The 41,352-nt window shown below is 62.4% G+C and carries 43 protein-coding genes and 1 rRNA gene; 19 read left to right on the top strand and 25 right to left on the bottom strand.

Annotated elements, in window-relative coordinates; translation table 11 throughout:
- The 8 genes from HMPREF2807_RS14025 to serS all read right to left on the bottom strand — a co-directional run.
- Positions 1-854, bottom strand: an 854-nt coding sequence (locus HMPREF2807_RS14025) for an HNH endonuclease (protein ID WP_232751626.1), incomplete at its 3' end; no start/stop codon positions are given.
- Positions 855-977: 123 nt separating this feature from the next.
- Positions 978-1,823, bottom strand: coding sequence for a Cof-type HAD-IIB family hydrolase (locus tag HMPREF2807_RS05000; protein WP_070510901.1), 846 nt, complete (start codon positions 1,821-1,823; stop codon positions 978-980).
- 189 nt (positions 1,824-2,012) lie between these two features.
- Complete coding sequence (gene glpK, locus HMPREF2807_RS04995) at positions 2,013-3,560, bottom strand: glycerol kinase GlpK (RefSeq protein WP_070510899.1); 1,548 nt, start codon at positions 3,558-3,560, stop codon at positions 2,013-2,015.
- A gap of 36 nt (positions 3,561-3,596) precedes the next feature.
- Complete coding sequence (locus HMPREF2807_RS04990) at positions 3,597-4,334, bottom strand: MIP/aquaporin family protein (RefSeq protein ID WP_070510896.1); 738 nt, start codon at positions 4,332-4,334, stop codon at positions 3,597-3,599.
- A 74-nt stretch (positions 4,335-4,408) separates the two neighbouring features.
- Positions 4,409-6,133, bottom strand: a complete 1,725-nt coding sequence (locus HMPREF2807_RS04985) for a glycerol-3-phosphate dehydrogenase/oxidase (RefSeq protein WP_070510894.1) — start codon at positions 6,131-6,133, stop codon at positions 4,409-4,411.
- Complete coding sequence (locus HMPREF2807_RS13885) at positions 6,114-6,308, bottom strand: hypothetical protein (RefSeq protein WP_141745867.1); 195 nt, start codon at positions 6,306-6,308, stop codon at positions 6,114-6,116. The genes HMPREF2807_RS04985 and HMPREF2807_RS13885 overlap by 20 nt, the downstream gene beginning before the upstream one ends.
- Positions 6,309-6,464: 156 nt before the next feature.
- Positions 6,465-8,159 (bottom strand): lysophospholipid acyltransferase family protein, encoded by a 1,695-nt coding sequence (locus HMPREF2807_RS04980; protein WP_070510892.1) that lies wholly within the window; start codon positions 8,157-8,159, stop codon positions 6,465-6,467.
- A gap of 82 nt (positions 8,160-8,241) precedes the next feature.
- Positions 8,242-9,504, bottom strand: a complete 1,263-nt coding sequence (serS, locus tag HMPREF2807_RS04975; RefSeq protein ID WP_070510890.1) for a serine--tRNA ligase — start codon at positions 9,502-9,504, stop codon at positions 8,242-8,244.
- Positions 9,505-9,570: 66 nt separating this feature from the next.
- On the opposite strand from serS, the gene HMPREF2807_RS04970 reads away from it, so the two are divergent.
- The 3 genes from HMPREF2807_RS04970 (at position 9,571) to HMPREF2807_RS04960 (ending at position 11,862) form a co-directional block, all read left to right on the top strand.
- Positions 9,571-10,302, top strand: coding sequence for a GntR family transcriptional regulator (locus HMPREF2807_RS04970; protein WP_102233426.1), 732 nt, complete (start codon positions 9,571-9,573; stop codon positions 10,300-10,302).
- A gap of 73 nt (positions 10,303-10,375) precedes the next feature.
- The gene (locus HMPREF2807_RS04965) at positions 10,376-11,485 is read left to right on the top strand and encodes a septum formation family protein (RefSeq protein WP_070510886.1); all 1,110 of its coding nucleotides are present in this window, start codon (positions 10,376-10,378) and stop codon (positions 11,483-11,485) included.
- Positions 11,486-11,514: 29 nt separating this feature from the next.
- Positions 11,515-11,862: a metallopeptidase family protein gene (locus tag HMPREF2807_RS04960; RefSeq protein WP_049156893.1), complete on the top strand. Its 348-nt coding sequence runs from the start codon at positions 11,515-11,517 to the stop codon at positions 11,860-11,862.
- A gap of 35 nt (positions 11,863-11,897) precedes the next feature.
- Here the strand turns inward: HMPREF2807_RS04960 and HMPREF2807_RS04955 are convergent, their stop codons facing one another.
- Both HMPREF2807_RS04955 and pheA read right to left on the bottom strand, forming a co-directional pair.
- Positions 11,898-12,545, bottom strand: coding sequence for a histidine phosphatase family protein (locus HMPREF2807_RS04955; protein ID WP_070510884.1), 648 nt, complete (start codon positions 12,543-12,545; stop codon positions 11,898-11,900).
- A gap of 11 nt (positions 12,546-12,556) precedes the next feature.
- Positions 12,557-13,468 (bottom strand): prephenate dehydratase, encoded by a 912-nt coding sequence (pheA, locus tag HMPREF2807_RS04950; protein WP_049156889.1) that lies wholly within the window; start codon positions 13,466-13,468, stop codon positions 12,557-12,559.
- A gap of 41 nt (positions 13,469-13,509) precedes the next feature.
- Between pheA and HMPREF2807_RS04945 the strand changes: the two genes are divergently transcribed.
- The 3 genes from HMPREF2807_RS04945 (at position 13,510) to HMPREF2807_RS04935 (ending at position 16,852) form a co-directional block, all read left to right on the top strand.
- Positions 13,510-14,655 (top strand): amidase, encoded by a 1,146-nt coding sequence (locus HMPREF2807_RS04945; RefSeq protein ID WP_070510881.1) that lies wholly within the window; start codon positions 13,510-13,512, stop codon positions 14,653-14,655.
- Complete coding sequence (locus HMPREF2807_RS04940; RefSeq protein ID WP_070510879.1) at positions 14,652-15,350, top strand: CPBP family intramembrane glutamic endopeptidase; 699 nt, start codon at positions 14,652-14,654, stop codon at positions 15,348-15,350. Before HMPREF2807_RS04945 ends, HMPREF2807_RS04940 begins: the two co-directional genes overlap by 4 nt.
- Positions 15,351-15,442: 92 nt before the next feature.
- Positions 15,443-16,852: an LCP family protein gene (locus HMPREF2807_RS04935; protein WP_083306684.1), complete on the top strand. Its 1,410-nt coding sequence runs from the start codon at positions 15,443-15,445 to the stop codon at positions 16,850-16,852.
- A 105-nt stretch (positions 16,853-16,957) separates the two neighbouring features.
- Here the strand turns inward: HMPREF2807_RS04935 and HMPREF2807_RS04930 are convergent, their stop codons facing one another.
- Genes HMPREF2807_RS04930 through HMPREF2807_RS04920 form a run of 3 tightly spaced genes read right to left on the bottom strand, consistent with a single transcriptional unit; the run spans position 16,958 to position 19,560 of the window.
- On the bottom strand, positions 16,958-17,887 hold the full coding sequence (locus HMPREF2807_RS04930; protein WP_070510877.1) for a DUF5926 family protein: 930 nt from the start codon (positions 17,885-17,887) through the stop codon (positions 16,958-16,960).
- A 21-nt stretch (positions 17,888-17,908) separates the two neighbouring features.
- Entirely contained in the window at positions 17,909-18,613 is a 705-nt protein-coding gene (locus tag HMPREF2807_RS04925; protein WP_070510875.1) for a glycerophosphodiester phosphodiesterase family protein, read from the bottom strand.
- Positions 18,613-19,560 (bottom strand): L-lactate dehydrogenase, encoded by a 948-nt coding sequence (locus HMPREF2807_RS04920; RefSeq protein ID WP_046647625.1) that lies wholly within the window; start codon positions 19,558-19,560, stop codon positions 18,613-18,615. Before HMPREF2807_RS04920 ends, HMPREF2807_RS04925 begins: the two co-directional genes overlap by 1 nt.
- 140 nt (positions 19,561-19,700) lie before the next feature.
- On the opposite strand from HMPREF2807_RS04920, the gene HMPREF2807_RS04915 reads away from it, so the two are divergent.
- Positions 19,701-21,542: an alpha/beta-hydrolase family protein gene (locus HMPREF2807_RS04915; RefSeq protein ID WP_046647626.1), complete on the top strand. Its 1,842-nt coding sequence runs from the start codon at positions 19,701-19,703 to the stop codon at positions 21,540-21,542.
- A 24-nt stretch (positions 21,543-21,566) separates the two neighbouring features.
- On the opposite strand, the gene msrA is transcribed toward HMPREF2807_RS04915, so the two are convergent.
- Positions 21,567-22,217: a peptide-methionine (S)-S-oxide reductase MsrA gene (msrA, locus tag HMPREF2807_RS04910; protein ID WP_046647627.1), complete on the bottom strand. Its 651-nt coding sequence runs from the start codon at positions 22,215-22,217 to the stop codon at positions 21,567-21,569.
- A gap of 163 nt (positions 22,218-22,380) precedes the next feature.
- On the opposite strand from msrA, the gene HMPREF2807_RS04905 reads away from it, so the two are divergent.
- From HMPREF2807_RS04905 to HMPREF2807_RS04890, 4 genes are all read left to right on the top strand, one after another.
- Positions 22,381-22,983, top strand: a complete 603-nt coding sequence (locus HMPREF2807_RS04905; protein ID WP_046647628.1) for a superoxide dismutase — start codon at positions 22,381-22,383, stop codon at positions 22,981-22,983.
- Between the two features lie 427 nt (positions 22,984-23,410).
- Complete coding sequence (locus HMPREF2807_RS04900; RefSeq protein ID WP_070510873.1) at positions 23,411-25,117, top strand: carbon starvation CstA family protein; 1,707 nt, start codon at positions 23,411-23,413, stop codon at positions 25,115-25,117.
- Positions 25,107-25,364 carry a cory-CC-star protein gene (locus HMPREF2807_RS04895; protein ID WP_046647629.1) on the top strand — a complete coding sequence of 86 codons (258 nt, stop codon included), beginning with the start codon at positions 25,107-25,109 and terminating at the stop codon, positions 25,362-25,364. Before HMPREF2807_RS04900 ends, HMPREF2807_RS04895 begins: the two co-directional genes overlap by 11 nt.
- Positions 25,355-26,329, top strand: coding sequence for an ArsA family ATPase (locus HMPREF2807_RS04890; protein ID WP_070510870.1), 975 nt, complete (start codon positions 25,355-25,357; stop codon positions 26,327-26,329). The genes HMPREF2807_RS04895 and HMPREF2807_RS04890 overlap by 10 nt, the downstream gene beginning before the upstream one ends.
- Here HMPREF2807_RS04890 and HMPREF2807_RS04885 read toward each other — a convergent pair.
- Positions 26,326-27,222: a LysR substrate-binding domain-containing protein gene (locus tag HMPREF2807_RS04885; protein ID WP_070510868.1), complete on the bottom strand. Its 897-nt coding sequence runs from the start codon at positions 27,220-27,222 to the stop codon at positions 26,326-26,328. The two genes, HMPREF2807_RS04890 and HMPREF2807_RS04885, sit on opposite strands and share 4 nt — an antisense overlap.
- A 70-nt stretch (positions 27,223-27,292) precedes the next feature.
- On the opposite strand from HMPREF2807_RS04885, the gene HMPREF2807_RS04880 reads away from it, so the two are divergent.
- Together HMPREF2807_RS04880 and HMPREF2807_RS04875 are read left to right on the top strand one after the other, a co-directional pair.
- Entirely contained in the window at positions 27,293-28,462 is a 1,170-nt protein-coding gene (locus tag HMPREF2807_RS04880; RefSeq protein WP_070510866.1) for an MFS transporter, read from the top strand.
- A complete protein-coding gene (locus tag HMPREF2807_RS04875; RefSeq protein ID WP_070510864.1) occupies positions 28,455-29,747 on the top strand; it encodes a copper oxidase in 1,293 nt (430 codons plus the stop codon). Before HMPREF2807_RS04880 ends, HMPREF2807_RS04875 begins: the two co-directional genes overlap by 8 nt.
- A gap of 126 nt (positions 29,748-29,873) precedes the next feature.
- On the opposite strand, the gene HMPREF2807_RS04870 is transcribed toward HMPREF2807_RS04875, so the two are convergent.
- A complete protein-coding gene (locus HMPREF2807_RS04870) occupies positions 29,874-31,310 on the bottom strand; it encodes a TM0106 family RecB-like putative nuclease (RefSeq protein ID WP_198531376.1) in 1,437 nt (478 codons plus the stop codon).
- A gap of 75 nt (positions 31,311-31,385) precedes the next feature.
- Between HMPREF2807_RS04870 and HMPREF2807_RS04865 the strand changes: the two genes are divergently transcribed.
- Together HMPREF2807_RS04865 and HMPREF2807_RS04860 are read left to right on the top strand one after the other, a co-directional pair.
- Positions 31,386-32,018, top strand: coding sequence for a DUF6474 family protein (locus HMPREF2807_RS04865; RefSeq protein WP_070510862.1), 633 nt, complete (start codon positions 31,386-31,388; stop codon positions 32,016-32,018).
- A 315-nt stretch (positions 32,019-32,333) separates the two neighbouring features.
- Positions 32,334-32,651: a histone-like nucleoid-structuring protein Lsr2 gene (locus tag HMPREF2807_RS04860; protein ID WP_070510860.1), complete on the top strand. Its 318-nt coding sequence runs from the start codon at positions 32,334-32,336 to the stop codon at positions 32,649-32,651.
- Here HMPREF2807_RS04860 and HMPREF2807_RS04855 read toward each other — a convergent pair.
- Both HMPREF2807_RS04855 and HMPREF2807_RS04850 read right to left on the bottom strand, forming a co-directional pair.
- On the bottom strand, positions 32,648-33,286 hold the full coding sequence (locus HMPREF2807_RS04855; protein ID WP_046647640.1) for a LuxR C-terminal-related transcriptional regulator: 639 nt from the start codon (positions 33,284-33,286) through the stop codon (positions 32,648-32,650). The two genes, HMPREF2807_RS04860 and HMPREF2807_RS04855, sit on opposite strands and share 4 nt — an antisense overlap.
- 36 nt (positions 33,287-33,322) lie before the next feature.
- Complete coding sequence (locus HMPREF2807_RS04850; RefSeq protein WP_070510858.1) at positions 33,323-34,495, bottom strand: sensor histidine kinase; 1,173 nt, start codon at positions 34,493-34,495, stop codon at positions 33,323-33,325.
- On the opposite strand from HMPREF2807_RS04850, the gene HMPREF2807_RS04845 reads away from it, so the two are divergent.
- A complete protein-coding gene (locus HMPREF2807_RS04845) occupies positions 34,494-35,048 on the top strand; it encodes a DUF2020 domain-containing protein (RefSeq protein WP_070510855.1) in 555 nt (184 codons plus the stop codon). The two genes, HMPREF2807_RS04850 and HMPREF2807_RS04845, sit on opposite strands and share 2 nt — an antisense overlap.
- A 34-nt stretch (positions 35,049-35,082) precedes the next feature.
- Here the strand turns inward: HMPREF2807_RS04845 and HMPREF2807_RS14020 are convergent, their stop codons facing one another.
- Positions 35,083-35,235 carry a hypothetical protein gene (locus HMPREF2807_RS14020; RefSeq protein ID WP_168166775.1) on the bottom strand — a complete coding sequence of 51 codons (153 nt, stop codon included), beginning with the start codon at positions 35,233-35,235 and terminating at the stop codon, positions 35,083-35,085.
- Positions 35,235-35,993: a class E sortase gene (locus HMPREF2807_RS04840; protein WP_070510853.1), complete on the bottom strand. Its 759-nt coding sequence runs from the start codon at positions 35,991-35,993 to the stop codon at positions 35,235-35,237. The genes HMPREF2807_RS14020 and HMPREF2807_RS04840 overlap by 1 nt, the downstream gene beginning before the upstream one ends.
- Positions 35,994-36,059: 66 nt before the next feature.
- Between HMPREF2807_RS04840 and yidC the strand changes: the two genes are divergently transcribed.
- The gene (yidC, locus tag HMPREF2807_RS04835; RefSeq protein ID WP_070510850.1) at positions 36,060-37,046 is read left to right on the top strand and encodes a membrane protein insertase YidC; all 987 of its coding nucleotides are present in this window, start codon (positions 36,060-36,062) and stop codon (positions 37,044-37,046) included.
- On the opposite strand, the gene HMPREF2807_RS04830 is transcribed toward yidC, so the two are convergent.
- The 4 genes from HMPREF2807_RS04830 to HMPREF2807_RS14015 form a co-directional block, all read right to left on the bottom strand.
- Positions 37,003-37,611 (bottom strand): TetR/AcrR family transcriptional regulator, encoded by a 609-nt coding sequence (locus HMPREF2807_RS04830; RefSeq protein WP_046647650.1) that lies wholly within the window; start codon positions 37,609-37,611, stop codon positions 37,003-37,005. The two genes, yidC and HMPREF2807_RS04830, sit on opposite strands and share 44 nt — an antisense overlap.
- A 68-nt stretch (positions 37,612-37,679) precedes the next feature.
- Positions 37,680-37,940: a GlsB/YeaQ/YmgE family stress response membrane protein gene (locus tag HMPREF2807_RS04825; protein WP_010188457.1), complete on the bottom strand. Its 261-nt coding sequence runs from the start codon at positions 37,938-37,940 to the stop codon at positions 37,680-37,682.
- 139 nt (positions 37,941-38,079) lie between these two features.
- Positions 38,080-38,976 carry a universal stress protein gene (locus tag HMPREF2807_RS04820; RefSeq protein ID WP_046647652.1) on the bottom strand — a complete coding sequence of 299 codons (897 nt, stop codon included), beginning with the start codon at positions 38,974-38,976 and terminating at the stop codon, positions 38,080-38,082.
- Positions 38,977-39,022: 46 nt separating this feature from the next.
- Positions 39,023-39,163: a hypothetical protein gene (locus HMPREF2807_RS14015; RefSeq protein ID WP_175973861.1), complete on the bottom strand. Its 141-nt coding sequence runs from the start codon at positions 39,161-39,163 to the stop codon at positions 39,023-39,025.
- Here HMPREF2807_RS14015 and HMPREF2807_RS04815 point away from each other — a divergent pair.
- Positions 39,099-40,151 (top strand): pseudouridine synthase, encoded by a 1,053-nt coding sequence (locus tag HMPREF2807_RS04815; protein WP_083306683.1) that lies wholly within the window; start codon positions 39,099-39,101, stop codon positions 40,149-40,151. The two genes, HMPREF2807_RS14015 and HMPREF2807_RS04815, sit on opposite strands and share 65 nt — an antisense overlap.
- Before the next feature lie 154 nt (positions 40,152-40,305).
- Positions 40,306-40,554, top strand: a complete 249-nt coding sequence (locus HMPREF2807_RS04810; protein WP_070510846.1) for a hypothetical protein — start codon at positions 40,306-40,308, stop codon at positions 40,552-40,554.
- Between the two features lie 539 nt (positions 40,555-41,093).
- On the opposite strand, the gene rrf is transcribed toward HMPREF2807_RS04810, so the two are convergent.
- A 5S ribosomal RNA gene (gene rrf, locus HMPREF2807_RS04805) occupies positions 41,094-41,211 on the bottom strand.
- Positions 41,212-41,352: the final 141 nt, after the last annotated feature.

The raw sequence follows: 41,352 nt of genomic DNA, 5'->3' as shown, positions 1-41,352 counted from the left end.
CACGGCACCAAATGATGCACCTGACAATAATCAGCCGGCTTATTACACCCTTCACGCGCGCACGTCGGATGCTCCGCACTGGCCATTAACCGCTGCTCAAACCCAGCTAAACGCCGCACCCGATGCAACCACACCGGCCCAATCGTCGGATGCACCAACGTCACATACCCAACCTCGGCAAACTTATAGGTGACAAACTCCCGCCCTGTCATCCGCCCACCATTAGTCAGCACAAGCTCAATATCATCGCCCTCACCGCGCACAATCTGGTCCAACTCATCCAAGGTGACCACCACATTGGTCGCCACCGCAGGCTTAGAACCCCCATGCGCTTGGTTGAAAAACCCCTGCCCTGCCGCATCCAATAAATCAGCCGAATTAATCGACTCCAAGGTTCCGCGCATCTCACTAATGCGCAAGGCTGAATCAGTAATCGTCAGCGAATGCGGACCCACCTTCCGATACGTCAAGCGCACCCCCGGTTCAGGCACTCGCCGCGGCCGCAACTGCTTCAACCGTTCCTTCGCCACTTTCGGGATACGGTGTGCCGGAGTCGCCGCAAGCCGAACGCGCAGATTCCACGCATCCAACTCCTTTTTCACCCTGCCGGTATACGACTCAATCAAGCTCAACGTCGCCAGATCATGCCTTTGAGAAACCGCGGCCGCACGCGCCTGGCGCTGCTTGCCGCTAAAACGCGTCGGCCCGAAATACACCGCATGCAGCCCAGTCAACTCCGCAGCATCAGCCACAGAAGCACCACGCGCGCGTAAATCATCCACACTGCCTACCGCAAGCCCCACAAGATCCAACCCCGAACTGCGATAGGAGAAATAAGTCTCCAAATCCCCCATGCCCACGAGACTAAAACACCACCACACACCCCGCAACCGGAGGCAGAAAACTCTCAGAATCTGCTAGAAAAAGGGCAGGTAGCGCTGGGCTTCACGGCTACAGCGCGGCGGGGTACAGCAGCACTAGAACCATCGCTCAAGCACCTTTGCCACACCTGCCTGGTGATGCGCTACCGTCACCGCATCTGCCGCCTCCATGACCTCTGGGTGAGCGTTCTCCATGGCAACCCCGCAACCTGCCCACTCGAGCATCTCGATATCGTTGGGCATATCGCCAAAGGCGATGATGTCTTCGCGGGCGATACCGTGATGCTCGGCCAGCCACTTAATTCCGCGCCGCTTCGTCACGTTGGGGGCCGCCACCTCGAGGATCCCCTCGGACATTGAGTAGGTCACGTGGGCCAGCTCGGAATCGATGTGCGGAGCAATAAGCTCGTAGAGTTCCGGTGCGGAGAACGCGGTGTTGCGGATCAGCAGCTTCACCGCCGGTCGGGACACCAATTCGCCGACGCTCACGAGGCCGAAGCCTTCAAAAAGCGCGTTCTCCGAATAGTGCGATTCCACCACGAAGAGTTCCTCCACCGGATCCAAGACCGAGCCTCCCGTGCGCTCCGCGCCGAAGCCAACACCGCCATGGGGCTCGAGTACCTTCGTGGCCACCTCCACGATTTCCGCGAGGGCTTCAGGCGAGAGCTCGTGGGCGGAGAGCACGCGGTCTTCTGCCGAGTCATAAATCACCGCGCCATTTGATGTCACGCACACCGGGCGCACGGTCAGCTGCTCCAGTACGGGCATGATCCAGCGGAAGGGCCGGCCGGTCGCCAGCGCAAACTCGCTGCCCGCGGCAACTGCTCGGGCCACTGCCTCGCGGTTTCGCCTGGGAACTCGGTGGTTCCGGTCCAACAAGGTACCATCGATGTCACTGATGATGAGGCGCGGAGCGCGGTCCGAAAATACGTCACTGGCCATAGCCCTGAGTCTACGTCAGAGCGATGCACACAAGAGCGCACCCGCAACGCTGGTGGCCACAACAACGTCCACTGCAGCGTTGGCTCCCCACCACCGTGCCGCAGCCCGCCACTCGCACAACGACGAAGGCGGCCGCCACGAGAATGCTCGTGACAGCCGCGCTTGCCTGCAAAGACTGCTACTTAGCCCTTAAGCGATAACGTCGTCATCGTCCACGTCTTCCCAGTTCAGGGAACGCTTGATGGCGCGCTTCCAGTCGCGGTAGAGAGCCTCGACTTCGTCCTTCTCGCGCTGCGGCTTCCAGACCTTGAAGTCGCCCTGCTGGGAGCCCAGTACGCTGAGGTCATCCCAGAAACCGGAATCGAGACCCGCAGCGAAGGCCGCACCGGTAGCGGTGGTCTCCACGTTCTTCGGGCGGTGGACCTCCACGCCAAGCATGTCCGCCTGGAACTGCATGAGCAGCTCGTTCATGGTCATGCCGCCGTCGACGCGCAGCTCGGTGATCTCCACGCCGGAGTCCGCCACCATGGCATCGGCGACGTCGCGAGTCTGGTACGCGGTGGACTCGAGCACGGCGCGGGCCAGGTGCTTGCGGTTGGCGTAGCGGGTCAGACCAACGATGACACCGCGGGCATCCGGGCGCCAGTACGGAGCGAAAAGTCCCGAGAAAGCCGGCACGATGTAGACGCCGCCGTTGTCCTTGACCTCGCGAGCCAGGTTCTCAATGGACGCGGAGTTCGGGATGAGCTGCAGGTTATCGCGCAGCCACTGCACCAGGGAACCACCCATGGAGACGGAACCCTCGAGCGCGTACACCGGGCGCTCGCCCTCGCGCTGGAAGCACACGGTAGTCAACAGACCGTTCTCGGAGAACTTCGGGGTGGTACCGGTGTTGAGCAGGAGGAACAGACCGGTCCCGTAGGTGTTCTTAGCAGAACCCGGGCGGAAGCAGCCCTGGCCAAACATGGCGGCCTGCTGGTCGCCCAGGATGGCGCGAATCGGCACACCGGACAGCGAGCCGCGCTCGCGGACGGTGCGGAAGTCGCCCAGGGACGGGCGGATCTCCGGCAGCATGGAGGTGGGAATCCCCATCTCCTTGCACAGTTCCTCATCCCACTCGAGCTTCTCGATGTCCATGAGGAGGGTACGGGAAGCGTTGGTGACATCGGTGGCGTGCAGGGCTTCCTGGCCGTTGTCGCCGTCGGCGCCACCGGTGAGGTTCCACAGGAGCCAGGTATCGATGGTGCCGAAGAGCAGCTCGCCCTTCTCCGCGCGCTCGCGGGCGCCCTCGACGTTATCGAGGATCCACTTCACCTTCGGGCCGGCTGGGTAGGAGTTGATGATGAGGCCGGTGCGGCGACGCCACTTGTCCGCACCTTCATCACCAGCGAGTTCCTTACAAATCTCGGTGGTGCGGGTGTCCTGCCACACGATGGCGTTGTATACCGGCTTACCCGTGTTCTTGTCCCACACGACGGTGGTCTCACGCTGATTGGTAATGCCAAGTGCTGCGATATCTTCGACATTGATGTCGCCGTTGGCCAAAGCTTCACCCACAGCGCGGCGGGTGTTGCTCCAGATTTCCTCCGGGTCATGCTCGACCCAGCCCTTCTCCGGGAAAATCTGCTCGTGCTCGAGCTGGCCGACGGACACCTGCTCGCCGTCGTGGTTGAAAATGATGCAGCGGGTGGACGTAGTTCCTTGGTCAATCGCTGCAACGTAGCGCTTGGTAGACATTGTGTTCTCCGTTTCTGAGTAGTGAAGGTCTGATTTTTAGAGAGCCATGGACAGCAGGCCGACAGCGACGGCCGCCAAGGTCGGTGCAACCACCGGAACCCAGGCATAACCCCAGTTGGCGCTGCCCTTGTCCTTGATGGGGAGGACGAAGGCGTACATGATGCGGGGTCCGAGGTCACGGACCGGGTTGATCGCGTAGCCGGTAGCGGTGCCGAGGGACAGGCCCACAGACACGACGACGAAGGCAACGGCGAAGTACTTCAGCGGACCCAACTCGCCGCCGGCCGGGCCAAAGGCGATGAACATGAGCAGTACGCAGGTAGCGATGAACTCGGTGGCTGCGTTCCAGCCGTTGTTCGGGTGCGCCGGGGCGGTAAAGAAAATCCCCCCAGTGTTCTTGTTGGCGCCGGTGACGTTGCCGGCTTCATCGAGGTTGTTGGCGTCGAAAAGCTGCTTAAACGTAGCCCAGGCAAGGAATGCACCAAGCATGGCGCCGAGAATTTGCCCCAGCAGGTAGTAGGGAACGAGGCCCCATTCAAGGGAACCGTTCACCGCCAGCATGATGGTGACCGCCGGGTTGAGGTGACCGCCGGAGGGGTCGGCGACACTAGCGCCGATGAAAACCGCGAGGCCCCAGCCCATAGCGATGACGATCCAGTCCGAACCGCGCGCGCCAGAAGTTCGGAGGTTCACAACGGCGCACACGCCGTTGCCGAGCAGGAGCAGCAGTGCAGTGCCGATGAACTCCCACAGGAATGCATCCATTCCGGTCATAAGATGTCCTTTCTTATCTGCCTAGGCCAAGGGCCCAGCGAGGGATATCCACCGCTCGCTAGGCCCCGTGACTTTTAGGCTTCTTCCTTGGTGGCTCGTGCGCTTCCTGCGCGCTCGAGGATGTCGTTTGCTTCACGGTCGGTCAGCGCTGCCTCAGCGGCGAGCTCTGCCTCAGTGTGCTTGGTGAAGTGGGAGACTTCCCGCTCGATATCGGTCTGATCCCAGCCCAGCAGCGGGGCGACGAACTCAGCGATCGGCTGTGCGGCAGCGACGCCGCGGTCGGCGAACTCGATGGCCACGCGCAGGCGGCGGGAGACGATGTCGTCGATGTGCAGGGCACCCTCGTGGGTCACGGCGTAGCGCACCTCTGCCCAGATGTAGCTCTCGGCACCCAGAACCGACTCGAGCAGCGTGGCGTCGTCAGCAGCCGGGGCGAGGACCTCACCGATCAGCGAGCCGTAGCGGCCGAGCAGGTGCTCGATGCGGTCCTCGTCGAGGTTGTAGCGGCGGGCCAGTGCCGGAACCTGGTTAGCCAGTGCGTGGTAGCCGTCCGCACCCAGAATCGGGGTGCGCTCGGTCACGGACTCAGCCACCTTGGTCCCCAGCTCCTTCGCGGCCAGATCCACCGCGTCCTTGCCGATGACGCGGTAGGTCGTGTACTTACCACCGGCGACGGACACCATGCCCGGTGCGACGCGGGCAACGGCGTGGTTGCGCGACAGGTTAGTGGTGGAATCGGACTTGCCGGACAGCAACGGGCGCAGACCGGAGTACACGCCGACGATGTCATCGCGGGTGATCTTGTCGCGCACGCGCTGGTTGACCTCATCCAGGATGTAGTCGATATCCGCCTTGGTCGGCGCCGGATCCGGCAGGGACAGGCCCTTCTCCCAATCGGTGTCGGTGGTGCCGATGATCCAGTACTCACCCCACGGGATGACGAAGAGCACGGACTTTTCGGTGACGAAGCACAGCGCGGCGTCGGCGTCGAGGGCATCCTTCGGGACCACGATGTGAACGCCCTTGGAAGCGTGGACGGTGAACTTGCCTTCAGCGCCCGCCATCTCCTGAATCTTGTCGTTCCACACACCGGTCGCGTTAATGAAGGCCTTGCCCTTCACGGTGGTCTCGCGGCCTGTTTCCAGGTCCCGGACCTTCGCGGCAGTGATGCGGCCGCGGCCGTCCTTCTCAAAGCCAATCACCTCAGTGCCGGTGCGCACGCTAGCGCCATACTCGGCGGCAGTGCGCAGGACGGTCATGGTGTGGCGGGCGTCGTCGACAAGCGTGTCATAGTAGCGCACGCCACCGACGACGGCGTCCTCCTTGAGGCCCGGGGTCACCTTCAGCACGCCCTTGCGGGTGAGGTGCTTCTGCATCGGGACGCTCTTGGCTCCGCCCATCAGGTCATAGAGGGTAAAGCCACCGAACATCATGACGCGCTCCCAGCCGCGGTGGGTCAGCGGGAAGATGAACTTCAGCGGCTTGACCAGGTGCGGCGCTAGGGTCGACATGTTGAGCTCGCGCTCCTTGAGGGACTCCGCAACGAGGCGGAAGTCGAACATTGCCAGGTAGCGCAGGCCACCGTGGAACATCTTGGAGGAACGCGAAGACGTGCCCGCCGCAAAGTCTTGGGATTCCAGCACAGCCGTCTTCAGGCCACGAGTGGCCGCATCCAGTGCAGCACCGGCGCCTACGGAACCTCCGCCGATGATGACGACGTCATAGTCCTCGGTGGAGTAGTCGTTCCACGTCTTTTCAAAATACTCAGGGTTGAAGCTGTTAATACTCGTCGTGGTCATTGTTGACCGAGTCTCCTCTCTCGCTGCACGGCGTCAGAAAGTCCTGTCCAGTTGACGGTGTGCGCAGCATGTTGCGCTCATCCACCACGCGCGTCCTGTGCACCGACACCTCGGCCACCTGCTCGAAAGGCGAATGAAGAAGAAGTTTTCTCCCACGGCCAATGCTATAGATCACGCCAAATTCTCTCTGGAGACGCTACTCACACGTAAGTTCCGCCGCCGTAAGCTGGAGTTTCTAAGCCGTTTCATAGGATGACAAAATAAAATAACACCCCCTTCCGGGGGTGTTAACGGGCGTTGCGAACGCTTCTTAAGTCCAGGGTGTCAAGACTTATTTCTTCTCTTGCTGCAAGCGCGCCATCGCCTCCAGCACCTCGGCCATTCCGTAGCGCTCGGTGGAATACGTCACCGCCTGCGCAGCCTTAATCACCTCAATGGGTGCAGTCTCAAGCGCCACCATGCGCACGGCGACGCCATCCCCGCCCTCCGCAAAGGTTTCATCCCCCGGCTCATTGGCAAAGAACAAGAGATCCTTCGGCTCGGCCCCAATCTTCTTCACCACGGCCGCCAGCCCCTCCGCGGGGGAAGAGGCCGTCGCCACCACTCCCCCGGGGGCATCGTTGAACTGCACCCCTTCGGCACCGTCCGAGCAGGCGATGCGCCAACACGATTGGGGGAGGTCCCCGAAGGCGGCAGCGTCCAGTACCTCGCCCTGTGGCGAGAGCACGACGAACTCCTCAACCTGCGGGTGGAGCTGCGTTAGCGCTTCTTGGAGCCGCGTCGAGATTTCCCCGTTTTCCATGCTCAGCGCGCTCTGATCCGCCACGATCACGCGCGGCGCTTCGGAATACTGCGCCTTCACGCGGTGCGGCAGGCGCGAGACGATGAGCCGAGATTGCGTCGCCGCGGAGAGCAACCCCTGTTCCACGACGGAACCAGCGAAGATTTCCTTGCTGCTCGCAGTCATGGAAGCTTGAGCCTCCATGACATCAGACTTCAGTTGCGCCATCACCCCCGTGACCTTTTCGCGGCCCTCCTCTACGCCGCGCATAGCCTCTTCGACCACCGAGTTGAGGTTTTCCTTGATCCACTCAAGGGTTTCCGGCGCGGTACGCGGGCGGTCCTTCTCGGCGGCCTCGGCTCCGGCTTCTGCGGTACCGGTTTCCTCATTACTACCCGGCTTCATCAACGCCATCCGGTCGCGCATGAGCTCCACGGTGGCCTCGGACACGTGCTCCTTGAGATTGGTCAGATCATCGCGCAGCCGGCGCACACGGTAGCGCTCAGTCTCCACCTCGGAGTCCTGGGCCTCGGCCTCCTCCAGCGTCGGCGCGCCCCCACCCTTACGGGCCGGTACCCAGTATTCGCCAGCCGGCATCGGGCCGAATTCCTCCTCGTACTGAGCCCACAGCCCCTCCAGAGCCTCCTGCATCCGGCGGCGCACCTCCGCGATATCCGCATCGAAATCGCCCGTGGTGTAGTAGGGCTCAAGAGCCGTGATCAGCACTGGGGTCTTGGTGCGGCCTAGGTGCTTCTTCTGGCCCTTCGTCCAAATGCGCTGGGAGCCGAAGATGACCTGCGGGATGATCGGAACACCCGCGCCGTGGGCGATACGCGCCGCACCGTTGCGCATGCTGCGAATCTCGAAGCTGCGGGAAATCGTGCCCTCCGCAAACACACCCACGAGCTCGCCATTCTTGGCCAGCTCGATGCCTTTGACAATCGACGCCCCGCCATCGATGCGATCCACCGGAACATGCCCCATCACCTGAAAAAGCTGACCGGCCACCGGCGTCTGGAAGATGGAGGCTTTAGCCAAGTAGCGCACCAAACGCCGCTTGCGATAAGCCAAGAAGGCCCCGAAGAGGAAATCCATGTAGCCGGTGTGATTGCACACGATGACGGCCCCGCCCTTATCCGGGATATTCTCCTCGCCGGACAGGCGCATCTTCAGCCCCTGGGCCAAAGTCACCCCGCGGCCAATGTGCGTAATCTGCCGGTAGAGGAAATTAGTCACAACGCTCATGATGCTCCAGGGAGGATTTAGGGCCTTAAGAGGGCACAACCGGGGATCGAAGGGGGCGCCTGCGGCGCCTCCTGTCATTCTTCTAGGAGTTTACGGGGTAAAGAACGTCCTTACCCACGAATGGGCGCAATGCCTCCGGAACCACGACGGACCCATCTGCCTGCTGGTGGTTCTCCAGGATGGCCACGAGCCAGCGGGTGGTAGCCAGGGTGCCGTTGAGCGTGGCGGCGTACTGGGTCTTGCCGTTCTCGTCGCGGTAGCGCGTGGAGAGGCGGCGCGCCTGGAAGGTGGTGCAGTTCGAGGTCGAAGTGAGCTCGCGGTACGTGCCCTGGGTAGGCACCCACGCCTCGTTATCGAACTTGCGGGCTGCAGAAGAACCGAGGTCTCCGCCCGCGATGTCGATGGTGCGGTAGGGCAGCTCCATCGCCGCGAGCATGTCCTTTTCCATGTTCAGCAGCTTCTGGTGCATCTCCTCGGCGTCTTCCGGCTTGCAGTAGACAAACATCTCCAGCTTGTCGAACTGGTGCACGCGCAGAATGCCGCGGGTGTCCTTGCCGTGCGAACCCGCCTCGCGGCGGAAGCAGGAGGACCAGCCCGCATACTGCAGCGGGCCCTTGGACAGGTCGATGATCTCTTCCTTGTGGTAGCCAGCCAGAGCCACCTCCGAAGTACCGACCAGGTAGAGATCATCCGCCGGCAGGTAGTAGACCTCATCCGCATGCTGACCCAAGAAACCGGTGCCCTGCATCACGTCCGGGCGCACGAGCACCGGCGGGATCATGAGGCTAAAGCCGGCCTCACGGGCCTTCTGCGCAGCCAGCATAAGCATGCCCAGCTGCAGGAAGGCGCCGTCGCCGGTGAGGTAGTAGAAACGTGCGCCGCCGACCTTGGCGCCCCGCTTGACGTCGATAAGCCCCAGCGTCTCACCCAACTCCAGGTGATCCTTCGGCTCGAAGTCGAACTGCGGTTTCTCACCGACCTCCTCGAGCACGACGAAATCATCCTCGCCACCAGCCGGGGCACCCTCCACCACGTTGGAGAGCTGGTACTGCAGCTCCTCCACCTTGGCTTCGGCCGCGGCCGCTTCCTCGCCGGCCGCCTTGACCTTTTCCTTCAGCTCATTGGAGCCCTCCAGCAGCGCGGGGCGCTCTTCCGGGGAGGCCTGGCCAATCTTCTTGCCAAAGGCCTTCTGCTCCGAGCGCAGCTGGTCAGCCTTCACAATTGCCGCGCGGCGCTGCTCATCGGCGGCGAGCAGCTGGTCCACCAGGGCGGGGTCCTCCCCACGGTTTACCTGAGAGGCGCGGACGACATCGGGATTTTCGCGAAGAAATTTGAGATCAATCACGCCGGATAGTCTAGCGCACGGCCACACCTTTGCGCTGGTCATAACCAGCTGGCTATCATGGATAACATGGCAGCTCACATTATTACCGACGGCCCCGTGCCCAAGCACGCTCAGCTGCGGGATATTCTCTCCGAGCTCTGCCGCACCACCCTCAAACCTGGTGACATCCTCCCGGGCGAGCGCATTCTCGAGGAAACTTACGGCGTCTCCCGCATCACCGTGCGCCGCGCCATTGGTGACTTGGTGGCGGAGGGCCGCCTGCGCCGCGTGCGCGGTAAAGGTACCTTCGTGGCTCCGAATCCACTGGTCTCCCGGCTCCATCTGGCGTCCTTTTCCGATGAGATGGGCTACCAAAAGGTACAAGCTTCCTCGCGGATCCTGCTGGGCGAGCGCAGCACCGCCCCCAGTGAGGTCTGCGAGTTTTTCGGCACGGAAACCACCGTGGCCCATACCCACCTGCGGCGCCTGCGCTTAGGCGATGGCGAGCCCTATTCCATCGACGATGGCTGGTACAACTCCACCTTTGCGCCGTCGCTGCTGGAGAATGACATCTACAATTCCGTCTACGCGATTTTGGATAGCACCTTCGAGGTCCCCATCACCGAGGCCGAGCAGACGGTCACGGCCGTCGCGGCAGACGAGGACATCGCCGAGCTTCTCGACGTCTCACCGGGCACCCCACTGCTGCACATCACCCGCCTCGCCCGCTCGGGGGACCGACCGGTTGAATGGTGCTCCTCGGTCTACCGCACAGACCGCTACCGGCTCACAACGCACGTCTCCCGCGCACGTATCTAGCGGCGCCGTGCTCCCGCACGGCGCCGGGCGGGCTAGAAGCCAGGGACGCTAAGGGAGTAGTATGAAGAGTTCTATGAGCACTTCATCTGCGTGGCGCTCCGCCTCCGCCATCCGCGTCGTCCTCGTTGCAGCCGTGGCCGCGGCCGCCTTCATGGCGTCCTACGGCCTCTTTAGCGGCGAGCCAACCGGTACCGATTCGGCCGCACAAGGCTCCGCTGCCCCCAGCGCCGACGGCAGTCAGGCCGCCGATCCCTCCGAAGGAGAGATCGCATCCTTTACTACCGCCTCCGCTGGTTCGTGCGTGACGTGGGACATCGCCCCAGACGGCACTGCCACCGGCTTCGAGCAGACCAGCTGCGATAAGCCGCACCGCTTCGAGGTCTCCTCCCGCGAGGACCTCAGCGCCTACCCCACCAGCGAGTTCGGCCCCAATGCCAAGCGCCCCGACATCACACGGCAAAACGCCCTGCGCGACGAGCTTTGCGAAGCCCCCACGGTGAGCTACCTCAACGGCAAGTGGGATCCCAACGGCCGCTACGACATCGCCTCCATCCTGCCGCCGGCCGCCTCCTGGGAACAGGGCGACCGCACCTTGCTGTGCGGCCTGCAGACCACCGACGCCAACGGCGTCCCCCAGGAATCCACCGGCAAGGTCAGTGAGGTGGACCAGGCGGTCGTCGCCAAGCCCGGCGAATGCCGCAAGGTGGATGAGAACCAGGTGCTCAGCACCGTGCCGTGTAGCGAGCCGCACCAGATGGAGACCGTATCCGTCATTAACCTGGCCGAGAAATTCCCCGATGGCTACCCCAACGACGAGGACATGGATAAGTTCCTCTCCGAAACGTGTACTCAGGACGCCATGGACTACCTGGGCGGCGAGGAAAACCTCTACCAATCCACACTGCAGCCTTTCTGGGGCGCGATGAACCGCGAGTCCTGGGAGGCCGGCTCCCGTTCGGTGAACTGCTCCCTCATCCATGTCAACGAAGGTCTGTTTTCCACCATTACCGGCTCCGCTGCGGAGGGACGAGATTCCCTGAACATCAACGGCGCCCCGCCCACCGAGCAGCCGAAGCGCAACCCGCTGCGTGATCAGAACGCCCAGCCGGGCGGCGAGAACTCCCAGCCGGCTGGCGACAGTGCCGTTCCCGCCGCCACTACTGCACCGGCGCCGGCCCAATAAACCCCGACTATTCCACAGGGAGTAAGCACATGTACGAGGTCAGCGAGGAACGCTTCGAAGAGCTAGTCGGTGAGGCCCTGGATAAGATCCCCGATCGATTCGTCGACCAGATGCGCAACCTGGTCATCTTGGTGGAGGAAGAAAACCCAGAAAACCCTAACCTGCTGGGCCTCTACGAAGGCGTGATGCTCACGCACCGCACCGCCTCGCACACCGGCTACTTGCCGGATACCATCTCCATTTACCGACAACCTTTGCAGGCCATCAGCAACTCCGAGGAGGAGCTCGCCCACGAGGTCATGGTGACCGTCTTCCACGAGGTCGGGCACTATTTCGGTTTCGAGGAGGACCGCCTCCACGAGCTCGGCTGGGGGTAGGCGCCCCGCCGGGTGCCTACCGTGGCCGCGCGAAACTAGACCTCGGTATCCGCCCAGCGCTCCAGCGTCCACTGGCCAAAAGGCTGACCCTGCGGCTCCATGAGGGTAAAACGGCAGTTCGGCATGTAGCCGGTATAGGCAAAGTCGGGGTCCACGCCGCAGGCATGCGTGGTCACCACGCGGATGGCAGCACCGTGGCTGACGACGACTATATCCTCATCATCCTCCAGCTCCGCAGCAAGATCCTCCAACACCGGTTGGTAGCGCTCGAGCACATCCACGTAGCTCTCACCGCCAGGCATCCGGGCAGCTTCATCGCCGTCGAGCCAGCCGCGCAGCGCCACCATGTATTCGCGGTGGGTATCCTCGCTGCCACTCATTTCATGCTCACCGGCAAAGACCTCGTGCAGGCCTACACGCACCTCCACCGAGACGTTGCGCTCATCGGCGGCCTCGCCGTATGTGCGGGCGGCCAGCATCGCGGTCTGCTGGGCGCGCAGGGCAATAGAGCACACAAAGCGCACGCGGCGCCCCGCGCACAGCTCAGCCAACTCGCGGCCAACATCTTCCGCCTGGCCGCGGCCGCGCTCGGTGAGCTCGGCGCCCGGCGGGCGGGTGTCCATGATGCGGTCAATATTGGAAAAGGTCTGGCCGTGGCGCAGCAGGATGATTCTTCCGGTCATGCTTCACCACACTATTGGCCGGTGCGCGCCTGCGCTACCCATTCATCGGCCTCTTTCAACCGCGCCAAATCCCGTGGGGCCTCCCCTAGCGCCACCACGGAAGGCCAGGAACCCACGAAAACGACATCCTCCGCGCGCAACCACAGCGCCCGCAGCGCCTCCGCGACCGGCTGGTCCTCGATGTGTCCGATGAGGTCGGCATGGAAACGGTAGTTACCGAAGACGGTGCGCAGCGGACGCGATTCGATGCGGGAGAGGTCCACCCCGCGGTGCGCGAATTCCTGCAGGGCCCCAACCAGGGAGCCGGGCTCATTGGGAAGGGTGAAGATGACGGACGTCCTGTCCTTGCCGGTCCGCGCGGTGGGCTTTCCGGCCGGCCCCACGAGGACGAATCGCGTCGTGGCCCCCGCGACATCCGCCACGTTCTCCGCAAGAGACTCCAGCCCGAAGACCTCCGCTGCCCGTGCCGGGGCAGCCGCGGCATCCACCTCCCCTCGCGCCACGGCCTGCGCCGCCGCGCCATTCGACGCCGCCGGAACATAGTCCACGCCCGGCAGGTTCTGCTCCAACCAACCGCGCACCTGCTGGTAGGCCACAGGATGCGTGGAGAAGGTGCGAAGAGTCTCCGCGGAAGTGCCGGGGCGCACCAGAATGGAGAAGGACACCGGCAGGTCTACTTCGCGGTAGATCTGGACCCGGGAGCCGTCGGCAAGCGCGTCAAAGGTGGCAGTCACCGGACCGTCCACGGAGTTTTCGATAGCCACGCAGGCATAGTCCGCCGCACCAGAGCGCACCGCCGCCAGCGCCTCGGCCGGCGAGTTCACCGGCAGCCCCTCGGGGGAAGCAAAGTCTGCGGCGAAGTGCTGCATCGCCGCTTCCGTGAAGGTTCCGGCGGGCCCGAGGAATGCGATGGTGGTGCTCATGACAGCAACTTTATCTCACGTAACTACTAAACTGAGCCGCCATGGACAGCACCGAGTTCACTCTGGACAAGCTGCGCGAGGATCTATCTGGTCTGGGCCCCGCGGAGCACGGCTTCACGTACCTCGATCTCGAGCGCCGGCCGCACACGCACGGGCGCTTGAGCGGCTGGATTCTCTCGGTCAAGGATCTCAATGACGTCGCCGGCATGCCCACCACGCTCGGTCATGCCGAGCGCGCTTACGTGGCGGAGGAGACCGATCCTTTCGTGCAGGAGCTGATCGACGCCGGCGCGCTCATCGTCGGCAAGTCCGCCGCGCCCGAACTGGGCCTGCGCGTGGACACCGAACCCGTAGGCCTGCCCCACCCGGATAACCCGCTCTACCCGGGCCATACCCCGGGCGGTTCCTCCGGTGGAGCGGCGGTCCAGGTGGCGCGGGGTCTGCTGCGCGCTGCGCATGCCTCCGACGGCGGAGGCTCCATCCGCGTGCCGGCTGCCGCCTGTGGCGTCGTCGGGTTCAAGCCCGGCGGTGAGGACCTCTCGGTGCAGGGGTTCATCACGCGCAGCATCGCCGATACCGCAACGCTGCACGGCCTTCGTCCGCGCGCCCGGCGCGCCCGCATCGGAGTGCTGACGGATCCCCTCTTCGCTAACACCGAGGTGGCCCCGCACATGCTGCGCGCGGTCGCAGAGGCCACCGCCACCTTTGAAGGCGCGGGATTTGAAACCGTGGCCATTTCCCCTTACCCCCAGGCCGCGACTACCTTTGAGGCCTTTCAACACATCTTTAGCCGCCGGCTGGCCGGCCTTGACTTCGCGGAGGGTTACGCGGAGTGGATCCGTGCGAAGGGCCGGCGCGTCACGGATTCCGAATTCGCCTCAGCCCGCGCGCACGCCGCGCAGCTGCCGGAGCTGCTGGCACAAGAATGGGAAGTCGATGCCATCTTGAGCCCCTTGCTGGCCTTCGATCCGCCCCGTCGTGGGCACTTCCTAGCGCTAGAGCACCAGGCCAACTTTGATGAGCAAACGCGGTGGTCACCGTGGGGTTCGTTGTTCAACGTGGCGCAGCTGCCCGCTATCTCCGTGCCGTGGCCGGTGCGCGATCACCCGCCCGTGGGCGTGCAGTTGGGTTCAATCACGCTTGACGACGCCTCCCTCCTCGGCCTCGCCCAGGTGCTTCACCCATGACCGCGCGCTCACGCCTGCGCGCGGAAATCCTCATTGTCCTCACCATCACGTTTGGCATCTCGGGCGTGCGCGCCGCGCTGCGGTTGACTGACTCCCTGCTCAACCCGGCCCCGCTCAACGAGCAATCGGTCACCATCAACGCCTCGCAGTCGGCGACCACGCTGCTCGACCTTGCTTTCCAGCTCTGCAGCGCCGCGGTGCTCTTCGCGTGGGGAGCGCTTGCGCTCTATCTGATCTCCTTCCCGCCCCGCCCGCAGTGGCGCGATGGTGTGCACGGCGCGGCGTTGGCGGCAGTCATTGGTCTGCCGGGGTTGGTGCTGTATTACGTGGCGCTGCACTTCGGTTGGACCAAGGAGGTGGTGCCGGGGGCTTTTGACAGTTGGATTGAGATCCCGGTGCTGCTCATCAAGTCCTTCGCCAACGCGTGGGCGGAGGAGCTGGTGGTGGTGTACTGGTTCATGACCAGGCTCAAGCAGTCTGGGTGGACCCTGCCCGCAACGCTGGCTGCTTCCTCCATCCTGCGCGGCTCTTATCATCTCTACCAGGGTGTTTCCGCAGGCTTCGGCAATATCATCATGGGCGTGCTCTATGGCTGGTACTTCCACCGCACGGGGAAGGTGTGGCCTCTGGTCATCGCGCATTTTCTGATCGACGCCATCGCTTTCGTGGGCTACACATTGCTCTTCGGTGCTTAAGCGCGGGCCGAGGGCTCGTGGCACCGAAAAGACCACGACCGCGCCCTGTGTGAAAGGTGGGGCGGAAGTGATTTCGCGGTACAGTGTTCCCCATGACCTACCAAGGACACGATCCAGAGCGCGATTCCCGCCGCGCTGGCGATCCCCACGGCGATTCCCGCCGCGCGGGTGCCACTGGCCCGGCCCACCCCCACGGCCCGGATGGCCCGCGCGGTGCGCATGCTGCCGGGCAGGATGCCGGTGAGTTCGTCCTTGGCGCTGACGGGCAGCCCCTGCGGGATCGTTATGGACGCCCGGTGCGTCGCCGCCCCTCCGGGCAGCGAGCTAATCCCACGCACTCTTCTTCTCGCGCTCAGCGCCCCAGTGCGCAGCGCCCCGGCGCGCAGCGCTCGCGTCCGGAGGAAACTCGCTTCGACGTCGAAGCTTATATGGCTCAGGAGGCATCACCGCGCCCGGCGCCCCAGCAGAACATGCCCGCCCGGGAACCTGCTGTCGGCGCATACCGGCGAAACCCCGACGCACCGCCGCGCAGCTACTCCCCACAGACTGCGTCCCGCGGGCGTCCTGCTCGGCGCCCGCATAGCCGCCGCAAGAAGGTCAACCCGGCCAAGCAGGTCTTCGGTTGCCTGGGCTGGCTCATCGTCATCGCCCTCGTCTTCATGGTGGCCTTCACCTTGTGGACGGATTCGCGCCTGACCCGGATCGATGCCCTGCCCACCGAGCAAGTGGCGCCGACCTCCGGGACGAACTGGCTGTTGGTGGGCTCGGACTCGCGCCAGGGCCTCACCGAGGAACAACAAGCGGAGCTAGGTACCGGTGGCGATGTAGGCGTCGGCCGCACCGATACCATCATGCTTCTTCACATCCCCAGCTCCGGAAAGGCCCAGCTGGTCTCCATTCCACGCGATAGCTACGTCGACGTGCCCGGCTTCGGCATGGACAAGGTCAATGCTGCCTTCACCTACGGTGGGCCCCAGCTGCTGACCCACACCGTGGAACAAGCCACCGGCCTCCACATCGATCACTATGCGGAGATCGGCATGGGTGGCTTAGCCAACGTCGTGGATTCCGTCGGTGGCGTGGAGATTTGCGTCAAGGAGCCCATCAACGATCCGCTCGCCGGCATCGACCTTCAGGCGGGATGCCAGAAGCTCCGCGGCCCGGATGCCCTCGGATACGTGCGCACCCGCGCTACCGCGATGGGTGACTTGGACCGCGTCGAGCGCCAGCGCGAGTTCTTCGCCGCGCTGCTGGATAAGGCAACGTCCTTCTCCACCATCGGCAACCCCTTCAAGGCCGTCTCCCTGGTCAACCACACCGCGGATTCCTTCATCGTCAACGAGAAGGACCACGTGTGGCACCTTGCCCGCGTGGCGCTGTCCATGGCCTCAGGCGTGGAGACAAAGACTGTGCCGATCGGCGGCTTCCAGGACACGGTCGTGGGCAATGTTGTCCTCTGGGATGACGCTGAAGCCCAAGCCCTCTGGGACTCCCTGCGCTAAGATTCGGCCGGTCGTTTCGATCAAATAAGGCTCCAAAACCGCCAAGGTTTTGGAGCCTTAAATGATCGATCGGTACCTACACCTCGGGGCGGAGGCACCGCGGTACTAGCGCAGCGTCACCTGACGGGACTTGATGTTCTGCAGCTGCTTGCGCTCATCGGCGTCGAGGTTGGCGTCGTTGGAGATCTCCTCCTCCAGCGCCTTGTTCACGCGAGACAGCTCGGCCTCGTAGGAGTCGTGCGCGACCTCAGGGTCGAGGTCAAAGACCGGGGCGATCAGCCCGTGGGTGCGGAAGACACCGGCGAACTTGGTGCCCTCACCCAAGTTGAGCTCACCGCGAGCGGCCACGCGCGCCAGCGCATTGAGGAAAGCACTCTCGTCATCACACGGACGGACCCAGCGGATGTGAGCCTTGCCACCACCGGCGTTAGCCCAGAAGGCGGTGCCGGCAAAACCTTCGGCCTCCTGGCCCACCTGGTAGGACTCGATGACGGAATCGTTGGCGCGCTGCAGAGCCTGCGCCATCTGCGGCGGAACCTGTGCGCCCTCCGGCATCCACCACGCGAAGTCCTGGTAGACGTTGATCTCCAGCTCGGCGTCCTCTTCCAGCAGCTCCTTGAGCTCCGGCTGGGAGCCATCAGCAGCGGTGGACTCGAGGGTGGAGCCCGGCGTGTTGTGTTTCACCCAGTTCAGGGCGAAAGCCAGGTCGCGGCCCGGGTTGTGCGTGTGAGACTGCACCTGCAGTCCCACGAAGGCCTCACCACCGGATTCCTCATCACGGATGAGCGCCGCGGTAGCACCGGGCAGCACGGTAGCGACGTAAACGTCCTTGTCAAAGCCCTTGACGGACAGCTTCGCCGTTGCGGAAGGAACAAATTCCTGCAGGGCGACGAGGCTAGCCTCAGCGGCCAGCCCACCAAAGGGGCGAGGGTCCTTTTCCAGGGCAGCGCGCTCGGCGGCGCGGGCAGCGAGCTTAGCTTGGCGGCGGGACATGCCCTCCGGCAGCTGTTCGTTCTTCTTTTTCTTCTTGGCCATACTGAACAACTTACCTGTTCATTACAGCTCAATGGCATGCAGGGCCACTTCCGGTTGGTTCGTGGCGAGAATATCCACCCCATTGGCCCACGCCCACTTCATATCTTCAGGTTTATCGATGGTCCACATGTACGTGGGCAGACCATGCGCGCCAATGGCACCAGGTTGCAGCTTGCCGCGCAACAGCGACATGCCCAGGCCAGTGGGCTGCGATAACAGGATATCGGGGCGGTTGAAATGGCGCTCCCAATCGCGGCGCAGGTAGATGCGGTCGACGTGCGGGGCGAGCGCCGCCATTCGACGAATAGCCCGGTGAGAAAAGGAAATCATGTGGATCCGGGGGTCGTCGAGAAGCCCTGCATAGCGCAACCGCAGCACCATTTGTTCTTCGAGGATGTCGCCCTGCCCCGAGGGGTGCTTGGTCTCAATGTAGAGGTGGTGCTTCTTATCCCCGAGCATCTCCAGGAGCTCGTCGAGAAGCAGCATGCGCTGGCCGCCATCAATCTTCAGGCGGCGCAGTTCCTCCCAGGTCAGGCGAGACACTCGCCCTGAGCCGTTCGTGGTGCGGTCCAGGGTGGGATCGTGGTGAACCACCACCTTGCCATCACTGCTCAGGCGGATATCGCACTCGATACCGTGAATGGGAAGCGCGAGCGCTTTTTCAAAGGCAAGAGGGGATAGCTCCGGATATTTCCCGGAGTATCCCCTGTGGGCGACGATCTTCACTAGCCGAAGATTTCTTCCTTGATGGTGTTGAGCGTGTTGAAGGAGTTCTCAAAGCGCTCCTTCTCGTGGTCATCGAGGGCCAGCTCGATAACGCGGTTGACGCCGGAGCGGTCAACGATGGCCGGGGTGCCAATGAAGACATCCTCGTGGCCGTACTCGCCCTGCAGGTAAGCAGAGACCGGGAGGGCGACGGCCTGGTTCTGGATGACCGCGCGGGTGATGCGGGCCAGGGCCATGCCGATGCCGTAGGAGGTGGAGCCCTTAGCGTCGATGATGTGGTAGGCAGCGTCGCGGGTGTCCTCGAAGATCTTCTCGATGCGCTCGTTGTAGCCCGGGTCCTTCTCAGAACGGTGGGACAGGGAGACACCTGCGATGTTGGCGGAGGAGACGACCGGCAGCTCGGAGTCACCGTGCTCACCAATGATGTAGGCGTGGACGGAGGTCGGCGCCACGTCATCCATCTCAGAGAGCATGTAGCGGTAGCGGGCCGAGTCCAGAACGGTGCCGGAGCCGATGACGCGCTGGTGCGGGAAGCCGGAGGCCTTCCACACTGCATAGGTCAGCAGGTCCACCGGGTTGGAGGCGACCAGGAAGATGCCGTCGAAGTCATTCTTCATGACGTCCGCCACGATGGAGTTCATGATGTTGACGTTCTTGTCCACGAGCTGCAGGCGGGTCTCACCAGGCTTCTGCGCAGCACCGGCGCAGATGACGACCATGGAGGCGTCCTTGCAGTCTTCGTAGGTGCCCTTGGTCACGCGGGTGCGGGACGGGGCCCAGACAACGCCGTGGTTGAGGTCCATGACGTTGCCTTCGAGCTTCTTTTCGTCGATGTCGATGATGGCCAGGTGGTCAACAGTGCCCTGGTTGACCAGAGCGTAGGCGTAAGCAACTCCAACGTCGCCAGCACCGATGAGTACTACTTTGTTTCCAACATGATTTCCCATGCCTCCTATTGTGCCCCCAATGTCCGAATTTTGCTCGTTATGCGCCCGAATTCACAGGACCAGTAGTCCGATCTCACATTTTCATGTCCGATTGTGCACGGTTTGAGGCTTCCCTGCGCGCCCGCGCTAAAGCTGGTTCAATGGCCACCATGCGTCAACTCGCACGCCGCGTCGCACTGACAACCGCCCAGAAGGGCCTTCAGGCTGCAATCTTTTCCCTGGAGCTCATCAGCGATCTCACACCCGGCATGCGCATGACCGGCCGGCGGCGCCTGCCGCAAAATATGTGGCCCGGGATCTTCGGCGCGGAGGTAGCAACCTGGGCAGCCGTCTCCCCGTCGCTATTGCCACGCCCGTGGTGGGTCACCGCCGCCAACGTGGCCATCGGCCAAGGTGCGGGACACCTCGCCGCTACCACCGCGGCCTTCGCAGCGAAGCGCGGGCTCCGCCTCGCTGGGCGACGCCCCCAGGACCACGTGGGCCCCACCACCCGGCGCTACTCCTACTACCTGCTTGGGCTCGGAACATTCATCGCGGGCATACGCTCCCTGCGCAACCAATCAGAACAAGCCCGCCTCGTAAGCAAGCTCAATGACCGCGGCCCCCAATCCGCAGCACTGGGCATGGTGGTGGGCACCGCGGGCTACGGCGCCCTGCTCATCGTCGGGGAAGCAGCGCAGATCGCCGTCACCCAGCTTTCCCGCCAGGTGCAGCGCTGGCTGCCCAGGTGGATAGCGTGGCCGCTAGCCGGCGGCGCGGTCGGCTTCGCTGCGGCCGTAGTCAGCGACCGCATGGTGTGGCGCCGGCTGCTCCGCAGGGCCTCCATCCAAGGTCTGGCCCTCAATAAATTGGTGTACCCAGGCTCCGCGATGCCGTGGGAGCCGGAACGCTCGGGAAGCCCCTGGTCCCACGAGCCGTGGACGGCCGTCGGCTCCCAGGGCAGGGCCTTCCTCGACCGCGGCCCACGCGCCCAGGACATCAAAGAGGTCATGCACTTCGAACGCGCCCACGAGCCGATCCGTATTTACATCGGGCTCATCCGCGGCCGTGGTCCGCACGCCGCCGCCCGCCACGCGGTGGCGGAGATGGATCGCACGGGCGCATTCCACCGCGACACCATCGTGCTGCAGATGCCCTCCGGCTCAGGCTGGATCAACAATTATTCGGTCAGCGGCTATGAATTCCTCACGCGCGGAAATTGCGCCACCGTAGCCCTGCAATTTGACTACCTTCCCTCCATGTTTTCCTACCTGGTGGACAAGAACCTCTCCCGTACCTTTGCGCGCGAGCTCATCGCCGCCGTTCATGCCCGCCTCGCACTCTTGCCCGAGGACAACCGCCCGAAGCTGTACTTAAGCGGCGAGTCCTTGGGCTGCTATGCCATCGTGGAAAACTACGAGACGCTCGAAGAACTGCTAGCCGCCTGCGATGGTGCGGTGTTCACTGGGCCGCCTCGGATGACCAGCTTCATGCGGCGCCTGCACCGCGAACGCGGTTCCCTGGAACGCCTGCCGCTTATCGACGGCGGCCGGCACCTCCGCTTCGCCAGCGTTCCCGCCCACATGGAACACGATGCCTTCGGCGAACCCTATGGCCCCTGGGAGCGCCCGCGCGTGGCGGTGGGGCAGCACGCCTCCGATGCCATCGTGTGGTGGGACAGCAAGCTCATCTATGCCCGCCCCAACTGGATCCACGAACCGACCCCGCAGACCTTGTACGCAGATACCTTTAAGAACCTGCGCTGGCACCCGTTCATCACCTTCTGGCAGGTAGCACTGGACCAGATCAACTCGCTCAACGTGCCGGGCGGCCACGGCCACAACTACTTTGAGGAAACCTTTTGGTACTGGGATTCCGTCCTCGGATCCCAAACGCGCACCCAGCTCACTCCGGAGCTCGCTGAGCGCATGCGGGACTTTGTGGAGCGCGACCAGCTCAACAAACCTTCCGACTTCCGCACGCACGTGCGCAAGCAGCTCTAGCTGCGCGCCAGTGCGCTCACTGCGCTAGCCACACTTGACGCCGGTGCTGTGATGCGGGCAGTAACCGTTGGGCACCTTGTGTAGGTACTGCTGGTGCTCATCCTCGGCCAGGTAATACTCCCCCGAGTCCGTCTCACCGAGGAGGGTGACCTCGGTGGTGGTGGCGCCGAAGCCGGCGTCGGCAAGCTTGCCCGCGTAGGAATCCACGAGCTGCTGGATCTCTTGGCGCTCCTCGCCGGCCTCTGGATAGAACGCCGAGCGGTACTGCGTACCGACGTCATTGCCCTGTCGGAAGCCCTGGGTCGGATCGTGCGCCTCCAGAGCCTTGACCACTAGGTCGCGCAGGCTCACACGCTGTGGGTCGTAGGTAATCTGCACGGCCTCCGCGTGGTTGGTCAGCCCGCGGCAGACCTCGTAGTACGTCGGGTTAGGAGTGGTGCCACCCGCATAGCCCACGGACGTCGACTCCACACCCTCGGTTTCCCAGAACATCTTCTCCGCGCCCCAGAAACAGCCGATGGCAATGATGAGGGACTTCTGCCCTTCCTTCCACGGACCGGTGATAGGAGTCCCCAGGACCGCATGGGGCTGCGGGTTGTCCAAGACGGGCTCGGATCGCCCGGGAAGGGCGTCCTCCGCTGCCACCAGCTTGGGTTCTGGCTTGAAAAGAAACATGCAGGATTCTCCTTCGCGTAGTGTTGTCCTCCCCTTATACTCCGCTACGCCGCTTGCAATCCAGGTTTTCGTTCACGGCGGTTCCCATTAAAAAATTATTGTGGCCAAATCCTCATCCGCGCCCTACGATGGGGCCTCGTACCCCAAAGAAAGGATGACACAAATGGCTGTTTACGAACTTCCTGAACTCGACTACGCATACGACGCTCTGGAGCCGCACATCTCCGCTGAGATCATGGAGCTGCACCACTCCAAGCACCACGCTGGCTACGTTGCTGGCGCTAACGCTGCGCTCGAGGCTCTGGAGGAGCAGCGCAACGGCGAGGCTAACGCTGACGCTATCCGCGCTCTGTCCAAGAACCTTGCCTTCAACCTGGGTGGCCACACCAACCACTCCATCTTCTGGAAGAACCTCTCCCCGAACGGTGGCGGCGAGCCGACCGGCGAGCTGGCTGAAGCTATTAACCGCGACTTCGGTTCCTTCGAGAAGTTCAAGGCTCACTTCTCCGCTGTTGCGACCGGCCTGCAGGGCTCCGGTTGGGCAGTTCTGGGCTACGACCACGTTGCTGGTCGCCTGATTATTGAGCAGCTCACTGATCAGCAGGGCAACATCTCGGTGAACTTCACCCCGCTGCTGATGCTGGATATGTGGGAGCACGCCTTCTACCTCCAGTACAAGAACGTGAAGGCTGACTACGTCAAGGCTGTCTGGAACGTCTTCAACTGGGATGACGTTGCTGAGCGTTACGCTGCTGCTACCAAGTAAGCACTCCGGCCTCCTTTAAGGCCATATTGCTTCGACCGCGCTGGGTCCTCTTCAATGAGGCTCGGCGCGGTTTCGCGTTTTCAACAAGCTGCAGGCCTTTGCACAGGACTCCTGCTCCCGGTGCGCGAGGCGAAACTGCCCGAGTTGCCAAAGTTATGCGCCGCCATTGCCGATCCGAGGGGGATCTTCGTCATGTAGGGCAGTTGGCCTATCGGTCAAGGCAATCCGCAGCCCGTGAGCGGTGATGAACCACACCCCCTTCTGCCCCACCCTTCCCTATAGGGATTTAGAAATTAAACCCACCTTCGCAAAACAGCTATGGCATAATTCACACCACCTGCACACAGGGATGCGTATTACAGGCTTGCTCTCAAAAGACGAGTCGACGTTGATGCGACATCTCAATTGACTCTCTTCAGGTGGTTTTGTGAACTCACTTCTTCTCGTCTTTATCGGACTCGCCATGATGGTGGCGGGCTACCTGCTGTACTCCCGCTTCCTTGCGTCGAAGGTGTATCAGCTCTCTGATAATTTCTCCACGCCCTCCCACACCATGGAGGACGGTGTCGACTACGTCCCTACTAACAAATACGTGCTGTGGGGCCATCACTTCACCTCGGTCGCGGGTGCTGCACCCATCATCGGCCCCGCCGTCGCCGTGATTTGGGGCTGGCTACCAGCCTTCCTCTGGGTCACGCTCGGCACGGTCTTCTTTGCCGGAATGCATGACCTGGGCGCGCTGTGGGCTTCCCAGCGCCACCGCGGACAGTCCATCGGCACGCTCTCTGGGCGCTATATCGGCGCCCGCGGGCGCGCGCTCTTCCTCGTCGTGATCTTCCTGCTGCTGCTCATGGTCAACGCGGCCTTCGCGGTGGTCATTTCCAACCTGCTGATTTCCACGCCCACCGCCGTCATCCCCACCTGGGGCGCCATCCTCGTCGCCCTGCTCATCGGCCAGGCCATCTACCGCTTCCGTTGGAACCTGACCATCGTCTCCATCGTGGGCGTCGCTGCCTTGTACGCGCTGATGATCATCGGTGACCGCGTCCCGCTGGCCCTGCCGGAAACCGTCCTGGGCATCCCGGACCGCGGCGTGTGGATCATCCTGCTCTTCGTCTACGCCTTCATCGCCTCCCTGCTGCCGGTGTGGGTCCTGTTGCAGCCGCGCGACTACATCAACGGCCTGCAGCTCTTCGTCGGCCTCATCATCCTCTACGGCTCCTTCCTTATCACCCGCCCCGAGGTTGTTGCACCGACCGTGTCGGATCACGTCCCTGACAACACACCAGGCATCTTCCCGCTGCTCTTCGTCACCATCGCCTGCGGCGCCGTCTCCGGCTTCCACGGCGTGGTGAGCTCCGGTACCTCTTCCAAGCAGCTGGATAAGGAAACCGACGCCCGCTTCGTCGGCTACTTCGGCGCCGTGGGCGAGGGCCTCCTCGCACTGGGCACCATCGTCGCCACCACATCCGGTTTCAAGACCGCCGCCGATTGGGAGGCCGTCTACAACGAGTGGAACGCCGGCGGCGTCGGCGCCTTCGTCCAGGGCGGCGGTGCCCTCATGAACGAAGGTTTGGGCATCCCCACCTCGCTCTCCGCCACCATCCTGGCCACCATGGCCGTGCTTTTTGCTGCGACGACGATGGACTCCGGTGTACGCCTGCAGCGCATGGTGGTCTCCGAGGCCGCCGAGCTCATGGGCATCAAGCTCAGCGGCCTGGTTGCCACCATCATCGCCGTCGGCTGCGCTTTGGGCCTGACCTTCTCCACCGGTGTCGACGGCTCCGGCGGCATGCTCATCTGGCCGCTCTTCGGCACCACCAACCAGCTCATGGCAGGCCTGACGCTGTCCATCATCGTGGTCATCCTCACCCAGCTGCGCCGCCCGACGTGGCCAGTGCTGCTCCCGTTGATTTTTGTTACCGTCATGTCTCTGTGGGCGGCGGTGCTGCAGCTCAAGACGCTGTTCCAGGCCGGAAACTGGCTGCTGCTCCTTATCGATGGCGTCATTATCGTCGCCGCCATCTGGGTCATCGCCGAAGCCATCGCCGCCATTTCCCGCGCCCGCAAGGCCCCGCAGGTGGTATGGAAGGACGAAGACATCGAGCCGCCCCTGCCGGTCAATGCTCGATAAACTGAAGGCCTTTGGGCGCGGTCTAGACGAGTTCTACTCCGCGCCCTATCGGCGTTCCTTCGCTAAGGCGCAGCAGGAGGAAGACGACCTCTTCATGCTGCTTATCCTCTCGGAGGCCCTCGGCCTGCCGAATCCCGCCAGCTATTACACCTTGGAGCTACTGCCGCTGATGTACGAAGATTTCCACGCCTGGCACACGCGCATGGGCATGGAGCGCTCACCTTTGAACGGAATCTCATGTTGCTAGCCCCCGTCATGTTCTTCGGCGGCAAGGGCGGAGTGGGTAAGACCACGCTGGCCACCGCCACCGCGCTGCGCCTGTCCCAGGAAGGCAAGCGCGTGCTGCTGGTATCTACCGACCCGGCGCACAACCTGGGGCACATCTTTGGCACCGCGCTTTCCGACGTCCCCACTACCGTCCGCCCCCACTTAAGCGTCATCGAGATCGACCCGGCGCGGGCGACGGAAGAGCACCTAGAGGGCGTCGCCAAGCAAATGCGTCGTTTCATGCCAGAACGCCTCCACCGCGAGGTGGACCGCCACCTGGACCTGGCCCGGCACTCGCCCGGCACGCACGAGGCGGCGATGCTGGAGCGCATTGCGCAGCTCATCGAAGAGCAGCAGGATGGTGGAGGGTTTGAGCACATCATCTTCGATACCGCCCCCTCCGGGCACACCGCCCGACTCATGGCGCTGCCGGAAATCATGGCCGCGTATACCGATGGACTGCTCGCGCGGCGCGAGAAATCCGACAAGTTCGGCGCGGTGGTGCGCGGCATGACCTCAGCGGAGAAGGCCGTTTCCGCCAGCTCGCAGGACCCCGTGGACCGCCGCAACCAGGAGATACGGTCCACGCTGCTCAAGCGCCGCCGCCGCTTCGAGCGTTTGCGCGCCGTGCTTTCCGACGAAACCACCACGTCCTTCTTCCTCGTCCTCACCGCCGATCGCACCCCGGTGCTGGAAACCGCCGAGTTCTTCGCGGACCTGAGTTCCCATGGCGTGCACTGCGGTGGGCTGCTGGTCAACCGCCGCACTCCGGAAAGCACGGAAGAGTTTCTTCAACAGCGCCGCGCCTCGGAGGATGCGGCCCTCGCGCTGCTCGCTGAAAAGCTGCCGGGCCAGCCGGTGCACACCTTGCCCTGGCTGCCGCATGAGGTATCCACCCCCGAAGCGCTCGCCGCTCTGGCCGCTGAGCTCCCCTTCGGCAGCTAGTCGGCCTCGACCAAGCTACCGCCCTCGGCGGTGCGGGTCACGACGAAGTCCTTGAAGTGCTCGACCGGCGGGGCATCATCGCCCTCCCGCCACACCAGCCCCAGCTCACGGTAGGCCGCGGGCTGCAGCGGGATGGGGTTGCGGGCTTTGAGGTACGGGTCATCGAGCGGCAACAGCGCCGATCCCAGGCCAGCAGCCACGAGGCCGGCCACGGTGGTCAGCTCCATGGATTCGAAGACGAGGCGCGGGGTGAATCCGGCTTCGCTCGCCAGGGAATCCAGCAGCATACGCGTTCCATAGCCGGGCAGCATGCCGATGAAGGGCTCCTCCCGAAAATCTTCCATGCGCACGCTGTCTTGTCCTGCCGCCCAATGCCCTTCCGGAACCGCGAGCCCGAGGCGCTGCAATTTGAGCTGGTGCCAGCCCACGGCCCCCGGGGTGGTGGGGCGGGGGCCAACGAGCGCGAGATCTGACTCCCCGGCCGCTACTCTCTCCACGAGCTCACGTGCCGCGCCCTGGTGCAGGCGGATGTCCACGTGAGGGTGTTCGGCGCGATAGGCCTTGAGCAGTTCCGGGACCATCCACGTGCCCAAGGAATGCATGAAATCAAGGCGCACGGTACCGCGCTCCGGATCCATCAGCCGGGCCACGGCGTCGCGCGCGGCGGTCTCCGCCATGAGCATCCGCCGGGCATGCTCCACGAATGCCTGGCCGCGGGCATTGAGCCGCAGGCGCCGGCCGCTGCGCTCGAAGAGGCTGGCCCCCACCTCCGCCTCAATGCGCTGCACGCGGCGGGTCAGCGCGGATTGGGAGAGCCCGAGGGCGTCGGCAGCCGCGCCGACGAGGCCATGGTCGGCCACGGCGACGACGCCGCGCACATCCTCCAGATTCATGCACACCTCGCATGTTTTACGTAACTTTTAGACATTTTACACATAACCCGCGCTAGGCCATGCTTGATGCATGACCAGAACGCGGCGCGCCACCATTGCCATGCTCTTCGTGGGCTTGGCAATTTTTTCTTGCCTCTACCCCACCCAAGCTATGCTTCCCACCCTGGTGGAAGACATGGGTATGTCCCCCACGGAAGCCGCCATGACCATCTCCGCGGCCACCGGCGCACTGGCCATCTGCGTGATCCCCGTGTCCATCATCTCCGAGCGCATCGGCCGCGGAAAACTGCTGCTCGTCTCTACCATCGCGGCCACGCTCATCGGCATGCTCGTGCCGCTGGCGCCCAATCCGGAGATACTTATCGCCACCCGCGCGCTCCAGGGCGCCGTCATCGCCGGCGCACCCGCCACCGCCATGGCCTGGATCTCGGAGGAGCTGGAAAGCTCCTACGTCGCCCGTGCCATGGGGTTGTACATCGCCGGCACCACCATCGGTGGGCTCACCGGCCGCCTCATTCCCACCGGGCTGCTCGAGCTCACGTCCTGGCGCTGGGCGCTGGCGGGCTCTAGCCTGGTCACGCTCATCCTGGCCATCATCGCCGCGATCTTGCTGCCCTACCAGCAGAACTTCACCCCCAAGGAGATTCACTTCCGCTCGGAGCTGCGCGCCATCTTCCGCCATGCCCGGGATACCCGCCTGATTCCCTTGTTCATCGTGGCCTTCGTGGCGATGGGAACCTTCGTGTCCCTCTATAACTTCTTGGCTTTTCGGCTCATCGACCACTTCCACCTCGCGCCCGGTTTGGCCGGCTTGGTCTTCCTCTTCTACCTCACCGGCACGTGGTCTTCGGCGCGGGCGGGCCGGTTGGTCACGCAGGTCGGCCACGCCAACACCTTGCTGCTGTCCTGCCTGCTTTTTGCCGTGGGCATCGCGCTCTGTATGGGGGCACTGATCCCCACCCTTCTCGGCATCGTGCTCTTCACCATCGGCTTCTTCGCAGCGCACTCCACGGCCTCGGGGTGGGTGGGGCATATCGCCACTCACGACCGCGCTGAGGCCTCCAGCCTCTATGTCTTCTTCTACTACCTGGGCAGTTCCCTCCTGGGCGCGCTAGCGGGCGTGCTCTTTGATTTCCTGTCGTGGACCGGCTTCATCGCCGTCTACGCCGCCCTCGCCGCGGGCATCGCGGTGTTGAGTTGGGTTGTGAGAAAACCGGATAAACTCGTGTTTTATGGATAAGTGGTCGCCGCGCACATGGCACAGGAAAGCATCCCGCCCGGTCAGCCTGTGGATGATGGTCTTTCTTCTCGCGGGCGCAATCCATACCTTTATCCCGAATTACCGGTGGGTCCTCATCCACCTTTTCACGCTCGGCATCCTCAGCAACAGCATCGTGGTGTGGTCCCAGCATCTCACCGAGAAGTTCGTGCAGATCAAGGTTCCGATGTCAGCCCGCCCTCGCCAGCTCGCGCGGATTTATCTGCAGAATGCCGGCGTTATCCTCACCCTCGTGGGCCAAATCCTCAGTGAATATTGGGGCCACCACTGGGTGCTCACACAGATAGGTGCCACACTTGTCGCGCTCGCCGTGGTCTGGCACGGCGTGGCCCTCTTTGCCTTATGGCGCCAAGCGGAATCCAAAAGATTCCGCCCTGTCGTTGCTGCGTACGTAGCCTCAGCCTTCTTTCTTGCCGTTGGTGCCACTCTTGGTGCCTTCCTCGCGACGCACCCCTCCCATCCGCGCCTGCTCATCGCGCACGTGGCCGCCAATATTGGTGGCTTCGTGGGTCTGGCGGCGGCCGGCTCACTCACCATCTTGTTCCCGTCCATCTGGCGCACCAAGGGAACCAATCCGCGCATGGGCCTGAGCTTCACGCTGTTGGCGCTGGGCGTGGTGACCACCGTGATCGGCAGCGCGTGGAATGTACCGCAAGCGGGCCTCATCCTCTACTGCGTCGGCTGGGCGCTCAGCCTGCAGAGCTGGTTACTCAATGTCCTTAGCGTGTTCCGGGAACCACGCGGGCGCATCACCTTCCCGGCGCTTTCTGTGCTCTTTTCCTGCTTCTGGCTGCTCGGCGGTCTGGTGTATTACACCACCCAGCATTTCTTCTCCAGCGAGCCACAGATTCCCATGCTCGCGCTCGTCGTGGGGTTTGGCGCCCAACTGCTCATCGGCGTCATGGGCTATATGCTGCCCACCACGATGGGCGGCGGCCCTTCAGCGGTGCGGGCTGGCCTGCGCGAATATAACCGCTGGGGGCTGGGGCGCTCGGTCTTTATCAACGGCGGGCTTGCCCTGTGGCTTGCCACCTCCAGTTCCCTCACCATGGTTGCCGCCTCCCTGCTCTGCCTCGGTTCCATGGCCGTCCTCCCCATCCTCACCGCCCGCGCGGTCAAGGCCCAGAAAGCCGTGCTTCTCAAGAAGGCCGAAGGCCCAGCCCCAACGAGCACAACGGACTGGGACCAGGTGTGGGTGGCGCTTGCGGTGCTCATCATCCTCGGCGGACTCAGCCTCATCCTGTAAATCCCCAGACCTCGATCCCGCAACCTCCTGCGTGGGCAGTGGGGCGTCGGCAAGCGCTTGGCGACGCCCACCTGCAGGTTGCGGGTTTCAGGTCTGGGGACTTGCAAAACGGGAAGGCAGAAGAAGCTAGGGCTCGAGGGGAGGCACGCCCGGCGAGCCGTGAGACATCCACTCGCGGACGGCATGGGTAGCGCGCACATCGCCCGCGTTGTAGCGCAGGATCTGCGCACGGGCGGCGGCATCCCCGGCAAGCGCGGCGCGGCGGGCGTTAACGGATTCTTCGCCATCAAACTCTTCCGGCCATTCGAAACCCGCAATGGGAGCCACGGTCTTCAGACCCAGCCCCGCAGTGCCAGCGAAACTGCGTTTGACGTGGACAAACATATCCACCCATTCCTCCGAGGAGATGAACTCCTCCACCTCCTGCAGATTGGGCTTAGAAAAACGTTGGGCGGATCTGCGCATCCAATGGTTCTCCCCATGGGCGGAGTAGCAGTAGGCTGCGAAGGTCTTTCCCGCCGCATGTGCGTCAGCACGAACCCCCATGAGCCACTCCCAGAACTCAGCAAAATTCTCTGCTTCCGCCCGGCCGCCGAGCGGCTCCCACGTGGCAAAAGAGTGATACTCACCGTCCAGGAGTGCACCCCACAGGTAGGCGCCTTGATCCAGGTAGGCCTCCATATCGACGTCGACTTCCACATCCGCGCGAGGAACGCTGACCTGCCCGCGGCGCAGCAGGGGAATGCCTTCGCGCCAGGCGACGGCGAGGGCGGAGGGGGCGCCGAGGGAGGCGTCGATAAGCCCTTGCACTGTCGTAATGCCCCGCTCGCGGTAGGGGTTGGCGCGGTCGCCCGGCAGGAAAAGGGAAATGTCATCGCGGACTTCCAGCTCTTCCCGGCACAAGGGCCAAAAGCGGCAGGAGGCGCACTCCTTGACACGACGCGGGCCCGCGGGCAGCGGTTGCGCCAGTGCCTCATCGATGGCAAAACGCGAGGTATCCGTGACAAAAGCCTGGCTGCGGTCCTGCCCAATCGCCGCGCCCCTGCCAGAATTCAGCCCCACTTCTTCCAAGCCCCGGGCTGCCAGCGCCAAACGGTAGCCGTCGATGGCGTGATGCCGAATCTTGTATTTTGCCGGCAAGGGCTCGCTCAACCCCAAGCGGTGGGTCGGCACGACGAGCGCACACGAGGCCTCATGCCGGCGCGCCACGCGGTGATCGGAGACGATGACAGGGCTATACATTTCGCCGTCCCGAACGAGGAGCTCCACGCGCACCATCCACTCTTCGGTGGAAAAGACGGCGTTGGTGATGTGCGTATACCCACGAGCTAGAGCCTCCAACGTGGCCAGGGCCCGCTCGAAGTCGCTACCCTCCAGGTCAATGCGGCGAAAACGGCCCGGCCCCTTTGCGGGAAGGCGGCTCAAGGCAGCATCGATAGCCGCCGCGTGGCGTTCCGCGCGGGCCTGACTTACCGCGGTACGTGGGATCTCGGGATGCGCGCGGCGCTGCACCAAGCGATAACGGCAGCCCACAAGATCCGTGGCGACGAGCACATCCTTCACAGCAGGTGAGCTTAGTAGACCACCTTGCTAGAGTTGTAGCGAGACCCTAAGGAAAGATAATTTAAGGACGTTTCAATGGGCATTATGAAGAAGATCCGCAAGGCCCGCCGTGAGGCCCGTGCTGAGGTTAAGGCCGCCAAGACCCGTGTAAAGGCAGAGGTCAAGGCTGCTGATAAGTCCAAGCACCGCCAGCAAAAGCTGTTGGCTAAGCAGGAGAAGGCGCTTATCAAGTCTGAGGAAAAGGGCCTGAAGAATCGCCGCAAGCACGAATACAAAATGGCCAAGAAGGAACTCGAACGCATTAAAGAAGGCCGTTTAAATAAGGGCAACGTCAAGCGTTATGCCGGCGCCCTGCGCACCGCCGCACCTCTTCTTTTGCCCCTGATTTACCGCGGCATCACCGTTGCCCAGCGCGAGGTTGAGAAGAAGCGCGCGCACAAGGCTGGCGTCAGCGCTGAGCAGCTGGCCTCCTTCTCCGGCCACGGCGCACCGCTAAAGGCGCGCACCGCCGGCATCCGCAACTCCCTGAAGGACGCCCAGCTGCCCGCCGGCTTTAAGCGCGACGTCAAGGAGCGGCTCAACGAACTTGATTCCGCAATCGACAATGCGGAATACATGACTGAGCAGCAGCGCCAGCGCGCACACCGCTCCATCTCCGGCGAGATTGATTCCCTCAACGATGAGATCCAGTCCAAGCTGGGCGCATAACCCTTCGCACCACAGCTTCCAGCCTTCGATCCCCACATTCCCCGCCTCCTAACAAGGGCGGGAAAGCGGATCGGAGGCTTTTTCTTTCGGGTTTAAAATCAGCCTTTGTTACCGGCCAGAATATTGCTTCTCCTAGCGCCCCTTAACTGTGTCGCAGACGTGGTTTTGCTCTATAGTCAATAACAAGAGAAGGTTCTTTTAATGACTTTCTCTTTAATCCGTTAAGTTACTTAAAGTTTAGGCTTCCGCTCTTGTGGTGAACGATGAAGGAAGCCCAAGCACAGAACGATCAGATTACAGATCGAATGGAGAATCATGGCACGCCGCGAAATCACCCAGTTTTTTGACGACATTGATAACAAGCCCCTCAGCGAGGAAGAACTGATTGTCATCCGCTTCAGCGTTGACGGTAAAGACTATCTCCTCGATGTTTCCCAGGAGAATGCCGATAAGTTCCACGCCGCAATGGAACCTTTTGTCAAGGCCGCCCGTCACCCGGTGAAGAAGGACACCCGTCACTACAAGCCGGCCGATGTCCGCGCCTGGGCCGCCCAGCACGGCTACCAGGTCGCCGAGCGCGGCAAGATCCCCAACGACGTCATCCTGGCCTACCGCGACGCCAACAACCTCTAAAGAACGCCCTGCTCGCGGGCGGCCGCCACGGCCGACGTGCGCGAGCGCACTCCTAACTTGTCATAGATGTGGACGAGGTGAGACTTCACCGTCGCCTCCGAAAGCATCAGCTCCACACCGATCTCCCGGTTGGAGGATCCCGCCGCGACCAGCTTCAGTACTTCCAGCTCGCGCGGGGTAAGAGAGGTGCGCGGCGTGCGCACGCGGGTCATCAGCTTATCGGCCACCACCGGCGAGAGCGCCGAATCACCGTCGGCCGCCGAGCGCACCGCCGCGAGCAGCTCCACCGGCGGCGCATCCTTCAGCAAGTAGCCCACCGCTCCGGCCTCAATCGCCCCGAGAATGTCCGCGTCAGTGTCGTAATTAGTGACCACGAGCACCTTGGGCGGGTTCTCCATGGAGTAGCGGATGGCGGCGGTCGCCTCCGCGCCGCCCATGACGCGGGTACCTTCAATACCCGCTCCAAAACGCAGATCCATGAGGAGGACGTCAATGCCACCTGCCTGCGCTGCGGAGACGGCGGCTTCGGCGGTAGCTACCTCGCCCACCACCTCGATATCCTCAGCCCCCTCGAGCACCGAGCGTAGACCTAGGCGTACGATCTCGTGGTCGTCGGCAAGCAAGACCCTAATCACGGGCTTCCTCCTCATTGGTACGGTGTGGACAAATTCCTAATCTACATCGTTATCTAAGGGCACACTAACTGAGACCGCCGTGCCGCTGCCTGGGGTGGATTCAATCACGACCTCTCCGCCGAGCTCCTCGGCACGCCTGCGCATCGCCGATAGACCAATATGCCCCAACCCCGCCGGCTTATTCTCCACTGCCTCGACATCAAAGCCGTCTCCATTGTCCACCACGTCCACGCGCACCTCATCCGGCGCATAGGTCACCGTCACCCGTGCCTTGCTGGCGTGGGCATGCTTGACGACGTTCCCCATCGCCCCCTGCGCAATCCGCAACAGTGCTGCTTCCACCTTCATGGGAAGTTGCTGGACATCGCCTTCAACGTCCACGGAAACATCAACCCCACCGGTGGCCGCGAAGTTATCCGCCATCCTGGTCATAGCTGATTCCAGGGAGGTTTCCGATAACGCCGCCGGCTGGAGTGCTGCGATCATGGCACGCGCCTCGTGGAGGTTATCCGCCGCGGTGCGCCGGGCGAGTTCAATGCGCTCCTGTGCCTTGGGGATATTCTCTTGGGCCAGGTCGCGGTCAGCGGCGTGCAGAAGCATCTGGATGGAGGACAGGCCCTGTGCCAGAGTGTCGTGGATTTCGTGGGCGATGCGCTGGCGCTCGGCTGTCATACCGGCCGTGCGCTCGGACTCCACAAGTTGCGAACGGGTCTTCACCAATTCTTGGTTCATACGGCTCAGCGCCCGGAAGGCATAGGTGATAGCGATCGTCACCAGGGCCGATACCGCTGGGCCCATGACGCCGCCGAAGGACAGCCCGCCCGGTACCTGCACCAGCACGGTCATCACCGTGGCCGCGATAACGCAGATGACGCCGGGGATCATCTCCAGTACGTAGAGGTACACAAAGTACAGGGAAAACACGAGGTAGATGGCCGCAGGCGCCACAGCCAAGTCGGCAAGCCACAATACCGTGAGGATGACTATCCAGCCATAACGCGCGATGCGCGGCAGCGTCTCCAAGTAGGCTGAGCCCCCGAAGTACACCACGGCGAAAGAAACCAAGAGCAGCAGGTTGAGCACGCCCTGCCACAGAGGTAGGCGCACCGTGGTAAAAATCGCCACCACCAGCAGCGTCGCCGTCAGGACGTGGATACCGTTGCGCAGGGCATCCGATTCAACCGAGCGCTGGTCTAGTGTGGACGTCATGCGCCACAGCCTACTTCCCCCGCTTGCCGCCTGCCTGATCGGCATCGGCTTCGCCGCCGCGGGGTGCTCGGATGCAGACGACCCCACCCCCAGCACCCCGGCCGCAAGCCCTGCGCCACCCACCGACGCAGGCGATGGCCTGCCCATCGACGCCACAGCGGAGGTCAGCGACTGGGAAGACTGCCCCTATCTGGATACCCAATGGGTGGCCGATACGAACGGGCAGAGGATGACCCGGTGGGGCGTCGACAAGCGCTTTGGCACCCCCGCCTGTGTGTTCTGGTCCTACCCCGAGGAGCCACAAGTCACCGTCCTCATCCGCCAGATGCCCAGCGTGGAGGAAGCGCGCGCGGTCGTGGACTGGGCCGCCCCTGTCGAGGACACGGAGCTTGCCGAATTCGATGGCTGGTCGGGCGGGCGCGGCGTCTTTGAGGATCACTCGGTCTTCGCCGTGCAGAAGGACAACCACGCCGTGGTGGTGTGGTCGAACCAGCTGCAAACGCTCAAGCCCCAGCTCATAGCGCAGGAAGCGATCAACCGTTTAGGCCTATAAGGACTAAACGTATAAGGCCTAAGCATTTAATGGTCTAAACAGCGACGTCGTTATAGGGCATCTGCGCTGCTACCCAGGGGAACACAACCTCCATGAGCAGGAAGAAGACCCCCACGGCAAGAGCCAACGCCAGCACGGCCTTTACCGCGGTGGGGCCGGGTAAAAGGTTCCACAATGCGCGATACATTAGTTCACCTCCAAGACGGCGGGGCGGTCATTGTCATCTGAGCCGGGCTTCTTAGCCTCCCGGTCGGTCTCCATAGCGTGCACGATCATGCGCTCCGCATTTGAGAACTGCGGATGACACGTCGTGAGCGTAAGCAAGGATTCGCTCGGCTCAACGCCCTCCGCCCCGGGAACAGGTTGGAGCACGCTCACATCGCCCGGCAGCGTGATGTGGCGGCCTTGAACCGGCTGGTACTCCGGCTTGGCTTGCTGCTCTGGGCTGAAGCACTCCCCCGGGGAACCGTCGATAGGCAGCACGCGGTAGGTGATCCACTCCGTCGCAGTTTCGATGACGATGGCATCACAGGTGTGCAGGTTACCCAAGTCATTAAAGGGCGCGCCCTTGCCCACGCGGTGTCCGGCCACCGCAAAGTTGCCCGGCTCACCGGGCATCTGCGTCTCGGTGTAGCGCCCCGGTCCGCGCAGCAAATCATCCTCGTTGGTGCCTTCGAGGACCGCGAAGGCGAAGTCCGAGCCGAAGGCAGGGATATAGAGGCGTGCAAATGCCTCACCGAGCTGCGGGGCATGGCCAGCGCCGCGCGGATTGTGCCACTCCTCCTGTAGCGTCTCGTTGGCTTCGTCCTGTAGCTTGCCGGAGGCGATGTTGGTCCAGTAGGACTCGTAAAAAGCAAAGAGCAGCAGCAGCACGCCGGCCGTCAGCATCAGCTCACCGATGACGGAGCCGACGGTCGTTCGCGTGCGCGCGGTGGGGTGGGGCATACTCACTACCCTAGCCTCCCTGTAACGTGTAAGTGCCCCACCACCCTGCAGAAAGAGGAGTAGGCGATGATCGAAATCTTCATGTATCCGGTCTCCGGAATCATGAAACTCTGGCACCTCCTGTTAGGCGCTTTCTTCTCCGGCTCCATGGCATGGATCCTCACCATCGTCTTCCTCGTGCTGACGGTCCGCGGGTTCATCGCACCGCTGAACTGGCTTTCCGTGAAGCAAGGCCGCATCGGAGCCCTCATGCGCCCAGAGATGACTGAGCTCAACGCGCAGCTCGCTCGGGCCGACACCGTCGATGAAGCCGTCGCCGTCCTTACGCAGCAGCGCGATCTCAAGAAGCGCTTTCAGCACAACCCGCTGGTGGGTTGCTTCCCAGCCTTCCTCATCATTCCCGCCTTCATTGGTCTCTACCAGGTGGTCCTTAGGGTCTCGGGCTCCGCGAATGAGCCGGTGGGAATGCTCACGCTTGACGACGTCTCCTCTTTCCGCGCCTCCACCATCTTCTGCGTTCCCCTCACCGATTTCGCCCGCGAGCACCGCGACTTGGTCCTGCCGATGCTCATCGCGGCACTCGTGTTTACCTCCCTCAACACGCTCATCACGCTCTACCGCGGCTACCTCACCACGCTTTTCGACGAAAAGATCCCTCGCCGCTTGCTGTGGTTTATGGCCCTCATGGTGGTTCTTATCCCGTGGATGCTGTGGATGGTGGCCTGGAACGGCCCCATCCCCGTGACCATCATCTTCTACTGGGGCTGCTCCTACCTCTTCACCTTGCTACAGACGGGCGTGTACGAAGTCATCTTGCGCAAGCGCTACCCGCTGCCGGAGGCCGTCCACGAGCAGCGCCGTGCCAGCATCCAGCGCTGGCGCACCAAGGAAAAGAAGCGGGAGAAGAAGGCGGCTAAGCAGCGGCTCAAAGAAGATCCGGGGCATAAGGAAGAGCTCGCCGCTAACCGCAAGCGCCACTCAGAGATCGTGGCGGAGGCACGAAAGATTGTTAAATCGAATAGTCGGCAGGAGGGGCCGACAGAAGCCGAATAGCCAGCTGCTTGGCCGTTACGAGCGGGGCGACGTCGCGGGTAAGGCGCGCGCCGGCAAGACCACCATCAAGGAAGATGAGAATTTCGCTAGCCTGCTCCTCTGAGGGGTAGCCATTCTTAGTGTTGAGGAGTGCTGTGACCGTGGAATGCATCCACGTGCGGTGCTCAACGCAGGCGGCCACGATGCCGCGCTCGGCATCAGTTTCTGGCCGCGGATACTCGCCCGCAGCGTTGAGGAAGTGCGAGCCCCTGAATTCCATGGAGGGCTGCTCCTCGATGGCCTTGTCGAAGAAGGCCAGGATCTTGCTTTCCGGGTCTGTCGCGTCCTCGGTGCGCTTTTGCCAATCGGCGCGATACTCCTCATCAAGGGCCTCAACGTACGCGATAACGAGGGCGTCCTTAGAGCCGAAGAGGGAATACAGCGATGCCTTAGCGACATCCGCCTCACGCAGGATGCGGTCGATGCCGATGACGCGGATTCCTTCGGTGGTAAAGAGCCGCGTGGCGGATTCGAGCAGTCGGCTGCGCGGACTCGGACGATTGCGTCGCGACTTCTTTTCGGCCATTTCTTCTCCTCACATGACAAAACCGGTTCATCTACACAATATAGACAAACCGGTATGTATGCGAATTATTATTTCTTGCGGCCCGTAATGGCTCCCACAATCCACAGCAGGATACAGGCGCCGACCGTTGCCGTAATAATCATAAGGAACCAGCTATCACCAACACTCTTATTAAAGAGCGCAAGCAAGCCGCCACCAATCAAGCCGCCGATAACACCAACAATGAGGTTAGTGAACAGCCCCTGATCGCGCTTCATAATCTTCTCAGCGAGCCAGCCCGCAATGATGCCGACAACAATCGAACCAAAGAAACCGAGACCAAGTCCCATGTCACTCACTCCTTCTAGTAACAGTAAATAGCTTTTATTTACGTTCTCCCCACCGTACGCGTTAAAACACCAAAACGACTCGGGCTTACCACTTATCCAGTAAATGGGCCCGAATCGTTATAGCGGGGTTATGCGAAGGTTACTCGGAGTCCGGACGAACCACCATCATCGGGCACGGAGCGGACTGCAGTAGCGCGCGGGAGGTGGAGCCAAGCAGCATGCCCTTGAAGCCACCACGGCCGTGGGAACCCACGACGAGAAGCTGGGCGCCCTCAGAAGCCTCTGCCAGCGCACGGACCGGACGGTCGCGGGCAATAACCTTCTTGACCTGTACCTCCGGGTACTTTTCTTGGAACTCAGCTAGGCGCTCGGTCAGCAGCTCTGCCTGCTCCTTCTCCACCTCAGCCCACTCGGCCTGCGCAGCGGAGAGGCCGGCCAGAGAAGCCTGCACCTGCATATCCATCCAGGTGTGAACGGCAATGAGCTCCGCGCCGCGGGCATCGGCTTCCTTGAAGGCGTAATCGGTTGCCTTCTGGGAAACCTCGGAACCATCGACGCCGATGACAACCGGACCGTACTTGGTGGACTCAGTGACGTGGTTATCTTCACGGACTACAACCACCGGGCAGGATGCGTGGGAGACGACGGATGCGGACACCGAGCCCATCACCATGCCGGAGAGACCACCCATACCGCGGGAGCCCATGACAATCATGGTGACGTCCTTGGACATCTCCAGCAGCATGTCAATCGGGGAGCCCTCAGCCACGGTGTGGCCAATCTTCAGATCCGGGGCAACCTTGTGGGCCTCGGCGCGGGCATCCTCGATCTTCTCTAGGGTTTCCGCCTGGAGGTCATCAAAAAGCTCCTTCGGCGGAACCATGCCTTCGGCGTAGAGGAACTGCGGCATCGTATAGCTCGATGCAATACGCAGCGGGATACCCCGCTTTACCGCGGTATTAGCAGCCCAGCGGACGGCGTTCTTCGACGCTTCCGAACCATCAACGGCTACGACGACAATGTCTTCCTTTGCCATGACCTTTCCTTTCGAAGTGCTTACACTTCCAGTCTAATACCTATTACTAGACCTGTGGGGCGGTAGCAGCGTCCGCGTTCGCAGGGAAGAGGATGTTGTAGGCGGCCACGACAATGTCACGAATGACGGCACCGATACCATTAGAGAAGAAATCGATGACGGGTGCGAGAATAGAGTTAAAATCCATGGGTCAAAGAATATCGCAAAAAAGGCGTGGCGCAACACCACTTCCTATCCGTGATGGGCTAAACCCCACCCACGCCCGCGTGCCTGAAGGCCCGATTACCGCGTGGAACTTCGTTCACCACCTCATCGCCACTCAGCGCCACCGTCACCCCGACGACAACGAGGCCGCACTACAGGCCCGCTTCGACGCAGACGAAGTTGTGCGCCAAGACGGCACCCCTCTTAGCCCCGATAGCATCCTCACCACCAACGCGATGGTGTACTTCTACCGCATGCCGGCTCCCGAAACTCCCGTCCCATACGACATACCAATCCTCTTTGAGGACGAGCACCTCCTGGTCGTCGACAAACCGCCCTTTATGGCCACCATGCCCCGCGCCCGGCACATCACAGAGACTGCAACCGTTCGCCTGCGCCGGATGACCGGAAACAACGAGCTATCTCCCGCGCATCGTCTCGACCGGCTTACCTCCGGCATCCTCGTCTTCACGAAGGACCGCTCCGTCCGAGGTGCCTACCAAACGTTGTTTGCCGAGCGCCGCGTAAACAAGACCTACGAGGCCATCGCGCCGCTTGCCGACGTCTCCCCAGGCACCATTTGGCGCTCCCGTATGGAGAAGACCCCGGGGGAATTGCAAGGCCGCATCGTCAAGGGGGAAGTCAATGCCATCACCGAGGTCGCCGGCGTGGTGCCCGTAGATAAGGCCCCCTACGAGTCCATCCACGGTTCACTACCAGAGCTCGGGAAGTACACCTTAAAGCCGCAGACTGGCAAGACGCATCAACTCCGATTGCACATGCTCCAGGCAGCAATACCCATTATTGGGGACCCCATCTACCCCGTCATCTACCCGGCAGAAGCCGAGGATATGCGAATTCCCATGCACTTGACGGCGACGCACATTTCTTTTGCCGACCCCGTAACCGGCTATACCCGTGAGTTTCACTCTCGATTACCCCTACATACCCATAATCTTCTTCGCCCGTAGTTTTGGCCCCAGTACCCAAAAAGGCTGGGCCAAGCAACACTGCTGCCAAAGAATGAGGACGGAATTAGACCAGCACTCAAACCATTGCCTTTGACATGTTGGTCCGATAGCCTAGGACATCCCTATAATTCCCTATCCGAAAGGAACTGACACGATGAAGAAGTCCCTAGCTATCATCAGTGCCGCCGCACTTATGGTCACGGCGACACCCACAGCGACAGCCGAGGACGGGCTAGTGAACAACGCTCGACAAGGATCGTCTACTGATCTCAATGAACTCGTCGTCGACTCCCCCTTCTACGACATTATCGCTATTCCAGTCACGCTCTCATCGATCGCCCTTTCGTTCCTGGGCGTCCCTCAGTGCGGTTTGCACGACACCCGCGGTTGCGAGAAGGGCTAAGTACCACCGTCACCAAAGACAGCGCCTGTTCCTGTTTCCTGTAGATTTGGCCTTCGGCCCGCTTTTGCTGCGGCTGGGGGCTATTTTTGTTGTTCTCTACGAGGCAAACCCATCACTTGGGCGATGCGCCTAGGTTCAAGAATGCTGTAGCCTGCAAATGGTCCGGGGATGAGTGTCCTCAGCCGGCAAAGCTGTGTTGCTTGTTTGGGCGGCGGTGGATTCTTTGTGCTTGAGATAATTAGCGCGTATGACTCGTGCTCGGATCCGTTGCGGTCTATAAGCGCAGACGTGGAGACGTGGATGTGCAGCACGCAGGTCTGTGTTTTCGGGTTTGTGCTTTTGGGTTTTCTAGATGTCGCTTCCGGCTGCCGGATATGGCAGCACTGCTGTGCGACTGGCTTAGGTTGCCTTCAACGACACGTATACTCGCCCCCAGTGTTGCTTGGGGTGCGATGCGAAGGCCCGAAAACGCACCAAGAGCCTAGACATGGTGTGTCTAGGCTCTTGGTGAGATATATTTAGTTGTTTGTTTTGTTTGGTGTCGGCGGTTTCTTACTCTCCCACAACCTCCCGGTTGCAGTACCATCAGCGTTAGCAGGCTTAGCTTCCGGGTTCGGAATGGGACCGGGCGTTTCCCTGCTGCTATAGGCCACCGACAAACACACGGAGCAAATTCTGGTTGCTGGTGTTGTGTCAGATACTGTGTAGTGGACGCAAGCGACAGTGATTATTGTCTTGTTGTGTTTGTTGTTTACACACCCCAGTTGGGTGTGTGTGTTTGTTTTGGTCTATTAGTAC

It is taken from the genome of Corynebacterium sp. HMSC074A09 (assembly GCF_001811545.1).
GTDB lineage: Bacteria > Actinomycetota > Actinomycetes > Mycobacteriales > Mycobacteriaceae > Corynebacterium > Corynebacterium hiratae.
Note: the sequence above shows the minus strand (reverse complement) of the source record. Positions and strands in the feature narration are given on the sequence as shown.

Bases quoted from the DNA above. Each gene is read 5' to 3' on its own strand.
- HMPREF2807_RS04985 (WP_070510894.1), bottom strand. From the start codon at position 6,133: ATGACCACGACGAGTATTAACAGCTTCAACCCTGAGTATTTTGAAAAG.
- HMPREF2807_RS04890 (WP_070510870.1), top strand. From the start codon at position 25,355: ATGTTGCTAGCCCCCGTCATGTTCTTCGGCGGCAAGGGCGGAGTGGGT.
- HMPREF2807_RS04955 (WP_070510884.1), bottom strand. From the start codon at position 12,545: ATGACCGGAAGAATCATCCTGCTGCGCCACGGCCAGACCTTTTCCAAT.
- HMPREF2807_RS04865 (WP_070510862.1), top strand. From the start codon at position 31,386: ATGGGCATTATGAAGAAGATCCGCAAGGCCCGCCGTGAGGCCCGTGCT.
- HMPREF2807_RS04895 (WP_046647629.1), top strand. From the start codon at position 25,107: ATGCTCGATAAACTGAAGGCCTTTGGGCGCGGTCTAGACGAGTTCTAC.
- HMPREF2807_RS04880 (WP_070510866.1), top strand. From the start codon at position 27,293: ATGACCAGAACGCGGCGCGCCACCATTGCCATGCTCTTCGTGGGCTTG.
- HMPREF2807_RS04840 (WP_070510853.1), bottom strand. From the start codon at position 35,993: ATGCCCCACCCCACCGCGCGCACGCGAACGACCGTCGGCTCCGTCATC.
- HMPREF2807_RS04965 (WP_070510886.1), top strand. From the start codon at position 10,376: ATGAGCACTTCATCTGCGTGGCGCTCCGCCTCCGCCATCCGCGTCGTC.
- HMPREF2807_RS04980 (WP_070510892.1), bottom strand. From the start codon at position 8,159: ATGAGCGTTGTGACTAATTTCCTCTACCGGCAGATTACGCACATTGGC.
- HMPREF2807_RS14015 (WP_175973861.1), bottom strand. From the start codon at position 39,163: ATGGATTTTAACTCTATTCTCGCACCCGTCATCGATTTCTTCTCTAAT.
- HMPREF2807_RS04970 (WP_102233426.1), top strand. From the start codon at position 9,571: ATGGCAGCTCACATTATTACCGACGGCCCCGTGCCCAAGCACGCTCAG.
- HMPREF2807_RS04875 (WP_070510864.1), top strand. From the start codon at position 28,455: ATGGATAAGTGGTCGCCGCGCACATGGCACAGGAAAGCATCCCGCCCG.
- HMPREF2807_RS04885 (WP_070510868.1), bottom strand. From the start codon at position 27,222: ATGAATCTGGAGGATGTGCGCGGCGTCGTCGCCGTGGCCGACCATGGC.
- HMPREF2807_RS04810 (WP_070510846.1), top strand. From the start codon at position 40,306: ATGAAGAAGTCCCTAGCTATCATCAGTGCCGCCGCACTTATGGTCACG.
- HMPREF2807_RS04990 (WP_070510896.1), bottom strand. From the start codon at position 4,334: ATGACCGGAATGGATGCATTCCTGTGGGAGTTCATCGGCACTGCACTG.
- HMPREF2807_RS04960 (WP_049156893.1), top strand. From the start codon at position 11,515: ATGTACGAGGTCAGCGAGGAACGCTTCGAAGAGCTAGTCGGTGAGGCC.
- HMPREF2807_RS14020 (WP_168166775.1), bottom strand. From the start codon at position 35,235: ATGTATCGCGCATTGTGGAACCTTTTACCCGGCCCCACCGCGGTAAAG.
- pheA (WP_049156889.1), bottom strand. From the start codon at position 13,468: ATGAGCACCACCATCGCATTCCTCGGGCCCGCCGGAACCTTCACGGAA.
- HMPREF2807_RS04905 (WP_046647628.1), top strand. From the start codon at position 22,381: ATGGCTGTTTACGAACTTCCTGAACTCGACTACGCATACGACGCTCTG.
- HMPREF2807_RS04825 (WP_010188457.1), bottom strand. From the start codon at position 37,940: ATGGGACTTGGTCTCGGTTTCTTTGGTTCGATTGTTGTCGGCATCATT.
- HMPREF2807_RS04940 (WP_070510879.1), top strand. From the start codon at position 14,652: ATGACCGCGCGCTCACGCCTGCGCGCGGAAATCCTCATTGTCCTCACC.
- HMPREF2807_RS04815 (WP_083306683.1), top strand. From the start codon at position 39,099: ATGACGGCACCGATACCATTAGAGAAGAAATCGATGACGGGTGCGAGA.
- HMPREF2807_RS04930 (WP_070510877.1), bottom strand. From the start codon at position 17,887: ATGGCCAAGAAGAAAAAGAAGAACGAACAGCTGCCGGAGGGCATGTCC.
- HMPREF2807_RS04820 (WP_046647652.1), bottom strand. From the start codon at position 38,976: ATGGCAAAGGAAGACATTGTCGTCGTAGCCGTTGATGGTTCGGAAGCG.
- yidC (WP_070510850.1), top strand. From the start codon at position 36,060: ATGATCGAAATCTTCATGTATCCGGTCTCCGGAATCATGAAACTCTGG.
- HMPREF2807_RS04860 (WP_070510860.1), top strand. From the start codon at position 32,334: ATGGCACGCCGCGAAATCACCCAGTTTTTTGACGACATTGATAACAAG.
- HMPREF2807_RS04830 (WP_046647650.1), bottom strand. From the start codon at position 37,611: ATGGCCGAAAAGAAGTCGCGACGCAATCGTCCGAGTCCGCGCAGCCGA.
- HMPREF2807_RS04935 (WP_083306684.1), top strand. From the start codon at position 15,443: ATGACCTACCAAGGACACGATCCAGAGCGCGATTCCCGCCGCGCTGGC.
- HMPREF2807_RS04850 (WP_070510858.1), bottom strand. From the start codon at position 34,495: ATGACGTCCACACTAGACCAGCGCTCGGTTGAATCGGATGCCCTGCGC.
- glpK (WP_070510899.1), bottom strand. From the start codon at position 3,560: ATGTCTACCAAGCGCTACGTTGCAGCGATTGACCAAGGAACTACGTCC.
- HMPREF2807_RS04845 (WP_070510855.1), top strand. From the start codon at position 34,494: ATGCGCCACAGCCTACTTCCCCCGCTTGCCGCCTGCCTGATCGGCATC.
- msrA (WP_046647627.1), bottom strand. From the start codon at position 22,217: ATGTTTCTTTTCAAGCCAGAACCCAAGCTGGTGGCAGCGGAGGACGCC.
- HMPREF2807_RS05000 (WP_070510901.1), bottom strand. From the start codon at position 1,823: ATGGCCAGTGACGTATTTTCGGACCGCGCTCCGCGCCTCATCATCAGT.
- HMPREF2807_RS04945 (WP_070510881.1), top strand. From the start codon at position 13,510: ATGGACAGCACCGAGTTCACTCTGGACAAGCTGCGCGAGGATCTATCT.
- HMPREF2807_RS04915 (WP_046647626.1), top strand. From the start codon at position 19,701: ATGGCCACCATGCGTCAACTCGCACGCCGCGTCGCACTGACAACCGCC.
- HMPREF2807_RS04920 (WP_046647625.1), bottom strand. From the start codon at position 19,560: ATGGGAAATCATGTTGGAAACAAAGTAGTACTCATCGGTGCTGGCGAC.